The following is a 47,219-nucleotide window of genomic DNA, read 5'->3' on the forward strand; positions in this document are numbered from 1 at the left end:
GGTGGTGCTTTCGCGGGTTACCAGGCTGGTGGAGAGTTCCAGGCGGAGGGGCTGTTCGCCGGGGGGGTGGGCCTGTTCCAGGACGTTGCGGACGGCCAGTACGGCCATCTGGGCCAACGGCTGGCGGACCGTCGTGAGGCGGGGGGACATCCACTCGCAGACCTCGGTGTCGTCGAAGCCTACGACGCTGAGGTCGTCGGGGATGCGGAGGCCGCGGGCGTGGGCCTCCTCATAGACGCCTGACGCCTGCTGGTCGGAGCCGGCGAAGACCGCGGTGGGAGGGTCGGCCAGGTCGAGCAGCGCGGCGGTGCCGCGACGGCCGCCGCCGGCGTAGAAGTCGCCCTGCTGGACCAGGTTCTCGTCGACCGGCAGGCCGGCCCGGCGCAGCGCGGCGCGGTAGCCGTCCAGGCGCTCCAGGCTGCACCGCACGTCGTGCGGCCCGGTGATCACGCCGATGCGGCGGTGGCCGAGTTCGATCAGGTGCTCGGTGGCGGTGAAACCCCCGGCCCAGTTGGTGGCCCCGATGGTGGGGATGTCCGGGTCGTACCCGCCGAACTGGTCGATCACCACGAACGGCGCCTCGATCGTGCGCAGCCGCGTGACGGCGACGTGCTTGGTGCTCGACCCCACGAGGACCACTCCGTCGGTCGGCCGGGAGGTCAGCGCGCGCAGCCACTCGCGCGGGTTGTCCTGCCGGTCGTGGGTGACCGTCAGTACCAGCCGGGTGCCGAGCCGGTACGCCTCCTGCTCGGCGCCGCGCAGCAGTTCGCAGGCCCACGCCGTGTCCAGCTCGGTGATCACGAAGTCCACCAGGCCCACCTTGCGGGGCTCTGACCTGGCCCGACGCTGGTAGCCTGTCGAGTTCAGCGCGTCCTGGACCCGCCTGCGGGTCTCCGGGCCGACGGCGTCCCGCCCGTTGAGCACCTTGCTCACGGTGGGCACGGACACGCCCGCCTCCCGCGCGACCATCGCGATGGTCACCCGGTTGGCGCGCTTGCCTGATGCCCGCTTCCGTGTGCTCGGGGCAAACGGTTCGATCGCCACGACACCTCTTCACGCGTTGGTTCGACCTGTCGAAACTTTCTATAACCGTAGCATCGGGACGCCCGATGTGGTCCAGGTGCCACGGAACAGCGGAAACCCCCCGCCAAGGGCCCATGAGACCCCAGCGTGACGCTCCGGTCAAGGCTAGATGACCGGGCTGTGAAGATCTAGGGTTTCGAAACTCAACGGAAACAATTCGGCTCAAGTTCTTGACACTGTACGGCGCCCGGTGTTTCGCTCTCTCGAGACCACTTTCGAAACTTTCGGAAGTTGTTAACAGTTCCGGCTCTGGACGTTCGGTCGAACCCTCGGCAGTCCCCGCAGGGCGCGGAGCGGTGTCAATACCACGGTGCGTGCCTATCACGTGCAAGGAGAGATCACATGCTGGGATCCTCGCGAGTCGGGAAGCGTAGTCCCCTTGGAGCAGTCGCCGCGCTGATGACCGTGGGGTTGACGCTCACCGGGTGCGCCGGCGGCAAGCCGGCCGAGACCGCCGACAAGGGCTCGGCCGACTCGGGCAGCATCACCTGGTGGGGATGGACGCCCGACGCGGCGCCCGCCGAGGCGTACATCAAGGCGTTCAACAAGGTGTACCCGAACATCAAGGTCACCTTCAAGAAGCTCACCATCGACGGCTACGACGCGGCGATCCGGCCCGCGCTCGCCTCGTCGGTGGGCCCGGATGTGTTCGACGTCGCGCCGGGCGCCGCCAACGGCTCGGTCGACATCTACGGCGTGAACGCCGTGGACCTGAAGCCGGCCGTCGAGAAGGCGGTAGGCGCGGACTGGCAGTCGAAGCTGGCCCCGATCGGCGTGACCAGCCTCATGAACGGCGACAAGCTCGCGGCCCTGTCGGTCGGCTCGGTGTTCTCCGGCACGGTCTGGGTGAACAAGGACCTGTTCGACAAGTACCAGCTGACCCCGCCGAAGACCTACGACGACTGGAAGAAGGTCTGCGAGACCTTCAAGGCCAACAAGGTCGGCTGTTTCGTGCAGGGCGCCGCGCAGACCGCGTTCAACGAGGACACGCTGCAGGCCATCACCGACAACGTCGCCCCCGGCGTGTGGGAGAAGGCGCTCAAGGGCGAGGTCCCGTGGACCGACCCGGCGATCGTCAAGGCGCTGACCCTCTGGAAGAAGCTGTTCGACGACGGGATCATGCAGGAGGGCGCCCTCGGCATGCAGCAGTACCCCGACGCCAACAACGGCTTCATGTCCGGCAAGTACGCCATGGTGATGATGGGCACCTGGTACATGCAGTACTCCACGATCGAGGGCAGCACGGCGGCCATCTCCGGCGCCGGCGTCGCCGACCCCAAGCCGTTCACCCAGCTCCCCATCCCGTTCCCGGACATCGCGGGCACCGGCAACGTCGGCGCGCTCTACGGTGACGCGGACTTCGGCCTGGCCGTGAACCAGAAGTCCAAGTCCATCGCCGCCGCCACGACGTTCGCGACGTGGCTCGGCACCTCGGCCGCGGGCCAGCAGGTCGTGGCCGACATCCTCAACGACATCCCGGCGCTGACCAGCGCCCAGCCCAACTGGGACACCGTGAAGCTGGTCAACCCCGAGGTGCAGAAGCCGGCGCTGGAGAAGCTGATCAGCGACGCCGGCAAGTCCACCGAGCCGCGTCTCGCGACGGTCGTCGCCGACCTCCAGACCGCGATCGGCGTCGCCTCCACCACGGTGGCGGCGGGTCAGGCCACCCCCGAGCAGGCGGCCGCGACGCTGCAGGCCACCGCCTCGAAGATCAAGTAATTCCTCCCGGGCGGTCCGTCCCGATTCCGAACACGTGCAGGGAGACCCATGACCTCCACGACCTCGCCGAAGACCGGGGCGCGCCGTCCGTCGTCCACCGCGCCTCCTCCCCCGGGCAAGTCCCGGGGGAGGGGGTTCCGGCCCTCCGGACTTCCGTGGATCATGCCGGCGTTCGTCCTGGTCGTCGGCATCCTCTACTACTGCATCGGCGAGACCGGCTACCTGTCGACCCTTGACTGGGACGGCACCAGCCCCACGCCGACCTCGGTGGGCTTCGGCAACTACGAGCAGATCTTCCAGGACCCGATCTTCTGGAAGGCCATCTGGCACACGGTGATCTTCTTCATCGTGACGTTCGGCGCGCAGACCGCCATCGGGTTCGTGTTCGCGGCGCTGCTGCACTCCAAGATCAAGCTCAGCGCCGTCTACAAAGTGATCGTGTTCACGCCGGTGGTCATCGCCCCGGCGACCATGGCGCCGGTGTTCCGGCAGATGTTCGCCGCCGACGGCCAGCTCAACTGGACGCTGGACCACATCGGGCTGGGGTTCCTGTCCCAGCCGTGGCTCGCCCAGTCGGGCACGGCGATGCCCGTCATCATGTTCATCACCGTCTGGAACTTCACCGGCCTGACGTTCGTGCTGTACTACGCGGCGATGGGGCAGATCGACCCCGAGACGCTGGAGGCCGCCCGCACCGACGGCGCCAGCAACATCCGCACCCTGGTCAGCATCGTGTGGCCGGGGGTGCGGGGCACGACCGTGGCGCTCGGCATGCTCAGCGTGATCGGGGCGCTGAAGACCTTCGACGTGCCCTACCTGGTGACCATCGGCGGCCCCAACTACGCCACCGAGTTCCTCGGCACCTACATCTACCGGATCAGCATCCCGAGCGCCCACGTCGGGTACGGGGCGGCCCTGTCGATCATGTTGCTCATCCTGGCCCTGGTCGGCGCCATCGCCATCGCCGCCCGCGCCAACCGAAAGGACAGTGACACCGGTGTTTGAGGCACGCCGCCTGCCGGCCAAGCTCGTGCTGCAGGTGATCGTCACCCTGATGATCGTCCCGTACCTGTTCCCGCTGATCGTCATGGTGCAGGGGTCGCTGGCGGGCCAGGGCGTCGGAAACTACCGCGCGGTCTTCGAGGTCGGCGCCATCGGGACGTTCTTCAAGAGCAGCGTCATCATCTCCGTCTCGACGATCCTGATCGTGTACGTCCTGACGATGCTGGCCGCGTTCGGGTTCTCCAAGCTGCACATCCGCCGCAAGGAGATCTACTTCTGGATGATCCTGGCCGCGCTCACCCTGCCCGAGGTCGTACTGCTCACCCCGCTGTTCGCCACGACCCTGGCGCTCGGCGTGTACGACACCTACTGGGCGGTAGTGCTGCCGCTGGCCGCGCTGCAGATCCCGTTCACCATCCTGATCGCGCGCAGGTTCATCGACGGCGTGCCGGACGCGCTGTTCGACGCCGCGCGGATCGACGGCGCCGGCACGTTCACCGCATTCCGCTACATCGTGGTGCCGATGACGCGGCCCATCGCCGCGGCGATCGTCGTGCTGACGCTGATCGGCTCCTGGAACGCCTACCTGCTGCCGCTGGTGCTGATCCAGGACCCGGCCCAGCAGACGGTCACCCTGCTGCCGCAGTTCTTCGTCAGCCAGTTCAGCAACGACCAGACCAAGGTGCTGGCGAGCGCGGTCATCACCGCGATCCCCGAGATCGTCGCCTACCTGTGCCTGCAGGGACTCTTCGAGCGCGGCCTGTCTGCCGGCGCGATCAAGTAACCCCCCGTGCTTTCTCCCCCATCACGCGACCATCAGATGTGAGGAACAGACCACATGACGTTTCTTCGTACCGCGGGACGCCAGTTCGTCGACGAGGCGGGCAACGCCGTCCGTCTGCGCGGCGTCGCGGTCGGCGGCTGGCTGAACATGGAGAACTTCATCACCGGATACTCCGGCAACGAGTCCCTCATGCGCAGTACGGTCCGGGCGGTACTGGGCGACGACCGCTACGAGCTCTTCTTCGAGCGCCTGCTGACCTCGTTCTTCGGTGAGGACGACGCCAAGCTGCTGGCCGACGCCGGCATGAACTGCGTGCGCTTCCCCGTCAACTACCGCCACTTCGAGGACGACGCCAGGCCGTTCGAGTTCAAGCAGGAGGGCTTCCGGCATCTGGACCGCGCGATCGAGGCGTGCGCGCGGCACGGCATCTACTCGGTCATCGACCTGCACGCGCTGCCCGGCTCGCAGAACCACCACTGGCACTCCGACAACCCCACCCACCGCCCCGCGTTCTGGGACCACCCCCACTTCCAGGACCGCGTGGTGGCGATGTGGGAGCACATCGCCGAGCACTACAAGGACAACCCCTGGGTGGCCGGGTACAACCCGATCAACGAGCCCGCCGACGAGTCGCGCGAGGTGGTCGGCCCGTTCTACACCCGCCTGGTCGAGGCCATCCGCGCCGTCGACCCCCGGCACATCCTGTTCCTGGACGGCAACACCTACTCCACCGAGTTCGACGTCTTCGACGAGCCGTGGGAGAACACCGTCTACGTCGCGCACGACTACGCGGCCCCCGGCCTCGGCGGCGGCGGCGACTACCCCGGTCTCACCGCCGGCAAGTACTTCGACAGGGCCGCCCTCGAGGCCAAGTACGCCGAGCGCACCGAGTACTGCCGCAGGACGAACACCCCCGTGTGGGTCGGCGAGTTCGGCCCCATCTACTCCGGCCACCCCAGCGACCCCGCCGACGAGCGCGCCGACGTCATGCGCCGCGAGCTCCTGGCCGACCAGCTGGACATCTACCGCCGCGAGGACGCCGGCTGGTCCATCTGGATGTACAAGGACCTCGGCCGCCAGGGCCTGGTCATGGTCCGCCCCGACTCGCCGTACATGAAGCGCTTCGGCGACTTCGTCGCCAAGAAGAACCGCCTGGGCGGCGACCAGTGGGGCAGCGACGGTCTCGGCGTCGCCGAGGTCACCAAGCCCTTCTACGAGTTGATCGACAAGGAGTTCCCCACCTTCGACCCCTACCCCTGGGGCCGTTTCGACTGGGTTCGCACCCTCCTGCTCAACCTCACCGTCGCCCAGCCGCTGGCCTATGAGTACGCCGAGCTCTTCCGCGGGCTCACCGACGGCGAGCTCATCGACCTCGCGGACTCCTTCGCCCTGAAGAACTGCGACGTCCGCACCACCCTCCGCGACCAGCTGACCGCCGGCTGACCCGGATCAGCACCGGCGCCCGGCCCGGCCCACCGCGACCAGCGGTGGCCGGGCCTGGTCATTCGGTCAGCAGGTTGGCGTTCTTGGCCCACCAGTCGCGGATGGTGTCGCGGTCGCCGGCCTCGGCGATGACGGCGACGGCGGCGGCGTCGAAGGTCCAGATGGTCAGGTAGTTGTCGTCGCTGCCGGGCTTGCAGACCAGGGTGCCCTTGCGGGTGCCTTCGTTGTTCCAGCTGCGGGCGGAGTCGCCGGTGGAGCAGCCGGTGGACGGGAGACCTTCCGAGCGGGTGGCGAGCCAGGACTTCAGGGCCTCCACACTGACGAACTGCATCACCAGGGGGCGCTTGGTGGGGCCGGTGCGGGTGGCGTCGCAGTTGACGGCGGCGACGACGTTGTCGTTCTCCTCCTTGGGGGTGGGGTCGCAGTCGGTCAGGACGCTCGTCTTCAGTTTGCCGACCAGGGTCTGCTGCGCGGCGGTGAAACCGTCGGGGGTGGGGGAGGCGTCGATGGCGCGGGTCAGCAGGTAGGCGTTCTTGGTCCACCAGGTGTAGATGGTCTTGCGGTCGCCCGCCTCGGCGATGACGCCGATGTTGTCGTCGTCGAACGTCCACATGGCCAGGTAGTTGTCGTCGCTGCCGGGCTTGCAGATGAGGGTGCCGACGGCGACCTTCTTGTGCGTCCAGCCACGGCTGGAGTCGCCGTTGCCGCAGCCCTTGGCGGTGAGGCCACCGGAGCGTGCGGTGCGCCACTCCCGCAGGGCGTCGGCGCTCGCGAAGCGCATGACCAGGGGGCGCTTGGTGGGGCCGGTGCGGGCGGCGTCGCAGTTGACCGCCGCGATGATCTTGTCGTTCTCCTCGTCGGACGCCGGGTCGCAACGGGTCAGCACGTTGGTGCTCAGCGACGCGGTGAGGGCCCGCTGGGCCTCGGTGAAGCCGGTCGGCGACGGGGACGGCGTGGCCGGCGCGGGGGTGGCGGGGGCCGTGGTGGCCGGGACCGTGCTCGGCGCGGGCGTGGGAAGTTCGGTGCCCATGATCGCCAGGCAGGGGGTGAGGCCGAGCCGCCGCGCGGTGCCGAGCCACGACGGTATCGTTGAGGTCACCAGTTTCTGCATCGCCGTGGTCGTCTTCTGCAGCTCGGGGGCGTTCACCTGCCCGACCTGGTAGTTGACCAGCACCGTGGCGATCATTGAGAAGGTGCCCGCGACGTCCTGGTTGGCCGACAGCAAGGCGTCGATGTCCGCCCGGTCGTGGTCCGAGGGCACCGGGATCTCCCGGATGTCCGCGCTCATCGCCCGGAACGACGACGCCAGCTGGTCGATCGAGTGCATGACCGCCGTCATGCCGGCGTCCTGCTTGCCCGCCGGCGGCGGCGCCTTCACCAGCGGCGCCACCTGCAGGAGCGCCGTGTGCAGCGAGAGCTGGGCGTTGCCGAAGTTCCGCTCGCAGGCGGCACCCGCCTTCGCCTGCCAGTCGCCGAACGTGGGCGCCGGCGGCCGGTCGATCACCGTGATCCAGAACGCCGCCACCGTGACCGCGAACGTGACCAGCCCCGCGAGCGACTTCCCCGCGAACATCAGCTGGTCCCGACGATTTCGTCTCCCCGGGTTCTCCCCGCCACCCGGTGCCTGATCCGAACTCATGCCCCCCTCGTCCGTCCGCCGCCCCGCAGTGCCGCCCCGCCACCCCCCGATCAGCAGATCAACGCAACCGTAATCACCGGCAACCGATCTCGGGTACCGAAGTGACCGTATCGTCACCAATAGTTATATAGAGGAATCGGGCATCTGGCGTTACAGGGGATGCGCCGCTACTCCGCCGTGCTGCGCCCCTCGGCGCCGGTGATGCTGATGGTGCCGAGAGTGCCGCGCATGCCGAAGCCGTAGTGGTACTGCCGCCGGGTCTCGGCGGAGGCGAGCACCGGGGCGATGGAGGTGGTGCGCAGGCGGTGCCACTCGCCGCCGGTCTCCGCGTAGGAGCTGAGGGTGTCGCCGGAGATGAGCAGCGCGAGCCGGTCGCCCGGCTCCAGGGTCAGCGGCGCCGGGCTCGGGGTGCCGAGGTAGCTGCCGTCCATGCGGATGTCCATGCCCGTGTCCTTGCGGGTGTTGTTGTACCAGGCGGTGATGTAGCCGCCGCCGTCCTTCACCCAGCCCACGAAGACGCTGTCCTCGGGCTGCCCGGTGCCCGCGAACCGCCCCACGGTGATGATGCTGACCACCTGGCCGGAGGAGGGGATGCCGGGGCCCGCGACCACGCCGAAGAACGGCACCGGGGCGGTCGCGGCGAACCTGTCGCCGCCGACCTTGAGCGCGGGCAGGGTCTCGTCGCGGCTCGGCTGGTGGCTGGCGTACCGCTTGGAGGTGTCCTCGGCGAAGTGGTCGGTGACGTCGACCCTGGAGAAGTACGCGAGGTCCAGGGACGTCCCGGGGGGCTTCGCGTCGGTGCCGCCGAACCAGGACGGCACGAACACCAGCCCCGCCGTCACCACCAGCGCGACGGCCACGGCCGCCACGGCGATCAGCGGGCGCCGGGAGGCGCGACCGGCGGGCCGGGCCGGTGACGTCGTACGGCCGTCCAGGCCCGGGGGAGAGGTCTGTGACTCGCTCGCGGCGGGCGGGGCCGCGGGTGCGCGGTCCGCGGCGGCGGCCGGGCCGTGGGACCGGTCGATGAGGGTGCGGATGTGGGGGGAGGCCGGCGGTTTCGCGTCCGCGCGCTCCGCGGAGTGGCGGCCGGGGCGGCGGCCGCGCAGGTCGGCCGTGTCGCCGGAGGTGAGGTCGTGTAACAGCCGGTCGGCGGTCGGACGCTCGGCGGGGTCCTTGGCGAGGCAGGTGGCGACCAGCGTGCGCAGGGGGTCGGGCACGCCGGTCAGGTCGGGCTCGCCGTACAGGACGGCGGCCAGGATCGCCGGGACGCTCTGGGCGGGGAAGGCGGTCCGGCCGGTGGCCGCGAAGATCATCGTGCTGGCCCAGGAGAACATGTCGGAGGCCGGGGTCAGCGGGTGGTCGGTGAGCTGTTCGGGGGACATGTAGGCGGGGGTGCCGGCCAGGTGGGTGTTCTGGGTCATGTGGTCGAGCGCGCGGGCGATGCCGAAGTCGATCACGACCGGGCCCTCGGGACCCAGGATGACGTTGGCCGGTTTGAAGTCCCGGTGCACGATGCCGCCCCGGTGGATGGAGGCCAGCGCGGTGAGCGTGGAGACCGCCAGCCGCTCCAGCCCGCTGCCGGTCCGAGGCCCGTCGCTCTTCACGAGCTGTTCGAGCGAGGGCCCGGGGACGTACTCGCTGATGATGTACGGCTGTTCGTCGGTGATGCCGATGCCGAGGACCCTGGCCGTGCAGAAGGCGGCGACGCTCGCCGCGACCTCCGCCTCGCGCAGGAACCGCCGCCGGGGCTCGGGATCGGTCGCGAACCGCGCGTGCAGCACCTTGATCGCCACCCGGCCGCCGCCCGCGGACCGGCCGAGGTAGACCGTGCCCTGCCCGCCCTCGCCGAGCAGAGCCGTGATCTGGTAGTCACCGATCCGTTCCGGCCCTCTGAACGCCAGGACCCGAGGAACCGTCAACGCTCCACCCCGCATAATCGGTGATCACCCATAGGTGCGCCAAGGGTAGTCCATCGGCGCGGTGCGCCGCCGATGAAACAGCGGCATCCCCGCTCATGAGTTCTGTACCGGTTAATACGCGCTAATTCAGCATGACGGATCTTCGGCGGGAAAACGTTTTATCCTGCTCTGTTTCCGCAGTTCACCGTCCTGCCGGGCGAATCTCCGGTGTCATCACGATCACCAGTCGTGGACGGTGCCGTCGCGCAGGCGGTTGAAAGGCAGATACGCCGCCTGGTACGGGAACCGGGCCGCCGCCTCCATGTCCAGTGTCACCCCGAGGCCCGGCCGGTCGCCGGGGTGGAGAAGGCCGTCGGTGAATGTGAAGGACTGCCGGAATACGGTGTCGGTCAGGGGCCCGTGCCGCATGTATTCCTGGATGCCGAAGTTGTGGATGGCCAGGCCGAGGTGGAGCGCGGCGGCCATCCCGACGGGGGAGATGTCGGTGGGGCCGTGCATGCCGGACTTGATCTGGTACTGGGCCGCGAACTCCAGGACGCGCTTCAGGTGGGTGATGCCGCCGGTGTGGGTGACGGCGGAGCGGACGTAGTCGATGAGCTGCTCGCGGACGATCAGCTGGTAGTCCCACACGGTGTTGAAGACCTCCCCGATGGCGAGGGGGGTCGTGGTGTGGTGGCGGACCAGGCGGAGGGCCTCCGGGTTCTCGGCGGGGGTGCAGTCCTCCAGCCAGAACAGGTCGTAGGGCTCCAGGGCCTTGCCGAGCCTGGCGGCCTGGATGGGGGTGAGGCGGTGGTGGGCGTCGTGCAGCAGCGGCAGGTCCGGGCCGAACTCGGCGCGCACGGCCTCGAAGACCGTAGGGATGTGGCGCAGGTAGGAGGGGGTGTCCCAGTCCTCCTCGGCGGGGAGGGCGGCACGCTGTGCGGGCTCGTGGTCGTACCGCTTGCCGGCGTTGCCGGGGGAGGTGGTGTTGGCGGCGATGCCGTAGATCGCGGTCAGGCCGGGGACGCCGGCCTGGATCCGGACGGCGCGGAAGCCCTCGGAAAGGTGGCGGCGGACCGACTCGAAGATCTCCGGGATGTCCCGGCCGCTGGCGTGCCCGTAGGCGAGCAGTCCGGTGCGGCTGGCGCCGCCGAGCAGCTGGTACAGCGGCATGCCCGCCGCCTGGGCCTTGAGGTCCCACAGCGCCACGTCGACGGCGGCGATGGCGGCCATGGTGACGGGGCCCCTGCGCCAGTAGGCGCCGCGGTAGAGGAACTGCCAGGTGTCCTCGACGGCGTGCGCGTCCCTGCCGATGAGCAGCGGGACGACGTGGTCGCGCAGGTAGGCGACGACGGCCAGCTCCCGGCCGTTCAGGGTGGCGTCGCCGAGGCCGGTCAGGCCGTCGTCCGTGACGACGCGGAGGGTGACGAAGTTGCGGTCCGGGCTCGTCACCACGACGTCGGCGGACTTGATGATCATTGGGATCCCCCTGGGGCGCCGCGGAATCGATCTGTTCCACCTAACACTTCCCGCCCTGCGGGCGAGACCCTCGATCGGGTCACTCGCCGTCCGGCCCTATGGTGAGAATGCGAACAAATCCGGCGCTACTCGCGTAAAGCGGATTTCGCTGGTTATGGGTGAGCTCTGATGATGGCTTGAGGAGGTTCGTCATGCAGACACGCCGTATCGGTGACGTGGAGGTCGGGGCGATCGGGCTCGGCGGGATGCCGATGTCCATCGAGGGCCGGCCGGACGAGGGACGTTCGATGCGGGCGATCCACGCCGCGCTGGACGCCGGGGTCACCCTGATCGACACCGCGGACGCCTATCACTTGTACGCCGACGACATCGGCCACAACGAGGTGCTGATCGCCCAGGCGCTGGCCAGCTACGGCGGCGACACCTCCGGGGTCCTGGTGGCGACCAAGGGCGGTCACCTCAGGCCGGGGGACGGTTCGTGGACCGTCAACGGTTCGCCGGACTACCTCAAGCAGGCCTGCGACGCCTCGCTCAAGCGGCTCGGCGTGGAGGCGATCGACCTCTACCAGTTCCACCGGCCGGACCCGAAGGTGCCGTACGAGGACTCGGTGGGGGCCATCCGGGACCTGCTGGACGCCGGGAAGATCCGCTTCGCCGGGATCTCCAACGCCAACCCGGAGCGGATCCGGAAGGCCGACGAGATCCTCGGCGGCCGGCTGGTCAGCGTGCAGAACCAGTTCTCGCCCACGTTCCGCTCCAGCGAGCCCGAGCTGGAGCTGTGCGCCGAGATGGGCATCGCGTTCCTGCCGTGGAGCCCGCTCGGCGGCATCTCGCGGGCCGGTGAGCTCGGCAACCGCTTCACCCCCTTCGCCGACGTCGCCCGCGACCACGGCGTCAGCCCGCAGCAGGTCTGCCTGGCCTGGATGCTGGCCAAGGCCCCCGTGGTGATCCCCATCCCCGGTTCCTCCCGCCCGGAGACCATCCAGGACTCCGCCAAGGCCGCCGACCTGCGGCTCTCCGCGGACGAGGTGGCCCGGCTGGACGCCGCGTAACCCTGCCCGGCCGCCCGCCGCACGGCGGGCGGCCGTGTGCCGTCAGGCGAATCCCGCCAGCTTGTAGAGCACCAGCGACGCGGCGACCGCGACGTTGAGGCTGGCGCCGGTGCCGATCATGGGGATCTCGACGACCTCGTCGAGCAGGTCGAGGGCCTCGGGCGGGATGCCGTCCCGCTCGTGGCCGAGCACCGTGACGGTGGGGCGGCGGGCCATGGGGAGGTCGGCCAGGCGGGTCGCGTTCTCGGCCAGCTCGACGCCGAGGATGTGGGCTCTGGCGGCGCGTTCCCCGTCCAGCCACGTCAGCGGGTCACGGACCCAGTGGACGCAGGCCGGGCGGCGCAGGGTGTTGCCGCGGGCGAGGGCCTCGGTGGTCCAGGGCAGGCGTGGGACGGCGAGGCAGGCGCCGGCGGCGTCGCAGGTGCGCAGGAGGGTGCCGAGGTTGACGCCGTGCAGTGGCCACAGGGGGGCGGCGATCAGGTGGCCGAGGCAGCGGGGTGGGTGGCGGCGGCGCTCGGCGCGCAGGTCCTTGCGGGTGCGGACCCGGATGCCGCTCATCGGAGGGCGGGGACGGCTCCCGCGGGGCAGGGGTGGTGGCGCATGGCGGTGGGCGCTTTCAGCGGCGCGTCCGGGCCATCGACGGGGTTTTGGCCCAGCATACGGTGCGGACGCATTCTTGGGATGAAGTCCTGGGGTGTATGTGTAAGTATGTAGCTACTTGTCCGATTCATCAGAAAGCTGCTGAGGGGGACGTGGCCGGTGACCGCTTCCGGAAGCATGCCCATGCGTCATGGGGTGGGAGCGGTGCCGGGTGTGCCGGTGCCGGGGGCACCGGAGGGTGAGTGGACCTTGCCGGCGGCGCTGCGGGCTCTGTACGCGCGGGTGCCTCAGCGTGAGTTGTTCGTGTTCGTGGACGAGGCGGGGCGGGACGTCGCGTCGCTGGACGTCGCGGGGCTGGTGGCCGAGACCGAGCGGATCCGGCGGCTGCTGGCGGGGCGCGGTGTGCTTCCGGGGGAGCGGGCCGTGCTGCTCTACCTGCCGTCGCTTGACTTCGTGAGCGCGTTCCTCGGGTGCCTGGCCGCGGGGGTGATCCCGGTGCCGGTGGCGCCGCCCAACCCGTTCCGGCCGGGATACGACGCCGAGGTGCTGGCCGGAGTGGCGGCCGGGTGCGGCGCGGCGGTCGTGCTCACCCACGACGACTACCGGCTGCTGGTCACGCCGGACGACCGCTGGCCGCCGGTGCCGTGGGAGTCGACGCATCCGGGGACGGGCGGGGACGGCGTGACGGCCGAGGTGTTCGACGGCTGGCACGAGCCCAAGGATCTCGACGAGCCGGCGTTCCTGCAGTACACCTCGGGGTCGACCGGGACGCCCAAGGGCGTCGTGGTCAGCCACCGCAACATCGGCCACGAACTGGTGGCCCTCGCGCGCGACCTCGGGCTGGGCGAGGAGACGGTGGCCGTCACCTGGGTGCCGCACTTCCACGACCTCGGGCTGATCAGCTTCCTGCTCAACACCGTCGTCGGGTACTCGTCCCGGACGTACGTGTTGTCGCCGCTGAGCTTCCTGCGCAAGCCGTCGCTGTGGTTCGAGGTGGTGTCCCGGGTGCGGGCCACGCACACCGCCGCGCCCAACTTCGCGTTCGACCTGATCGTCCGCAAGACGACACCCGAGCAGCGCGCGGAGTGGGACCTCGGCTCGCTGCGCGTCGTCGGCTCCTCGGGGGAGCTGATCCGGCCCGCCACCGTCCGGCGGTTCCTGGACGCGTTCACCCCCGCCGGGTTCCGGCCGGACGCGTTCTACCCCACGTACGGCATGGCCGAGCACACGCTGAGCATCAGCATGGGCGGCAGCGGCCCGCTGCGCGTGGACGCGGCGGCGATCGAGCGGGGCCGCGCCGTCCCCGTCCAGGACGGGGCCCCGGGCGCCGTGTCGTACTGGGCCTGCGGGACGGTCACCAAGCCCGGGGGGCAGCTGAGGATCGTGGACCCGCACACCTCGGCGCCGTGCGGGCCCGGGGAGATCGGGGAGGTATGGGTGGACTCGGTGACCAAGGCCCGGGGGTACTGGGAGCTGCCGGAGGAGACCGAGGCGACGTTCCGCGCGGCGGTGACGGACGGCGATCCGCGCCGGTACCTGCGCACCGGAGACCTGGGCTTCCTGCACGACGGCGAGCTGTACGTCACCGGCCGGTTCAAGGACCTGATCATCATCCGGGGCCACAACCACTACCCGCAGGACATCGAGGACGGCCTGCGCGACGCCCACCCGTCGGTGCGCCCCGGCGGCCTGGCGGCGTTCTCCGTGCCCGCCGCGCACGAGGAGGCCGCGGGCGAGCGCCTGGTCGTCTTCGTGGAGACCGCCGGCGAGCCCACCCCGGACCAGGCCCGGGAGATCGTCCGCGCCGTCCGCGCCACCGTGCGCCGCGACCACGGCATCGCCTGCGAGGTCGTGCTCGGGCCCCGCGGCCTGGTGCTCAAGACCACCAGCGGGAAGGTCCGCCGCAGCGCCTGCCGGGAGGCGTACCTGCGCGGCCGGGCCGCCGTCTGGGGGGACGGGAGCGCGCCGGAGCGGGGGGCGTGATCGTGATGGGGTGGGATGTGGCGCCGGGGGTGCTGGGGTCGGCGTGGGCGGGGGATCCGGGGCTGCAGGACGTGGACGAGGACTTCCGGGCGGTGCTGGAGGGGTTCGGGGCGGCGATCAGGGGGACGCGGGCGACGGGGCGGCGGTTCCTCTACGCGGACTCGGTGGGGGTGCGGGGGCGGGTCGTGTTCACCGAGGTGCCGGGGGCGACCGCGCACCCGTTCTTCGCGCCGGGACAGCGATATCCCATCGCGGCGCGGTTCAGCAACGCCACCTCGTCCGACGACGTCGCCCCCGACGTGCGCGGCCTCTCGCTGACGTTCCTCGACCCGCGGGCTCCGGACGACCCGGCGCGGTCGCCGTTCAACCTGACCCTGATCACCGGACGGCGGATGGCCGTGCCCAGCGCGGCGGCGTACGCGCGGTTCCTGCGCGACACCGAGGAGGAGCTGGAGGCGCTGGACCGCGAGTATCCCGGGATGCGGTCGGCGCTGTGGGACCAGATCCGCGAGCCTGTGTCCTTCGCCTCGTACCACTACCACTCCCAGGCGCCCCGCCTGCACGTCACCCCGGACGGCGGGCCGGAACTGGTCCGCTATCGGGTCGTGCCCGGCGAGGCGGCGCCGGACCGCGGCGCCTACGACCCCGGTGACCGGCGCTTCCCGCCGGTCCCGCCGGGGTCCCTGGAACGCGACCCGGACGACGACCGGCCTCCGTCGCTGCTGTGGAACGACATGCGGGTCCGGGTGGCCGAGGGGGGCTTCCGGATGCTCCTGCAGACGCAGCGCCACCCGCTCGGCGACGACGCGGAGGCCAACCGCGCCGCGCTGGACCCGTCCCGGGACTGGCAGGGGGAGCGGTACCCGTACCGGACGGTGGCCACCGTGCGGTTCGACGGCCTGCTGGACGGCGTCACCGGGGACGAGCTGCTGTTCGACCCCTCCGTGGCGCCCGAGGGACTCGGCATCGCCCTGGCGCGCTCCCCGCACGAGACCGCGTCGGTCAACCACCTGCGCGCCCTGCTCTACCGCGCCGCCCACGCCGCCCGCACCGGCCGCGCCGCGCCGCCCCGGCCGGAGCGGGAACGGCCCCGCGTGCGCGTGACCGTCACCCCCGCCGAGCGGAACCGGCGGACCGTCTGCGTGATCGGCGCGGGGGCGAGCGGCCTCACCGTCGCCCGTGACCTGGAGCGCCTCGGCCACCGGGTCGTGGTCCTGGAGAGCGCGCCGGAGATCGCCGGCAAGGCGGCCTCGGTGCGGGTCGGCGGCCACGTCTACGACCTCGGCGCGCACATCTGCACGACGCGGTACACCGAGTTGCTCGGGCTGGCCTGCGAGCTCGGCATCGAGACCGAGCCCACCACCCCGGCCCTGGTGTACGACACGGTCACGGGGCGGATCGGGCCCGTGCCGCTCCCTCCGCCGGAGGTGGCGGGGCGCTACCACCGGCTGCGGGCGGAGTACTTCCCGCTCATCGGGCGCCCCGGGCTCGCGCACAGCGCCGCCGCGCTGGCCCGGCCGCTGCCGGTGTGGCTGCGGGAGAACGGGATGGCCGAGCTGGGGGAGGCGCTCGGGACCGGCTTCACCAGCGCGGGGTACGGCGCGGCCGACGTCCCAGCCCTCTATTTCATGAAATATGCGGAAATGACGGGTCTGATTCCGGGGAACGGCGCGCTGGACCGGCGCTCGGGCACCTTCACCGTCAAGGGCGGCTTCGCCCGGCTGTGGCGGCGGGTGGCCGAGGAGCTGGACGACGTGCGGGTCGGCGTGCGGATCGAGTCGATCGAGCGTCACGCCGACGGCGTCACCGTGCGCACCGGCTCTGGCGTGGTGGACGCGGACGCGCTGGTGCTGACCGTCCCCGTCGACCGTCTGGCGCCCGTGCTGGACCTCACCGCGCTGGAGCGCGACGTCGCCTCGCGGATCAGGACCGTGGACTACCGCACGGTGCTGTGCCGGGTCTCCGGCGTGCCCCGGGAGGGGTTCTACCTGTTCCCGTCCCCGGGCGGCGGCGCCGGAGGGCTCGTCGGCTACCACAGCAGGTACGCCGACCAGGACGTCTGCACCTGCTACTGCTACGGCGCGGAGGGTGTGGACGACGCCGCCCTGGTCGAGGAGGGGATGGCCGGGATCGGCGGGTTCCTGGAGGAGGTGATCCAGGTCGACCGGTGGCCGTTCATGCCGTACTTCGGCAGCGGCGACGTGGCGGGCGGGATCTTCGACCGGATCGAGCGGGCGCAGGGGAGCGAGCACACCTACCACGCGGGCAGCCTGCTCGCCTTCGAACTGATCGAGACCAACGTGGCCTACGCCCACGACATGGTCCGCCGCTTCTTCACCGCCGCGACCCCCGGCCTCCCCGCCGCCACGCCTGCCACGACCGCCCCTGAGACAGGGACGGCCCCGGCGCCCGAGGTACGCGCCCCGGAGGTGGACGGGACGCGGATCCCCGAGGCGAGCGACCTTGGCGAGGCGGAGGGGATCCGTGGGGCGGAGGGGACCCGTGGGGCGGAGGATCTCCGTGGGCCGGAGGATCTCCGTGGGCCGGAGGATCTCCGTGAGGCGGAGGATCTCCGTGAGGCGGAGGATCTCCGTGAGGCGGAGGATCTCCGTGGGCCGGAGGATCTCCGTGAGGCGAAGGATCTCCGTGGGGCGGAGGATGTCCGTGGGGCGGAGGATGTCCGTGGGGCGGAGGATGTCCGTGGGGCGGAGGATGTCCGTGAGGCGGAGGGTGTTTGTGAGGCGGGCGGCGCCCGTCCGGGGGCCGGAGCCGGAGCCGTGCTGGCTGCCGGTGAGATCAGGGAGTGGCTGGTGTGTCATGTCGCATGTCACCTTGGCCGTCCTGAGCGGGACGTCGACCCCTGCCGGCCGATCGACGAGCACGGGCTGGACTCCCTGGCCATGGCGGAGCTGCACGCCGAGCTGACCGGCTGGCTCGGCCGGCCCGTGCCGCTGACCCTGCTCTACCGGCTCCCCACCCTGGACGCGCTCGCCCGCTACCTGGAGGGTGTGGTCAGGTAGCGGGCGGAGAAATCCCGGCACGTGATTGTCGAGAACCCGGCATCCCGTTCGTGTAGGAGGTGAGAACACACCTCGCGACCCGCATGGAGGGAACGACCATATGCAGCACTACATGCTCACCATCTACCAGCCCGACGGCCCCGCCCCCGGCCCCGAGGTGATGGACCCCATCATGCGCAGGCTGGCCGCGCTGAACCGTGAGATGAAGGAGGCCGGCGCCTGGGTGTTCAACGGCGCCCTGCACGACCCGGCCACCGCCACCGTGCTGAGGCCCAAGGACGGCGACGTGCTGATGACCGACGGCCCGTACACCGAGGGCAAGGAGCACATCGGCGGCTTCACCATCATCCAGGCGCCGGACCTGGACGCCGCGCTCGGCTGGGGCCGCAAGCTGGCCGAGGCGATCGGCCTGCTCCCCATCGAGGTGCGCCCCTTCCACGGCGTCGGCGCCTGACGCCCCCCGGCGGCATGGAGGACACCGCGCGGGCCGGCGGCGCCCCGGCGAATCCCGGCGGCACGGAGGCCACCTCCGCGGCGGAGATCGACCGGGTCTTCCGCGCCGAGTACGGCCGCGCGGTGGCCGTCCTGGTCCGCGTCCTCGGTGACATCCACCTCGCCGAGGAGGCGGTCCAGGACGCCTTCACGACGGCCGTCCGGTCGTGGCCGTCCACGGGGACGCCGCCGAGCCCCGCCGGCTGGATCATCACCACCGCCCGCAACCGCGCGATCGACCGCCTGCGCCGCGAGGCGTCCCGCCCGGACCGGCACGCCGAGGCCGCTCTCCTCCACACCCGCGACGAACCGGCCGAGGAGGGCCCCGTGCGCGACGACCGCCTCCGGTTGATCTTCACCTGCTGCCACCCCGCCCTGGCCCCCGCCGCCCAGGTCGCACTGACCCTCCGGCTCCTCGGTGGCCTGACCACCCCCCAGATCGCCCGGGCCTTCCTGATCCCCGAACCGACCATGGCCCAGCGGCTGGCCCGCGCCAAGGCCAAGATCCGCGACGCGCGCATCCCCTACCGCGTCCCCGCCGAAGCCGACCTCCCGGAGCGCCTGCGCGCCGTACTGGCGGTGCTGTACCTGATCTTCAACGAGGGCTACACGGCGAGCTCGGGCGACGACCTGACCCGCGCCGGCCTGTGCGCGGAGGCCATCCGCCTGGGCCGCGTGCTGGCCGAGTTGATGCCGGACGAGCCCGAGGCGCTGGGCCTGCTGGCCTTGATGCTGCTGATCGAGTCCCGCCGCCCCGCCCGCACCACCTCCGGCGGCGACCTGGTCCCCCTCCCCGAGCAGAACCGCGCCTGCTGGGACCGCGCCTTGATCGCCGAGGGCCAGGACCTCGTCCGGCGCTGCCTGCGCCGCGACCACCCCGGCCCCTACCAGGTGCAGGCCGCGATCAACGCCGTCCACGCCGACGCCCCCACCGCCGCCGCCACCGACTGGTCCCAGATCCTCCAGCTGTACGACCTGCTCCTGACGCTGACCCCGACCCCCGTGGTGGCCCTCAACCGCGCCGTGGCCGTGGCCGAGGTACACGGCCCGAAGGAGGCCCTGGCCATCGTGGAGTCCCTCAGCCTGGACACCTACCACCTGTCCCACGCCATCCGGGCCACCCTGCTCCGCCGCCTCGGCCACTTCCAGGCGGCGTCCCAGGCCTACGACACCGCGATGTCCCTCACCACCAACACCGCCGAACGCACCCATCTGCGCCGCAACCGCGACACCGTCCTGCTGTCCCGCCGTCCCCAGGATCCGTCTGAACCGGTCACGCCGGGGCCGTCCGGTCGTTAAGGGATGACGACCAGGCGGTTCGGTGCCGTGCCGTTCGCCTGGCGGGTCCAGGCTTCGGAGATGGCGTCCAGGGGGACGGGCTCGTACGTCACGTGGATGTGGCCGGCGGCGGCGTGGGTGAGGACCTCGCGGAGGATCTCGCCCTTGCGGGGGGCGGAGAGCTCGTTGTTGGTGTAGCCGAGGATGGCGGCGGAGCGGCCGCGGAGGGTCGCCGAGTCGAAGGTGGCGGTCTCGCCCGCCAGGCTGCCCAGGTTGACCAGGCGGCCGCGCGGGGCCAGCAGGCGGGTGGCGGCGGTGGCGGGGACGCCGAAGACGGGGTCGATCACCACGTCGATGCCGCCGTCCACCTCCTCGGACAGGCGCTTGGCCAGGGTGGGGGCGTCGTCGCCGGGGGCGACGGTGACCACGGCGTCGGCGCCCGCCGCCCGGGCCCGGTCCTCGGCGGTGCCGGGGCGGCAGACGGCCACCACGCGGCGGGCACCGAGGAGCCGGGCCGCCTGGACGGCGACCTGGCCGACCACGCCGCCGGCGCCCAGCACCACCACCTGCTCGCCCGCCCGCAGGCCGGCGCGCCAGGTCAGGGCGGCCCAGGCGGCGACGGCGGAGAGGCCCAGGGCGGCGGTGAGCAGGTCGTCGACCTCGTCGGGGAGGATCACCAGGTCGGACTCGGAGACCACGCAGCGGCGGGCCATGCTTCCGTCGCCGGGGCGCATGCCGGCGTCGGTGGGGAACCACACCCGTGTGCCGGGGGCCAGGCCGGTGGCCTCCTCGACGACGCCCACGCCCTGCACGCCGGGGACGTACGGCAGGACGGGGCGGCCGAAGTACGAGGTGCCGGTGGCGCACAGGACGTCCAGCGGGGTGATCGGCGCCGCGGTCACCGCGACTACGGCGTCCCCGTCGTGGCGTACGGCGTCGTGCGCGGCGACCTCGGGCGGCCGCCCGCACTCCTGGATGAACGCGGCGCGCATGGCACCTCTCAGGTGGCTATGTCGGGATAAGGAAGGTTGAAGTGCGCCAGCCGGGCGGCGTACGCCAGCTGGAAGCCGAGCGGCTCGTCGTGGTCCCGCTCGAACATCGCGATGAACAGCGTCAGCGTGAGGAACGGGTGCGCGCCGAGCTCGAACAGCTTGACGTAGTCGTGCTCGGCCAGCGCCTCCCGCTCGGCGTCCTCGAACTTCAGCCACGTGCTGGCCTCGCCGCTGTGGCAGTTGAGGATGGAGTTGGCCCGCTCGGCCTCCCACCAGGCGACCGTGCCCTTGGGGTCCTCGCGGTAGCGCTCGACCAGCTCGGGGTCGCGGTCGACGGTGAACAGGAACTTGTCGACGAGGTACTTGCTCATTCCGGCGCTCCGCTCGGGTACCAGGTGAAGTACGCCTCCATGGTGTGGAACAGGTCGAGGGTGTCCACGTGGTCGGCCTTCGCCCCCGCGCCCGCGACACCCATCATCAGCATGAAGTCCATGAAGCCGTGGGTGGCGTTGCCCGGCGTCCACAGGCTGTCCAGCGTCACCTCGGCCAGGCTGCGCTCGATGTCGCCGCTCGCGATCCACTCGACGGCCTTGCGGTCGAACTCCGGGTCGGGGCCGTGCGGCCCGAACTGGCGCGGCCCGCCGAGCTCCAGGGACAGGTGACCGGTCCCGATGACCGCCACCCGCAGGTCGCTCGGCCAGGACTCCACCAGCTCGCGGATCATCTGGCCGAGCTGCACGAACCTCTTCGGCTGCGGCAGCGGCGGCGCGAAGATGTTGGTGTAGACCGGGACGATCGGCAGGTCCGCCTCCGGCCGCAGCGTGATGATCGGGCAGGTGATGCTGTGGTCGATGCGCAGCTCGTTGCTGAACGCGAGGTCGAACCCCGCGTCGATGCCGCCGCGCAGCATGTGGGACGACAGGTCCTCGTCGCCGCGCAGCAGCATGCGCGGCAGGCCGAACTCCCGCTCCTCGTTGTAGTACCCGGCGTCGTAGAACGGCGCCTTGCCGATGAGGAACTGCGGCATGTTGTCCAGCCAGAGCTGGTGGAAGTGGTCGGACCCGACCATCACCAGCACGTCCGGCCTGGCCCGGGTGAGGGTCTCCCGGAACGCCGTGATCTTCGCCACCCACTCGTCGGCGAAGGGCGGCCGCTCGTCGGGTGGTGCGGTGCTGGCCTTGTAGTAGAAGGGGTGATGCGTCGACGCGATCACCGCGGCCAGAGTTGCCATGGGACCTCCGGAAGTCCGGTCAGGTAGGGCCGGTCAGGACGTGCTGGACGGCGGTGCCGTGCCGCCGGCCGTCCCGGGGGGCTCGGTGGGTACTGGGGGGCGGGCGGAACCGGCGGGTGCCGCGCCGGAGCCGTCGGATGTGGCGTCCCCGGGCTCGGCGGTGTACACGGCGTTGCGGTCGACCGCCAGGTAGACGTCCATGCCGATGGGGTTCCGCCGCTCCTCGGCGATGTGGCCGAGCAGGCCCGCCGCGCGGGCGAGCAGCGCGAAGCCGCGCAGCAGGTCGACGGGCAGGCCGAGGTCGGCCAGCGCGGCCCCGCACACCCCGGCGCCGTTCAGCGGCAGCGTGCGGCCGAGCACCCGCGGGTGCACCCGCCCGATCGCCTCGAACAGCCGCAGGTGCGGGCCGCGCAGGCCCTCCTGCTCGGCGATGTCCAGCAGCACGGGGGTGCGGGGGTCCTGGACCTTGTGCACGGGGTGCCCGAGGCCGGGGACCAGCCTGCGGGCCGCGCGCGCCTCGGTGATCGCCGCCAGCGCCAGCGCGTCGAAGCCCTCGTCGTCGGCGGGGAGCGGGCCGTCGTGCGCGGCGAGCACGTCGGCGAGGAACCGGCCGCAGTCCTCGGTGACCCCGAGGAACCGCGAGCCGCCGCCGAGCAGGCCCGCCGCCAGCGCGCCCTGGACGGAGTCCGGCGCGCTGAGGTAGGTCAGCCGGGCGGCGATGGCGGTCGGCGTGAAGCCGTGGTCGGCCAGCGCCACCAGCACGGTCTCGAAAACCCGGGTCTCCTGCGGCGTGGGCCGCCGCCCGGCCACCAGCCAGAACGCCAGCTCGCCGAACCCGACCTTGCCCATCAGGTCGGCCGACAGGTCCTGGCCGAGCAGCCGGATGGTCGTCGGGTCGGAGGTGCCGAGGGAGGTGGGGAAGCTCAGGCCGTTGTCCGTCACGACGCCTCCCCGGCGGGCTTGGCCAGCCATTCCCTGATCTCCGCGCCGTGCTCGCCGAGGCGGGGCGGCGGCAGGTCGTAACGGGCGGGGGAGGCGGAGAACGTGATGGGGTTGCGGATGGACGGCACCATGCGGTCGCCCTCGCCGACCTCCACCACCGGCTCCAGGCCGAGTTCCTGGCCGAACGCGACCCCGGCGTCCACGGTGTTGATCGGCCCGCACGGCACGCCCGCGGCGGTCAGGTCGCGGAACCACTCCATCTTGGGACGGGTGCGCAGCCGCTCGACCAGCAGCGGGCGCAGCTCCTCGCGGTTGGCGGTGCGGTCCTGGTTGTGCTGGAAACGCGGGTCGTCCACCAGCTCGGGCACGCCGAGCACGGCGCACAGCTTGCGGAACTGGCCGTCGTTGCCCGAGGTGATGATCAGGTCGCCGTCGGCGGTGGGCAGCGGCTCGTAGGGGAACAGGCTGGGGTGCGAGTTGCCCATGCGGAACGGCACCACGCCGCCCGCCGCGACCGCGCTGGACTGGTTGACCAGGCCGGACAGCGCCGAGGAGAACAGGTTGACCTCGACGTGCTGCCCCTTGCCGGTCTCGGCGCGGTGGTGCAGCGCGGCGAGCACGCCGATGGTGGCGTGCAGGCCGGTGATCACGTCGAACACCGAGATGCCCGCGCGGTACGGCGGCCCGTCGGGGTCGCCGGTGAGGCTCATCAGGCCGGACATGGCCTGGACGATGAGGTCGTACCCGGGGATGGACGCCCCGGCGCCGGAGCCGAAGCCGCTGATGGAGGCGTACACCACCTTGGGGTTGCCCGCGCTCACCGTGGCGTGGTCCAGGCCGTACTTGCGCAGGCCGCCGGGCTTGAAGTTCTCCAGCACGATGTCCGCGCGGCGGGCCAGCTCCTGCGCCACCTCGAGATCGGCGGGGTCGGTCAGGTCCAGGGCGATGGACCGCTTGTTGCGGTTCACGCCGAGGTAGTACGTCGAGACGCCGTCGCGGACGGGGGGCATCCAGGTGCGGGTGTCGTCGCCGCCGGGACTCTCCACCTTGACGACCTCGGCGCCGAGGTCGGCCAGCAGCATCGTGGCGTACGGCCCGGCCAGAACCCGGGAGAAGTCCGCCACGAGCAGTCCCGACAGTGGCCCGCGCGGGGGCGGGGCGGCGCTGTCGTCGAAGGCTGTCATCAGAGCGAAGAGTCCTCTCGTCCACCAGACGGACAGTGGTCCGTTTTTTGTGAGTCTGTTGCCGCCGCGCCGCCGATGTCAAGCCGGTCAGGAGGCCGTGCCCATGGTGACCTGCGGCACGGACTGGTGGCGCGCCCAGTCGGCGCCGATCGCCCCGGCGGTGCGAAGCAGCAGCGGAAGGTGCTCCTCGGCCAGCTTCTCCACCGGTGTCTCGGCCGCGTGCGCGTTGACGTTCAGCGCCGCGATGACCCGCCCGTCGCCGTCGCGCAGCGGCGCGGCCACCGACCGGATGCCGAGCGCGAGCTCCTGGTCGGTGATCGCCCAGCCCTTGGCCCGCACCTCCCTCAGCACCGCGTCGCGCTCCTCGGCGCCGGGCCGCCAGCGGGGCGTCACCCCCGAGCGGCTGGGCTCGGCCAGCACCTGGTCCACGTCGGCCGGCGACAGCCCGGCGAGCAGGACCTTGCCGAGGGACGTCTGCAGGGCGGGGAAGCGGGTGCCGATGCCGACCGCCAGCGTGACGATCTTGGGAACGGCGACCCGGGCCACGTACACGATGTCGGGGCCGTCGAGCTGGGCGATCGAGGAGGACTCGCCGGTGCGGGCCACCAGGTGCTCCATGTGCGGCCGGGCGACCTCCCACAGGCTCATCGAGCGCACGTAGGCCACACCGAGCTCCAGCACCCGGGGGGTCAGCGCGTACCCGCCGCGCTCGGGGCGGGCGTACCCGAGCTCCTGCAGGGTCAGCAGGATGCGCCGGGCGGTCGGCCGGGCGAGGCCCGCGGCGGTCGCCACCTCGGTGAGCGACATGACCGGGCGTCCCGCCTCGAACGCCCTGATCACGTCGAGCCCGCGGGCGAGGGCCTCGATGAAGTCGGGCCCGGTCTGCTGGCGCGCCATGGCGGTTCTCTCGTTCACTCGGGGGAGGGGACGCGTACGACTTTAATTCGGACGGGGGTGTGGTGTCCGCACAGCGGCCAGAGCGGGAAAAGGACTATTGACATGGCATTCCGCTCGCCTCATTGTTACATCATTATTTCTTGACCGCCATACGGACGACTGTCCGATGATGCAGGGAGAGTGGGGCGGCATGAGCGCTGCGACCCCGGGTACCGGCGACCTCGACCCTGGCAGGCCCGTGCTGTTCCGGGGCGGCACCGTGCTCACCATGGACGACCGGCACACCGTCCTGCGCGACGCCGACGTGCTGGTCATCGGCGAGCGCGTCGAGGCCGTCGGGCACGGCCTCGCGGCCCCCGACGGCGCGCTGGAGATCGACGCGACCGGCGGCATCGTCATGCCCGGCATGGTCGACACCCACCGCCACCTGTGGCAGACCGCGATGCGCGGCTACGGCGCCGACTGGACCCTCACCCAGTACTTCGTCTGGTACTACCTGGAGTGGGGCAAGATCTTCCGCCCCGAGGACGTGTACGCGGGCAACCTGCTGTCGGCCGTCGAGGCCGTCGACGCCGGCGTCACCACGCTGGTCGACTGGTCGCACGGCCTGCAGACCATCGACCACGCCGACGCCGCCGTGGACGCGCTGGAGAGCGTGCCCGGCCGGTACGTCCTCGCGTACGGCAACATCCAGGCCGCCCCCTGGGAGTGGTCGGCCGCGCCGGAGTTCCGCGACTTCGTCGACCGCCGCGTCCACGGCCGCGGCGACATGCTCGGCTTCCAGATGGCGTTCGACGTCACCGGCGACCCCGCCTTCCCCGAGCGCGCCGCCTTCGAGGTGGCCCGCGAGCTCGGCGCGCCCGTCACCACCCACGCGGGCGTGTGGGGCGCCACCAACGACGACGGCATCCGCCTGATGCACGAGAACGGCTTCATGACGCCGTCCACCGTCTACGTGCACGCGGCGACGCTCACTCCCGACTCCTACAACCGCATCGCCGCCACCGGCGGCTCGGTGTCGGTCTCCACCGAGAGCGAGCAGAGCGCCGGCCAGGGCTACCCGCCGAGCTGGCAGCTGCGCCGCTACGGCATCCCGGTGTCGCTGTCGATGGACACCAGCGTGTGGTGGAGCGGCGACCTGTTCTCCGCGATGCGCTCCACCCTGAGCGCCGACCGCTCCCGCGAGCACCTGGAGGCCCACGGCCGCACCGAGACCGTCACCCACTGCGTCCTGCGCGCCGAGGACGTGGTGGACTGGGCGACCCGCGGCGGCGCCAAGGCCCTCGGCCTGGACTCGTCGGTCGGCAGCCTTGAGCCCGGCAAGAAGGCCGACGTCGTCCTCATCAAGAACGACGCGTCCCCCGTGATGTTCCCGCTGCTCAACCCCTACGGCCACGTCGTCTTCCAGGCTCAGCGCGGCGACGTCCACACCGTCCTCGTCAACGGCCGCGTGGTCAAGCACGACCACCGCCTCGTCGGCATCGACCTGGCCCCCGCCCGCCGCGCCGTCGAGAACACCGTCGAGCACCTGATGACCACCATGGGCGAGGACGCCTGGACCGCCGGCATGAACCCCGAGGTCCCCAAGGTCACCGTCCACGACAACCCCTACACCTACACCGACTGGAGCGCCGCGAACTCCCAGTGACCCGCTGTCCCACCCTCCTCTCCGCGGCCCCCATAGGAGAGGAGGCACGCACGCGGCCCCTCCTGTCCATCCCCGGGAGAGGAGGGGCCCGTGCGCCCCACGTGCTTCAGCGCGGCGTGACGACCTGGACGGCCCGCAGGGGACTGGTGACGGCGAAGTCGGGGGAGGCGCCGCCGATGAGGGTCCAGCCCATCTGGAAGGTGCCGAGGGTGGCGGGGGCCGTCACGTCGAGGGTGAAGACCGCCAGGCCGTGCGGGGCGACGGGGGCGGTCAGCGGCGCGCCGCCGGCCGACCAGACCGGGTCGGAGCCGGGGCACGGGACGATGCGGTAGCCGTCGGAGAGCTCCCACGCGCTGCCCCTGTTGAGGAACATCACGGTGACGCGGTGCGTGGACCCGGCCTCCATCACGTCGGGCACCTCCACCTGGAAGGCCGCGCCCCTCTGGCGTGGAGTGCCCCGCACCTCGATCCGGACGTTGAAGCCGCCCCGCCCGGCGCCCCTGGTGTGGTCGTCGATGTTGACCCGCAGGTAGAGAGGTAACGGGCGGTCGTAGACGAACCGGTACGGGCCGTAGTGAGTACCGGCGAAGAAGTAGCCGCCGAGGCGGCCGAGCAGCGCGTACTTGCGGGCCGAGACGGGGTCGAGGCCGCTGTGCAGCGGGAACCGGGCGTCGTCCACGACGTACCAGCCGCCGGCGTCGCTTGGCGCGGCCAGGAACTCCGGTGCGGTGATGGTGCCCGTCGCGGTGATCTCCAGCTCGTCGCCCGGTTCGAGGGTGATCCCCGTCGGGACGTCGCCCGCGGTGTCGCGCACGAACACCTGCGCCCGGTCCACGGGCACGAATCCCTTGTTCGGCGGCAGGACCAGCGGCGCGCCGGCCGGCTTGGCCGTGGTCACCGGGCCGTCGAACAGGTCGACGTCGCCGCCGGAGGCCGGGACGCCCAGCAGGCCGGCGATCCACGGCAGGCGGGCGCGCACCTCGCCGGGCAGCGGCACCCCGGGCCAGGTGGCGCGCGGGGACGGCGGCACGGGGAAGCCGGGTGTGATGACGGGGATGCCGGCGCCGGCGCGGCGCCGGGCGTACAGCCAGGCGAGGGCGAGGCCCGCGAGGTAGTCGAGGCCCGGGTCGACGTTCTCCCTGTCCCCGCTCACCGCCAGGCATTCGGGGCCCGCGGCCAGGATGGCGTCGTGCCGGAGGTTCAGCAGCTCGACCAGCCTGGCCTCCTCCTCGGCGCCCATCCCGTGCAGTAACGCGACGGCGGAGGCGAAGCAGCTGTCGAGCCGGTCGGTCCGGTCCGGGGCAGGCGGGCGCAGGCGCCAGTCGGCCATCAGGCGCAGGTACTCGGAGGCGACCAGCGGGTCGGGGTCCCCGAGGGCCGCCACCCCGAGATGCGGCAGGAGGCCGCGCACGATCTCCAGCCCGGACGACGGCACGAGGGTCAGCACGTCGGCGAGCACCCGCAGGCGCAGCGCGGGCGGGAGGGCCATGAGCAGGTGCGCCACCGCGGGCTCGTCCTGCTGGTCGACGTCGAAGATGTCGCGGTGCGCGTACAGGCCGAGCGACCTCGGCAGCGCGGCCTGGATCATCGGCAGGGCCGCCTGGATCGCCGGCGGCGCCTGGGCGGGCGCCGCCACGATCACGTGGTGCAGGAGCGTCGCGACGAACTCGCCGCCGTTCACCCACGGGGCCGGCAGCGACGACGGCGCGAGCTGGGCGATGACGACACCCGCCGCCATCTTGTCGACCGGCCCCTGCAACTGGTCCCAGTACCCCGCCTTGCGCATGGCGCCCGGGAAGTCGGTCCTGGCCGGATGGGCGGTGCCGGTGATCCGCTCGAACACCCGGGCCAGGGGGTGTTCCAGCGCGGGCAGCACCCCGGTGGAGCCGCGCGTGGTCAGCCCGCCGTCCGGCCGCACCAGCAGGTACGCGTGCTCGGCGAGGTACGCGGCCAGCCGGGTGACCTGCGCCGTGACGCGGGAGCGCACCGCCGGGGTGGGGATCAGCTCGTGCAGCACCGCGTACGACGCGACCAGGCCGACGATCTCGTCCATCGACGGTTCCCAGCTCCGGTACGCGTGGTCGTGGGCCTGCCACGCCCGGAGGTACTGCTCGCGCTGCACCCGGGACAGCAGCCGCTCCAGCGTCTCCGGGCTCCGGGTCGGCGTGTGCCGGGGGTCGCGGTGCGGCGTGCAGTACAGGTACTCCTCCCGCTCCGGGTCCACCAGGAACGCCCCGGAGTACTCGCCGCCCTCCACGGTGACCCACCGCGAGGAGATCACCGGGTCCCAGCGCAGCACGTACCCGTCGAAGTCGTCCCCCCGCCGGAACCGGTACAGCGAGTCGAACGTGTCCAGCGCCGCCACCGCGATCCGCTCCGCCTGCGGGTGCCCCAGCTGGTGCTCCACCGCCACCGCCGCCAGCAGCCTGCTCGACCAGAGCAGGGGATTCTCGTCCCCGTACACCGTGACGTTCCACCGGAGGAGCGTGTCCACGACATCCGCCGGCAGCCCGTCCGGGAGGATCCCGCCCATGCTGTTGCGGCTCGACACGATGTTCACCCGGCTCCGCGTCCCCACCGCGAAATGCCGTCCGAGGATCCGTGCCCGTACCCGCCAATACAGCTCTTCGTGCCCCTCAGGTGTCGCCATGACCCCACCGTGCGCCTGTCCGCCCGGAATGTCAGTCCCCCCAAGGGGCACCGACGGCGGGAGCCTCCGTTGGGTCAGGCCGGGGCGGGGGTCGTGCGGTTGCGGTACAGCCACAGCACGTCGCGGCCGAAGGACCAGGTGAGCAGGGCGAGGGCGGCGGCGACCAGGGTGGTCACGGCGGTGGGGGGGAGGACGCGGGCGCTCGCCACCACCAGGACGATGCCCTGGAGGGCGGCCACGGTCTTCCTCGCGAAGCTCGGTGGCAGGGGGGCGCGCAGCCAGGGGGCCGCCCAGGCCGCGGCGGCGAAGGCGTAGCGCATCAGGCCGATGGCGAGCACCCACGCGCCCGCGGTGCCGGCCACGAAGACGCTGAGCACGAGGATCAGGAACGCGTCGACCTCCATGTCGAACCGCGCGCCGAGGGCGGACACCGTGCCGGTGCGCCGGGCCACGTGGCCGTCCACCGCGTCCAGGATCAGTGCGACGGCGGCCAGCGCCACGAGCAGCTCGACGGGGGCGTCCTTGCCCATCCGGAACATCGTCACCAGCGCCGTCACGCCGCCGACCAGCTCGGCGCGGGCCAGCGTGACACGGCCCGCCGGGCCGAGGGAACGGGCGCGGGAGCGCAGCAGGGCGTAGGTGAGGATGGCCGAGAGGATCACGGCGTACGTGGTCCCGGCGACCCAGGCCGCCGGGCCGAGGCCCACCACGATCCACAGCCCGGCGAGCAGCACGATCTGCGCCGCCACTCCGACAGCCGGTTCCCGTACCGTGATTCCCGTGCCCCGCCAATCGAGTGTGGCCACCCGCACCTCCCGCTCTCTCGCGCCCCGGACCTGGCGCGTCCCATATCATTGCCCTAGACCTGCCCGAAATTGGGCGAATCCCGAGAACTCACGATTGCCGAGGATCGCCGATGGAGCGCGACGCCCGCGCTTTCTGGCTCGCCTCGCCCGGCAGGGGTGAGATCCGGACGGTCGCGGTACCGCCGCCCTGCGACGGTGACGTCCGGGTCCGCGCTCTTTATTCCGGAGTGAGCCGGGGCACCGAGACGCTCGTGTTCCGCGGCGGCGTGCCGGAGAGCCAGCACGAGGTGATGCGGGCGCCCTTCCAGGAAGGCGGCTTCCCGGCCCCGGTCAAGTACGGCTACCTCAGCGTGGGCGTCGTCGAGGAGGGCCCGCCCGGCTGGCCGGGCCGCACCGTCTTCTGCCTCTACCCGCACCAGACCCGGTACGTGGTCCCCGTCGGCGCGGTGATCCCGGTCCCGCCCGGCGTGCCCGCCGCGCGGGCGGTGCTCGCCGGGACGGTGGAGACCGCGGTGAACGCGCTGTGGGACGCCGCGCCGCTGGTCGGCGACAGGATCGCGGTGGTCGGGGCGGGCATGGTGGGCTGCTCGGTGGCCCGGCTGCTCGCCGGCGTTCCCGGGGCGCGGGTCCAGCTGGTGGACGTCGACCCGTCGCGCGCGGCCCTCGCCGCGGCCCTCGGCGTGGGATTCGCCACGCCGGACCGGGCCGAGGGGGAGTGCGACCTGGTCGTGCACGCCAGCGCCACCGAGGCGGGCCTCACCAGGTCCCTCGAACTGCTCGCGGCCGAGGGCACCGTGATCGAGCTGAGCTGGTACGGCGACCGGCGGCCCGCGGTCCCGCTCGGCGAGGCCTTCCACTCCCGCCGCCTCACCATCCGGGCCAGCCAGGTGGGCACGGTGTCCCCGGCCCGCCGCCGCACCTACGCCGAGCGGCTGTCGCTGGCGTTGCGCCTGCTGGCGGACCCCGCGTTCGACGCGTTGGTCACCAGCGAATCCTCCTTCGATGAACTCCCCGCGGTCCTCTCCCGTATGACCAGTGGTGACCTGCCCGGCCTGTGTCACCGCGTCGTCTACGACCCGCCCGAGGGTCACGACCGTCCTGGAGGATGACCCGTTGTTCAGCATCACCGTCCGCGATCACCTGATGGTGGCCCACAGCTTCCACGGCGAGGTGTTCGGCCCCGCGCAGCGCCTGCACGGCGCGACGTTCGTCGTGGACGCCACGTTCCGCCGCCCCGAGCTGGACACCGACAACATCGTGGTCGACATCGGCCTCGCCACCCGGGAGCTGTCGGCGGTCGTGGCCGCGCTGAACTACCGCAACCTGGACGACGAGCCGGACTTCGCCGGCGTCAACACCTCCACCGAGTTCCTGGCCAAGGTCATCGCCGACCGCCTGGCCGCTCGTGTCCACGCCGGTGACCTCGGGGAGCAGGCCCGCGGCCTGACCGGCATCACGGTCACGCTGCGCGAGTCGCACATCGCCTGGGCGAGCTACGAGCGCGACCTGTGAGGGGCGGGCCCATGCGCCCGGTGAGCACCGAAGCCGCTCCGCGCGGCCGGGAGCGTGCGCGATGAGCGGGACGGCGGTGCACGTCGTGCTGCCCGGGGACGTGGACGACGCCGCGGTGCCGAGCGGGGGCAACATCTACGACCGGCGGGTCTGCCTGGGGCTCGCCGCGCTGGGGCGGGAGGTGCGGGAGATCCCGCTGCCCGGCGCCTGGCCGCGGCCGGAGCCCGCCGGCCGCGCGGAGCTGGCGCGGGCGCTCGCCGGGGTGCCTGACGGCGGGGTGGTGCTGCTGGACGGGCTGGTGGCGTGCGGGGTGCCCGAGGCCGTGGTGCCGCACGCGGGACGGCTGACGCTCGCCGTCCTGGTGCACCTGCCGCTGGCCGACGAGACGGGACTGGCGCCCGCCGTGGCCGCCGAGCTGGACGCCGCCGAGCGGGAGACGCTGCGGGTGGCCGCCGCCGTGGTGGCCACCAGCCGGTGGGCCGCGCGCAGAATCGCCGAGCACCACGGCCTGCGGCCGGACCGGGTGCACGCCGTCCCGCCGGGCACCGATCCCGCGCCGCTCGCCCCGGGCACCGACGGCGCCTCGCACCTGCTGTGCGTCGCCGCCGTCACCCCGCGCAAGGGCCACGACCTGCTCGTCCGGGCGCTCGGCACGCTGGCCGGCCTGCCGTGGACCTGTGAGTTCGCGGGCAGCCTGGACCGCGACCCCGCCTACGTCGCCTGGCTCCGCGACCTCGTCGCCGAGCACGGACTGACCGAGCGGATCACGCTCACCGGCCCGCACACCGGCCCCGGCCTGGACGCCCGGTACGCCGAGGCCGACCTGGTGGTCCTGCCCTCCCGCCGGGAGACCTACGGCATGGTCGTCACCGAGGCCCTGGCCCGTGGCGTGCCCGTGCTGACCACCACCGCGGACGCGCTGCCCTCCACGCTCGGGCTCGCCTCGGGCGGCGGGGTGCCGGGCATGCTGGTGCCGCCGGAGGACGCGATGGCCCTGGCGGTCGCCGTACGCCGCTGGCTGGGCGAACCGGACCTACGCCATCGCATCCGGAAATCTGCCTACGAAAGGCGTGACATGCTGAGCGGATGGGAGAGCACTTCACGACTCCTGGCGGACCTGCTGGACCGGCTCGGACGGCGGCCCTCCCTGTGACCGAGCACCGCTACACCCCCGAATGGCTGGCCCTGCGCGAACCCGCCGACACCGCGGCCCGCGCCGACGTCCTGCTCCCCCCGCTGCTCGCCCACCTCCCCCTGGCCCCCCTGGTCGTCCGCGACCTCGGCTGCGGCACCGGCGCCATGGGCCGCTGGCTGTCGCCCCGCCTGCCCGGCCCCCAGCACTGGATCCTGCACGACAACGACCCCGAACTCCTCGCCCTGGCCGCCGCGAGCCTCGGCGAGCGGAACGGGCACGGTCCCAAGGTGGTGGTCAGCGCCGAGCGGCGGGACGTCACCGGGTTGCGTGCGGAGGACCTCGCGGGAACCTCGCTGGTCACCGCGTCGGCGCTGCTGGACCTGCTCACCGCGGGAGAGGTGGACGCACTGGCCGCCGCCTGCGTGGAAGCCGGGTGCGCGGCGCTGCTCGGCATCTCGGTGGCGGGCCGGGTGGAGCTGGACCCGGCGGACCCGCTCGACCCGGAGATCGCCGCCGCGTTCGACGACCACCAGCGCCGGGTCACCGAGGGCCGCAGGCTGCTCGGGCCGGACGCGGTCGCCGTCGCGGCCACAGCCTTCGCCGCGCGCGGCGCCACCGTGCGCACCGCCGCCAGCCCGTGGCGGCTCGGCCCGGAGCACAGGGCGCTGACCGCCGAGTGGCTGCGCGGCTGGGCCGGCGCCGCCGTCGAGCAGCGCCCGGACCTCGCGCCGGACGCCGGGCCCTACCTGCGCCGCAGGCTCGCCGCCTGCACCGAGGGCGGCCTGCGCGTCACCGTCCACCACGACGACCTCCTCGCCCTCCCGGGCCCGCGCCCGTGAGCCGGGCCGCGGTCCTGCGCCGGGTGCACCTCCCGGCGGCACCGCCCCAGGTGCGGCGGGCCTGGCCAAGGTTCGGCCCGTGGGTGCGGACGGCCGCCGGGGCGGCCATCCTGGCGGTGCTCGCCGCACGGCTCGGCACCGGGGCGTTCGTCGACGCGTTCGCCGTGGTCGGCGCCCCCGAGGTGCTGGCCGCGCTCGGCATCGGCCTGCTGACCACCGTGCTCAGCGTCTGGCGGTGGTCCCTGGTGGCGCACCGCCTCGGCCTGCCGCTGCCGCTGCCCACCGCCGTCGCGGACTACTACCGCGCGCTGTTCCTCAACGCGGTGCTCCCGGCGGGGGTGCTCGGCGACGCGCACCGCGCGGTCGAGCACGGACGCAAGGTCGGCGACGTCGGCCGGGGCGTGCGTGCCGTCGTGCTGGAACGTACCGGAGGCCAGGTGGTGCTGATCGCGGCCGGGCTCACCATGCTGGCCGCCGAGCCCTCGCTGGCCGCCGCCGTGGTGGGTGACCTGCTGCCGGGCGCCGGGCTCGCCGCCGCCGTGCTGGCCGGGACCGCCGCCGTGGTCGCGCTGGCCGTCTGGGCGGTTCGGGGCGAGCGCGCCGTCCGCTGGCGCCGCGCGCTCGCCACCTCCCTGACGGACGTGCGCCGGGGGCTGCTCGCCAGGAACGCCTGGCCGGGCGTGCTGGCCCTGTCCGCCGGGGCGCTGGCCGGGCATCTCACGCTGTTCCTGGTCGCGGTGCGCGCCGCGGGCTCGGCCGCGCCGGTCTGGCGGCTGCTGCCGCTGATGCTGCTCGCGCTGCTGGTCATGGCCCTGCCGGTGAACGTCGGCGGCTGGGGCCCCCGGGAGGCGTTCTCCGCGGCGGCGTTCGGCGCCGTGGGTCTCGGCGCGCAGCAGGGCCTCACGGCCGCCGTGGTCTACGGCCTGCTCACACTCGTCGCCAGCCTCCCCGGCGCCGCGGTGCTGGTCCTGCGCCGCGGCACCGGAGGGCGGGCCGAACGGGACGGCGGCCCCGCCCGTGCCCCCGATCAGGCGTCGAGGACGGTGAGGTGATCGTTGAAGGACTCGACCAGGGCGGCGACGAGCGCCTTGCCCTTGTGGGCCGTGGCCAGCGACGGCCACCCGATGACACCGGACTCGGTGTACGCGGCCATGCCCAGGGTGAGCAGGTGAGGCCGGTCGCCGGCGTCGTGGTCGGCGGACTCCTGCCCGGGGCGCACCAGCTCCGGGTGGGCGTGCAGCAGGACGGACGTCTCCAGCTCGCCCGCGTGCATGTCGCCCCACGACGAGGACTCAAGGCCCGCGGCGGCCCGCGCGGCGTCCCAGTCGGCGGGCCCGGGGAACAGGCCCATCCGCCGTCCCTTCCCGGCGGCCTCCTGGACGGCGTTGCCCAGCACGTAGTTCCCGCCGTGCCCATTGACGAGGATCAGCCGATTAATCCCGGATCTGGCAAGAGAGTCCGCAATGTCATGAATAACGGCGTAAAGTGTCCTGGCAGAAATGCTGACGGTCCCGGGCCAGGCGTCGTTCTCGTGCTCGTGCGAGCACGAGATGGTGACGGGCGGCAACAGACGGAGCGCCGGATAGGCGGCGGCCAGCGCACCGGCGATCGTGCACGCGATGACGGTGTCGGTCGCCAGGGGGAGGAAAGGCCCGTGCTGCTCGAAGCTGCCGACCGGCAGCAGCGCCACGCGGGCGCCCCGCTCCCGTTCGTCGGCGGTCGTGGTCGTCGGCAGCAGATAGGCGGAGTCGTTCATAGTGCGCCAGCCTGCGGCGTCGCGCCCGAACGCGCAACAACGGAAGCCGCAGGAGAGTGGTGGTGGACGTGAGACGACGCGGCGAGCATCTGGCGGGCAGGGGCGGCACGGACGAGGAACGCCGGGAGGCACCCGGCCGGCACGACCGCGACGACCGGCACGACCGCCGGGACCGGGAGGACCGTTCCGGCCGTGACGACTTGCTCGACCGCGACGGCTCGTTCGACCGTGACGGCTCACTCGGCCGTGACGGCTCACTCGGCCGTGACAGCTCGTTCGACCGTGACGGCTCACTCGATCGCGACGGCCAGGACGCGCGGCTCGATCGCGGCGACCACGGCCTGCCCCTTGCGGACATCGCGGAGGCCGACCTGGTGACGCGCCGCGGAACGTTCCGCACGGTCGCGTTCCGCGATCCGTCCGACGGGAACGAGCACCTCGCGCTGGTGTACGGCGACAGCGGGAAGCCGCGCGACGTGCTGGTGCGGGTGCACTCCGAGTGCGTGACGGGCGACATCTTCGCCGCGATGCGGTGCGAGTGCGGCGACCAGCTCGACGCCGCGCTGAACGCCATCGTCCGCGAGGGCGCCGGGGTGCTGGTGTACCTGCGCGGGCACGAGGGCCGCGGCATCGGCCTGGTCGCCAAGGTGCGCACCCACGTGCTTCAGGACGACCACGGGCTGGACACCGTCGACTCGGCCACCGTGCTCGGCTTCCCGGTGGACGACCGCGACTTCGGCCCGGCGGCCCGGGTGCTGAAGTACCTCGGGATCAGGTCGGTCCGCCTGATGTCCAACAACGCCGACAAGATCCGCTCCCTGGAGGCCCACGGCGTCGAGGTGTCCTCCCGCGTGCCGCTCCTGGTGCAGGCCACCGACCACAACATCCGCTACCTCACCGCCAAGCGGGACCGCCTCGGCCACGACCTCCCCCACCTTCCCGCCCCTCCGCGCCTCGGCACCGCCGGTGGCTGAGGCGACCGTCCACGCGGACCTGCTGCCGGTCGCCAGGGAGGCCGTCGCCATCGCGCACCGCATCGTCCGCACCCGGATGCCGAACACGGTCATGGCGAAGGGCGACCGCGACATGGTCACCGACGTGGACCTGCTGGTGGAGGACGCCGTGCGGGACTTCCTGGACAGGGAGACCCCGGGAATCGGCATCCTCGGCGAGGAGCACGGCCGCACCGGCGAGGGCACGCTGTGGTGGGCCCTGGACCCGGTGGACGGCACGGCGAACCTCGCCAGGGGCATCCCGCTGTGCGGGGTGTCGCTGGCGCTGGTGGAGGACGGCCAGGGCGTGCTCGCCGCCATCGACCTGCCGTTCCTCGGCGTGCGGTACAGCGCGGCGGCGGGGTACGGCGCGTACGCGGGCGACGAGCGCATCCGTGTCTCGGAGGTCGCGGACCTGCCGGACGCGGTGATCTCCATCGGCGACTTCGCCGTCGGCCCGGGCGCCGAGCCCAACAACCGTCTGCGCCTCGCTCTGTTGTCCCGGCTCGGCGCGCGGGCCCAGCGCATCAGGATGCTCGGCACCGCGGCCATCGACCTGGCCTGGGTCGCCCAGGGCAAGCTCGACGCGTCCGTCATCCTGTCGAACCTCCCCTGGGACACCATGGCCGGCGCCCTGCTGGTCCGCGAATCCGGCGGCGCCGTGCTCGACCTGGACGGCACCCCCCACACCACCGCCGCCACCGCCACCATCGCCGTCTGCCCAGGTCTGAGCGCCGAGCTCATGACCGTCCTGCGCCAGGCTCGGGCGGAGGCCTAGTCGCCGGTCCCCGCGGCCGGCCGGGGGAGGCGACGGCCGGGGAGGCGGCGCGGCGGCGCAGCAGGTACACCACGCCGAGGAAGGCCAGCGACAGGGCGGCGGCGATCACGAAGACGGCGAGCATCCGCCAGACCTCCGGCCAGTCGAGCAGCGCCGCGTCCTCGGCCTGCGCCCCCGACACGATGTACACGAACGCGAAGGCCGCCACCGCCATGACCACGCCCCACAACGTCCAGCTCCACCGCGTGAGCTTGTGGCCGTCCAGGAACGGCAGCGGGATCAGCCCGAACAGGACGGTCTGCACGCCCGTCACGAAGATCGAGGCCAGCGTCGCGTCCCCGAGAAGGACCAGGTCGGCGAGGTTCCCCCGATCGGCCGCCGCGTCGACCGGCGTCCACACGAGCCAGCACATGAGGCTCAGGCCCAGCGTGGCGACCGCGGCGACGAGCACCGCGCGGCCACCGTCCTCCTCGGTGCCGCGCTCGGCCTCCTCGCCGCGGTCGTCGACGTATACGTAAGTGGTGATCAGGCCGTACACGTATCCCGGTGTCAGCCCCAGCATCCGGGAGACCAGGGCGAAGCACGCCGCGACGACCAGCCCCCCGGGCAGCAGCCGGAACCGGCCGCGGTCGCGGCTGGTCCAGTGGAGGATCGCCTCGCCGACCATGGTGAAGGTCAGCGTGACCACGACCACCGCCACCAGCTGGGCCACGGCCGTCCGCCAGTTCCACGGATCCACCTGCCCCGCGAAGAGCGCCAGTCCGGTGGCGGCCAGGCTCGCGACGCCGAACTGGAGCCACATCGGCAGACGGCCGAGGGCCGCGCGAAGGTCCCTCAGCCTGCGCCAGCGGGTGCCGATCCCCTTGCTGTTCTCGAAAGTCTTGTTGAACAGCTCCGCGGGAAAGCCGAGCAGCAGCATGATCAGCCCGGCGAACACCGCCGACCCCACCAGGACGCGCGCGGTGAGCGTCAGCTCGTCCGGCGCGGGGACCGCCCGGGACACCAGCGACCTCGGCGAGAACCGGGGAACGGTGAACGCCGCCGCGGCGGTCGCCTGGCACGTCAGCTCGACGAGGTACTCCTTCGGCGGCAGGCCCCGCGGAACCTCGAACTCCCCGGCCGCCACCCGGCTCGTGTCCGGCCGCAGCGGGACGGGCACACCGTCGAGCCGCAGCACCGGCCCGGCGCACCCGGGCGGGAAGTTCCGCCCGGTGGCCGTCACCGTCGTCCCGTCCGGCCCGCCGTGCGGATCCAGTTCCAGCGTCGCCCGCGCCGCGGCCGGGACGACGTCGAACGCCGCGCTCGCGGTCACCTCCGCGGCGCCGGAGCAGCTCGCGACGACGGCGCGTTCCCCCGATCCCCCGGGAACCCGCAGGTCCACGGCGAACGTGCCGTCCTCCGTACGCACACTCACCGGATCCTCGCCGTCCCACCCCACGCGGACCACCGGGCACCCGAAACCCTCACCGGCCACCGGCAGCAGCGCCCCCGGTGCGCCTTTCCTCCACAGCGGCCGGATCATGGGCTCCGGCGCGGGGGTCTCGGTGACCTCACCCGCCGGGGTCGGGGACGGCGGGGTCTGGGACGGCGGGGTCGGGGATGGCGGGGTCGGGGATGGCGGGGTCGGGGACGGCGGGGTGGGTGACGTGCCGTGTGTGGGCTCGTCCGTGGTCGGTGTGGGTTTTCCGCGGGGGAGCACGGTGACGGACGAGCGTCCGGCGACGCCCGGCAGTTCCGGGCACGTGCCCACGATCGCGGCCCGGCCCGGGGGAGTGTCCGGCGGGACGCGCAGGGTCGCGTGGAACCCTCCCGACGCGCCGACCCGCACCGGGACGGTGCGCGAACCCAGGGACAGCAGCGCCGTGTCCTCCTGCCCGGCGCGGATCCCGCAGTCGAAGGCGGTGCCGGTCACCGACACCGGCTCCCCGGGGAGCACCCGCGCGGGTGTCGCCGGCGTGAGGCGCGGCGTGCGCCGCAGCACGTCGAAGGACGCGGTCCGCGACACCTCACCGCATCCGGCGACGATGGCGCGCCTGCCGAACAGGGCTTGGCGCGGCACGGCGAGCGTGCCCTCGAACGCGCCGCCCACGACGGGCACCTCCACGCCGATGCCGTCCTCCCAGCGCAGGACGGCCGACCGGCAGGGAAAGTGCCGCCCCGTCACCCTGACCCCGGTGCCGGCCGGACCGCCGGCCGGCACCGGGAGCAGCACCGGCCGCTCCGCCGTCGGGGTGGCGGTGACGGTCGTGACGTCCATCGGCAGCCGGAGTTCGGCGACCTGGACCGGCGGGCCCTCGATGGCCGGGCAGCGCGCGGTCAGCAGCAGTGTGTGGCGGCCCGGGGAGACCTTGGGCACCGTCAGCGGCACGCGGAGATCGCCACCGGACGCCGCGGTCGTCTCGGTGGCCGCCGTGTGCGTCGAGGGCCAGGCCACGGTGACGCTCGCCGGAACGTCCGCCGAGCAGAGGAATCCGGCACCGGTCAGCGTCACCGGGGTCCCGGCGGCTGCCGTGGAGGGGTCGATGCCGGCGGCGATGAGCGTGAACCGGCTCGATCCGCTCAGCTTGCCGCAGGAGATCTCGACCGTGTGCCACCCCGGGGCCGCCTCCGGCACCTGGAAACGGGCCGTCGTCCGCGTCCGCGGCTCCTCCAGCGGCAGAGTCTCGCCTTCCCAGCCGACCGTGAAGGCCCCGTCCGGGCACGCCTTCCCGGCCGTGGCGACGACGTGGCCGCCCGCGGTGCCCCACTCCGGGGAAAGGGTGACCGTCATGTCGCCGGGCAGGGGGACGACCCTCGCGACGGCGGCCAGCGCGAGGGCGGCCAGGCCGGACGCGATCATGACCGGTCCCCGCGTAACCTCGCCGCCAGGGCGGAGCGAGAGGAGACGCCGAGCTTGGCGTAGATGTGGCCGAGGTGGTACTCGACCGTCTTCACGCTGAGCACCATCTGCCGCGCGATCTGCTTGTTGGCCATGCCTGCCAGCACGAACTGCGCGACGGTGTGCTCCTGGGGGGTGAGCGCCGGATGGCCGAAGCCCGGAGCGGGCGAGGACGGCCGGCCGCAGGCGGCGAGCTCCCGGTCGCAGTGCGCGAGGAACGGGACGGCGCCGAGCCGCTCCAGCGTCCGCCTGGCCGGCACCAGGTGGCCGGCGGCAGCGGCCTTGCCGCCCGCGCGGCGCAGGAAGGCACCGTAGGCGAGTTCGATCCGTGCCCGTTCGAACGGCATGGTGGTCCCGGCGATGTGCCGGAGCGCGCGTTCGAACGCCGCGGTCGCGTCCGCGGTGCGCCCCTGGGCGGCGAACCAGGTGCCCCGTGCCCTCGCCGCGCCCGCCATGGCCGAGGCCAGCGCGCGGGACCCGGCGGCCTTCTCGTAGGTGATCAGCACCGCGTCCGCCGCGTCGTACTCGCCGAGCGCGGTGTAGACGTCGGCGAGCAGGTCCTGCCACGGGATGACCCCGGGTTCGAGGACGACGGAGGACGCCGGGACCTCGGTGAGCGGGGCGAGCGCCGACACCGCCGCCTCCAGGTCACCCTCCACGACGGCGATCCAGCCTTCCGCGTGGGCGAGATGACCGGCCGCCGCACGGGACAGCGCGTGCCGCCTCGCCCCCCGCACGTGGCCGCGTGCCCGCTCGGTCTCGCCGCGGGCCGCCAGGGACAGGGCCTGGACGGTGTGGACGTACGGCGTGAGCCAGTACTGCTCGCAGTCCTCCTCGATGGACAGCACGGTCGTGCCCAGCGCGAGGCCCTCGTCCCAGTGGCCGAGCCGGTACTCGGCCATGGACAGCAGCCCGGTGGCGAGCAGGCGATGCTGCACCGACAGGCGGCGCGGCGCCGCGGCGGCGCCGGCGAGATCCCGGCGCGCGCCCGCCAGGTCGTCGCACCAGATGCGCAGCGCGCCCCGGCCGACCAGGGCGTCCAGCTCACCGGACGTCGCCATGGCCGGGTCCGGCAACGTCCTCGTGAGCTCGATGGCGCGCTCCACATGGCCGGACAGGAACAAGCTCACCACGTGGTAGTAGTGCAGCAGGTCGGCGCCCGGCTGATGGCCGGCGAGCTCCAGCGCGCGCCTCGACCAGCTCAGGCTCTCCTGCCCCCGGTCCTGGATGAGGTGCAGCACCGAGAGGTGGTGCGCCGTCCGCCCGGCCAGCGTGGCGTCCCGCTCGGGGTCGCAGTGCCGCCAGGCGTCGTCCAGCAGCGTCATCGCCCCTTCGACGTCGCCGGTGGCCTGGGCGAGCGAGCCCATCGCGAACGCCCGGGTGACGTGGTCGCCGTACGCGCGGGGTGCCACGGCGGTGGCGCGGGCCACCTGCCCCGCCTGGAGCAGCGCGTGGACCGCCTCGGCGCCGAACCTCGCCCGTTCCCGCGCGGACGCGGTGAAGTCCCCGGCGTGACCGAAGTACTCGGCGGCGCTCTCCCACGAACCGGCGGCCGCCTGATCGCGGGCGAACCGCGCCAGCTCGGCGATGAGCTCCACGTCGGGCCGCGCGGTGGCGCGCATGCGGTGCTGCAACCGCTTGGCCTGGTCGGTGGTCAGCGCCTCGGCCCGCCGGTGGGCCCGCGCACGTTCCCGGGGGCCGATGGCCTGGTACACCGAGGCCCGGGTGAGCGGATGCGGGAACGCGACCCCGGCCTCGCCACCGGCGTACCGGCAGGTCAGCAGGTGGTGGGTGACCGCGTCCTCCACGGCGTCCAGCGGGTCGGGCAACCCGGCCACCACCCCGGCGTGCCGCAGCAGGCACGACTCGCCGAGCACGCTCGCCGCGCGGACCAGCCGCCGGGTGTCCTCGCCGGTCGCCGCGAGCGCGGCCAGCACCTCGCGGGCGTACCCGCCGGGTGCGGGCAGGTCGGCGCCCGGGTCGCGGAGCACGTCGGGGGGAGTCTGCCGCAGCGTGGCGGCGGCGTACAGCGGGTTGCCGCCGGTCTGCGCGCGCAGCCGGGCCAGCGCCGCGCCGTCCAGGCGGCCGTACCCGAGCCGGTCGCCGAGCACGCCCAGCTCTCGCTCGCTCAGGCCGGACAGCGTGAGCTGCAACGACGCCTCGCGCGAGCACAGGCGGCGCAGTCCTTCCGGGATGCGTGCGTCGGTCACCTCCGGCACGACGACGACCGTGAGCACGCGGTCGGCGCGCAGGCGGCGCAGCGCGAAGGTCAGCGCACGCAACGACGAGGCGTCGGCCCAGTGCGCGTCGTCGACGAGCACGGCGACCGGCCCGCGCCCCTGCGCCTCTCCGAGCGCGCCGAGCAGGACGGCCCCCGCCGCCTGCGGTCCGGCGTCGGCGGGAAACGCCGTCGCCTCCGGGTGAGGTCCGGCGGAATGGTGGGCGGCCTGTTCCAGTAGCTGGGACGCGACGCCGTAGGGCAGCGACTGTTCCATCTCCTCGCCGCTGGCCCGGAGCACGTGGAAGTCGGCGGCGGCCAGGGCGCGCCGCACGAGGGCGGTCTTGCCGATGCCGGGCGGGCCCTCGACGAGCACGAGCCTTGGCCGTCCGGCACGGACACGGTCCAGTTCCCCCTCGATGGCGGCGAGCTCGGGGCCGCGGCCTACGAATACCTGGGTCGTGATGGTCACGCTCGATTACGAGGGGCCGCGCCGGCCGCCTGATACATCCCGGAGGACATCGGTGGCGGAAATCGAAAGAGGCGGAAGGCGTGTCCGCCTTCCGCCTCCGCGCCCCCCGGACGCTCCGGTCACGTCACTGCTGGATGCTGACCAGGCCACAGTTGACGTTCCCGCCCATGCCCCCCGGGGTGCCCGCCGCGTTCAGGTAGCTCAGCGACGCGACGATCTGGTATGTGCTGCCCCCCGGCGAGGACGGCAGGCCACCGGCCACGTTGACCGTGGTGGTGTAGGCGCCGCTGGCCGGCGTCAGGGCCACCTGCAGCGGCGGCGAGGGGACGAAACGGTCGTTCGGCCCGCCGACCTCGTCGATGAGCAGCCGCAGCAGCCACCGTCCGGCGATCATGGGGACGGCGGTGCCGTTGAGCTCCCACCGGTAACGCACGCCGAAGGACTGGTTCGCCTTGATGACGTCCTGCGGGGGGTTACCGGTGGTGTCGACCACCTCGGCCTCGATCAGGCCGGCGAGCGCCGCCGGGGCGAAGCCCGGCGGGATCTGGAAACTACCTACTGGCATGTTGTGCCTCCACGTCGTTGTCGGATGGCCCGACGCTAACGAGGCACGGCACCGCGGCGGACCGGGGCGCCACCCGGGGATTCCCCCAGCGGGACGCTCCCTAGGGCGACCCCGCCGCCGGCCACCCGGGCGGCAGCAGCACGGGGTCTCCCGTCGCGCTGCGCCAGCCGGGCGCGCGCGCCTTGACGAGCAGCTCGTCCGCCGCCTGGCGCGCCGTCATGCCCGACCGCGACATCAGCCCGGCGATCAGACCGGCGACCACCGGGGCGGCGAACGAGGTGCCGCTCCATCGCGCCATGCCGTCGAAGGTGACCCGTGTCCGCAACGCCGGCGCGTCGACGCAGGTGCATCCCGCGTACGAAGGGACGGGCGGCCGTAGGTAAATGCACTGGTCGTGATGTGGTTCGGCGTATTCGTAATCCCCCCAGGCGAAGGCGTTCACCAGCCATTCGCCGGGCGCGAATACCGTCACCCAGTCCCCGTAATTGGAGAAGCAGGCGCGTTCGTGGCGTCCGATGCTGTATCTGCGTAGCGCCCCTACCGAGATGACCTGCGGATAATCGGCCGCATACGCGGCGGGCCAGAAGAGCTTCGTGCTGCCGTTGTTTCCGGCCGCGGCGACCAGGATGGTATCCGAATTTTTTTCGAGTTCCTTCCTGAATTGTTCGAGGCCGATCGGCGGCAGCGAATATTGCGTGGGCGTGCCGGACGAGAGGTTGATGATCGCGGGCCACCGGCCACCGTGAGCGTTCGCCCAGTCCTGGAGCGCGCCCAGCAACGCCGGGCCGAGCTGGTGCTCGTAGAGCGTCCCCACGGGGCGCATCGCGTTGGACACGCCGAACGTGACCGATGGCGCCACACAGCGCAGCACCCCGGCGATGAACGTGCCGTGTCCCTCGTACCGCTGGATGCCCGGCTGGGGGTCGTCGATCGCCCGCGACGGGTCGGGGCCGCCCCTCAGCCAAGGATGCTCCCTGGCGTAGTGGTCCAGCAGCCCCGTGTCGACGATCAGGACGCCGACACCCTTGCCCGCGGTCCGATCGCGGTTCCACCTCGGCAGCGGCGCGGGGTCGCCGCAGCGGTCGCCGCAGCGGTCGCCGCAGTCGTCGCCGTCCACGACGAGCGGCTCACCCGACGGGCAGGCGGCCACCGGGGTGATCGAGAAAAGGTGGTTGGGGGTCACCACGCCGATGCCCAGGATGTCGGCGAGCAGCCGCAGGATCCGCAGGACGTCGCCGTTCACCCGCAACCTGACGACATCGGCGCGTTCCGCCGCGCCGCCCTCCGACGGGGCCTCCTCGCCGGGGCGCGGTCTGCGCCGGCCACGGACGTCGTCGGTCCTGTCGATGTCCTCGAGCGCCTCCCGGACGCGGCGGACATCGGCTCTCCTGGTGAGGATGTGCCCGGGTTCGTAGATGAAGGCCGGCTCGCCGTACTCGTCGGCCGCCACACCGACGCGATCCTCGCCGAGCGCCGCGACAATCGAATTGACCTGCGCCCGGAAACGTGCGTGTAAGGGGTCTTCTGCGGCCGGCACCGTCATGTGCGCCTCACGTGGGGAGATTATTGGGTGGACGCGAGAATGCCATAGTCATACCATGACGTGGTGTCGGGGACAAATTTGTATATTGATGGGGCGGTTGTGGCGCCCCAGGAATTGCTGACACTCGCCTATTCCCGTCCGCAGGCGGCGCTGTCAGCCGCCCGATCGTTCCTCGGGACCGTTCCCGAGCCTTATCACGCGTCCATCGCGCACCAGTCCGTCGGGATCGTCCTGCGGGAGTTCGGCGATTTGCGGGCGGCGATTAAAGAAATCCGATGCGCTTTGCGGCTCGCCCGCGAGTCCGGCTGCCCGGAGCGGGAGGCCGACGTGCTCGCCACCCTCGGCGTCGCGCTCACCGCCCTCGGCGACAGCGCCGGTGGCCTCGCGGCGCTCGACGCGGCCGTCGGCACCGGCAGCGGCGTCACGGCCGCGCGTGCCCTCTACCGGCGCGGTTACGTGCTGCGCGTGCTCGGGCGGCACCGCGAGGCGCTCGACGACCTCAGCCGGTCGGCCGTCGCGCTGGAGGCCGCCGGCGACGGGCTGTGGACGGCACGGGCCCTGACGGCCCGCGCGCTGATCCACCTCACGCTCGGCGCCACCGGCCGCGCCGACGCCGACCTGCTCACCGCCGACGCGCTGTTCGCCGCCACCGGCCAGGAGCTGGAGGCGGCGTTCGGCGTGCACAACCGAGGGCTGGTGGCGTTCCGCGCGGGCGACCTCCCCTCGGCACTGGACCACCTGGACGCCGCCGGGCGCCGCTACCAGGCCCTCGGCGCCCCGATGCCGGACCTCGACATCGACCGCTGCGCCGTCCTGCTGGCCGCCGGGCTGGCCCGCGAGGCCGCCGAGTCCACCGCCGGCGCCGTCCACCGCCTGGACCAGGAGAAAGGCCAGGCCACCAAACGCGCCGAACTCCGCCTGGCCGCCGGCCGCGCCACCCTGGCCGCCGGCGACCCCGCCACCGCCCTCCAGCTCACCGTCACCGCCTGCCGCCAGTTCACCCGCCAGCAACGCGACTGGTGGTCCCTCCACGCCTGCCTCCTCGCCCATCAGGCCCGTTTCGCCCTGGCCGGGGCGGGGCGGGGCGTGACGGCGCGGATGGTGCGGGAGACCGCAGCGCTCGGGGAGCGGCTGGCGGAGGCGGGGTCGCCGGAAGGGGTGCAGGCGTATCTCCTGGCCGGCCGGATGGCGCTGACGCTCGGGCGCGCGGACGAGGCGGACCGGTACCTGGCGACGGCGGCCCGGCGCAAGGGCTCGGGGCCGCCGCTGGCCCGCGCGGGCGGCTGGCTCGCCGAGGCGCTGCGCGCCGACAGCAGGGGGACCACCCGCCGCACGCTCGCCGCCTGCCGCCGCGGGCTCGACCTGCTGGACGCGCACCGGCTCACCTTCGGCTCGGCCGAGCTGCGCGCCGGGGCCACCGCGCACGGCACCGAGCTGGCCGCCATGGCGCTGCGCGCGGCGGCGCGCTCCGGCCGTCCCCGCGGCCTGCTGTCCTGGAGCGAGCGATGGCGGGCCACGGCCCTCACCACCCCGGCCGCGCGGCCGCCGGACGACCCCGGGCTGCGCGCCGACCTGGCGGCGTTCCGCGAGGTCGCCTGCCTGGTGGACGCCGCCAAGGCCGGCGGCGCGCCCACCGCCGTACTGGAACGCGACCGGCGGCGCCTGCAGGAGAACATCAGGGCCCGCCTGCTCCGGCTGCGCGGCGACGGGCACGGCGGCCCGCACCGGTTCGACCCCGGCGCGCTGCTGCAAGCCCTCGGCCCCGGCCGGCTGGTCGAGCTGACCGAGATCGACGGCGTCCTGCACGTGCTCGTGTGCGGGGGAGGGCGAGTGCGCCACAGCGTCGCGGGCGGGCTCGCGGACGCCGTCCAGGAGCTCAGGTTCGCCCGCCTCGGCCTCACCCGCCTGGCGTACGACCGTTCACCGCGCACCCTCGCGCACGAGATGCGCCTGCTCGACGGTGCCGCAGGCCGGTTGCAGACCCTCCTGCTCGGGGACGCCGTCCGTCACCTCGGCGACGGCCCCGTGGTGCTGGTGCCGCCGAGCCGCCTGGACGGCGTGCCCTGGCCGATGCTCCCCGCCCTGCGCGACCGCGTCGTCAGCGTCGCCCCCTCGGCGCTGTCGTGGATGCGGGCCCGCGAGACGCCGCCTCCCGCCAACCGTGACGTCGTGCTGGTGCGCGGCCCTGGCCTGACCACCGGCGGCGCCGAGGTGGACCGCATCGCGCAGGCGTACGGCCACGCGACCGTGCTCGGCGACGGCAAGGCCACCTCGTCCCTGGTCCTGCGCGCCATCGAGGGCACCTGGCTCACCCACATCGCCGCACACGGCGACTTCCGCGCCGACAGCCCCCTGTTCTCCTCCCTGCGCCTGGACGACGGCCCGCTGATCGCCCATGACCTCGAACGACTCGTCCAGGCCCCCTACCGCCTGGTCCTCCCGTGCTGCGACTCCGCCCGCATGGCCCACGCCGGCGCCGACGAACTACTCGGCCTCACCGCCGCCCTCCTCCCCCTGGGCACCGCAGGCATCATCTCCCCGGTAACCCCCGTCAACGACGCCGCCACCGTCCCCCTGATGATCGCCCTCCACCAAGCCCTCCACCAAGGCCACCCCATGCCCGAAGCCCTCCACAGGGCCCGCCACCAAACCACCGACACCCCCCCATCCCAAGCCACCCCCTGGTCCTTCACCCCCCTAGCAAGTCGG

At 72.8% G+C, this 47,219-nt stretch carries 36 protein-coding genes; 18 read left to right on the forward strand and 18 right to left on the reverse strand.

Features of this window, described 5'->3' with window-relative positions; all coding sequences use genetic code 11:
- Positions 1–1,044 (reverse strand): LacI family DNA-binding transcriptional regulator (locus tag ACFP1K_RS32545; RefSeq protein WP_380760599.1); only part of this gene is annotated, 1,044 nt, incomplete at its 3' end.
- 438 nt (positions 1,045–1,482) lie between these two features.
- On the opposite strand from ACFP1K_RS32545, the gene ACFP1K_RS32550 reads away from it, so the two are divergent.
- From ACFP1K_RS32550 to ACFP1K_RS32565, 4 genes are read left to right on the forward strand one after another with little or no spacing between them, the layout of a single operon-like run.
- On the forward strand, positions 1,483–2,802 hold the full coding sequence (locus tag ACFP1K_RS32550) for an ABC transporter substrate-binding protein (protein ID WP_380760601.1): 1,320 nt from the start codon (positions 1,483–1,485) through the stop codon (positions 2,800–2,802).
- 48 nt (positions 2,803–2,850) lie between these two features.
- Positions 2,851–3,807: a carbohydrate ABC transporter permease gene (locus ACFP1K_RS32555; protein ID WP_380760603.1), complete on the forward strand. Its 957-nt coding sequence runs from the start codon at positions 2,851–2,853 to the stop codon at positions 3,805–3,807.
- A complete protein-coding gene (locus ACFP1K_RS32560) occupies positions 3,800–4,588 on the forward strand; it encodes a carbohydrate ABC transporter permease (protein ID WP_380760606.1) in 789 nt (262 codons plus the stop codon). The genes ACFP1K_RS32555 and ACFP1K_RS32560 overlap by 8 nt, the downstream gene beginning before the upstream one ends.
- Positions 4,589–4,642: 54 nt before the next feature.
- A complete protein-coding gene (locus ACFP1K_RS32565) occupies positions 4,643–6,031 on the forward strand; it encodes a glycoside hydrolase family 5 protein (RefSeq protein WP_380760608.1) in 1,389 nt (462 codons plus the stop codon).
- 58 nt (positions 6,032–6,089) lie between these two features.
- Here ACFP1K_RS32565 and ACFP1K_RS32570 read toward each other — a convergent pair whose 3' ends face one another.
- From ACFP1K_RS32570 to manD, 3 genes are all read right to left on the reverse strand, one after another.
- A complete protein-coding gene (locus tag ACFP1K_RS32570) occupies positions 6,090–7,604 on the reverse strand; it encodes a hypothetical protein (protein ID WP_380760610.1) in 1,515 nt (504 codons plus the stop codon).
- Between the two features lie 233 nt (positions 7,605–7,837).
- Positions 7,838–9,589 (reverse strand): serine/threonine protein kinase, encoded by a 1,752-nt coding sequence (locus ACFP1K_RS32575; RefSeq protein WP_380760612.1) that lies wholly within the window; start codon positions 9,587–9,589, stop codon positions 7,838–7,840.
- 219 nt (positions 9,590–9,808) lie between these two features.
- Positions 9,809–11,047: a D-mannonate dehydratase ManD gene (gene manD / locus ACFP1K_RS32580; protein WP_380760614.1), complete on the reverse strand. Its 1,239-nt coding sequence runs from the start codon at positions 11,045–11,047 to the stop codon at positions 9,809–9,811.
- Positions 11,048–11,238: 191 nt separating this feature from the next.
- Between manD and ACFP1K_RS32585 the strand changes: the two genes are divergently transcribed.
- Positions 11,239–12,099, forward strand: coding sequence for an aldo/keto reductase (locus ACFP1K_RS32585; RefSeq protein WP_380760617.1), 861 nt, complete (start codon positions 11,239–11,241; stop codon positions 12,097–12,099).
- A 42-nt stretch (positions 12,100–12,141) separates the two neighbouring features.
- Here the strand turns inward: ACFP1K_RS32585 and ACFP1K_RS32590 are convergent, their stop codons facing one another.
- Complete coding sequence (locus ACFP1K_RS32590) at positions 12,142–12,657, reverse strand: TrmH family RNA methyltransferase (RefSeq protein WP_380760619.1); 516 nt, start codon at positions 12,655–12,657, stop codon at positions 12,142–12,144.
- Between the two features lie 201 nt (positions 12,658–12,858).
- Between ACFP1K_RS32590 and ACFP1K_RS32595 the strand changes: the two genes are divergently transcribed.
- The 4 genes from ACFP1K_RS32595 (at position 12,859) to ACFP1K_RS32610 (ending at position 19,493) form a co-directional block, all read left to right on the forward strand.
- Complete coding sequence (locus ACFP1K_RS32595; RefSeq protein ID WP_380760621.1) at positions 12,859–14,682, forward strand: fatty acyl-AMP ligase; 1,824 nt, start codon at positions 12,859–12,861, stop codon at positions 14,680–14,682.
- Positions 14,683–14,687: 5 nt separating this feature from the next.
- Positions 14,688–17,702 carry an FAD-dependent oxidoreductase gene (locus ACFP1K_RS32600; protein WP_380760675.1) on the forward strand — a complete coding sequence of 1,005 codons (3,015 nt, stop codon included), beginning with the start codon at positions 14,688–14,690 and terminating at the stop codon, positions 17,700–17,702.
- 100 nt (positions 17,703–17,802) lie between these two features.
- Positions 17,803–18,156 carry a YciI family protein gene (locus ACFP1K_RS32605; protein ID WP_380760624.1) on the forward strand — a complete coding sequence of 118 codons (354 nt, stop codon included), beginning with the start codon at positions 17,803–17,805 and terminating at the stop codon, positions 18,154–18,156.
- Between the two features lie 14 nt (positions 18,157–18,170).
- Positions 18,171–19,493, forward strand: coding sequence for an RNA polymerase sigma factor (locus ACFP1K_RS32610; protein ID WP_380760627.1), 1,323 nt, complete (start codon positions 18,171–18,173; stop codon positions 19,491–19,493).
- Here ACFP1K_RS32610 and ACFP1K_RS32615 read toward each other — a convergent pair.
- The 6 genes from ACFP1K_RS32615 to ACFP1K_RS32640 form a co-directional block, all read right to left on the reverse strand.
- Positions 19,490–20,464: a zinc-binding dehydrogenase gene (locus tag ACFP1K_RS32615; protein WP_380760630.1), complete on the reverse strand. Its 975-nt coding sequence runs from the start codon at positions 20,462–20,464 to the stop codon at positions 19,490–19,492. The two genes, ACFP1K_RS32610 and ACFP1K_RS32615, sit on opposite strands and share 4 nt — an antisense overlap.
- Positions 20,465–20,472: 8 nt before the next feature.
- Positions 20,473–20,835, reverse strand: a complete 363-nt coding sequence (locus tag ACFP1K_RS32620) for a hypothetical protein (RefSeq protein WP_380760633.1) — start codon at positions 20,833–20,835, stop codon at positions 20,473–20,475.
- On the reverse strand, positions 20,832–21,695 hold the full coding sequence (locus tag ACFP1K_RS32625) for a DODA-type extradiol aromatic ring-opening family dioxygenase (RefSeq protein WP_380760636.1): 864 nt from the start codon (positions 21,693–21,695) through the stop codon (positions 20,832–20,834). Before ACFP1K_RS32625 ends, ACFP1K_RS32620 begins: the two co-directional genes overlap by 4 nt.
- Before the next feature lie 33 nt (positions 21,696–21,728).
- Positions 21,729–22,637: a citryl-CoA lyase gene (locus ACFP1K_RS32630; RefSeq protein ID WP_380760639.1), complete on the reverse strand. Its 909-nt coding sequence runs from the start codon at positions 22,635–22,637 to the stop codon at positions 21,729–21,731.
- Positions 22,634–23,821: a CaiB/BaiF CoA transferase family protein gene (locus ACFP1K_RS32635; RefSeq protein ID WP_380760642.1), complete on the reverse strand. Its 1,188-nt coding sequence runs from the start codon at positions 23,819–23,821 to the stop codon at positions 22,634–22,636. The genes ACFP1K_RS32630 and ACFP1K_RS32635 overlap by 4 nt, the downstream gene beginning before the upstream one ends.
- Before the next feature lie 87 nt (positions 23,822–23,908).
- Positions 23,909–24,718, reverse strand: a complete 810-nt coding sequence (locus ACFP1K_RS32640; RefSeq protein ID WP_380760677.1) for an IclR family transcriptional regulator domain-containing protein — start codon at positions 24,716–24,718, stop codon at positions 23,909–23,911.
- Positions 24,719–24,908: 190 nt separating this feature from the next.
- On the opposite strand from ACFP1K_RS32640, the gene ACFP1K_RS32645 reads away from it, so the two are divergent.
- Positions 24,909–26,366: an amidohydrolase family protein gene (locus tag ACFP1K_RS32645; RefSeq protein WP_380760645.1), complete on the forward strand. Its 1,458-nt coding sequence runs from the start codon at positions 24,909–24,911 to the stop codon at positions 26,364–26,366.
- A gap of 106 nt (positions 26,367–26,472) precedes the next feature.
- On the opposite strand, the gene ACFP1K_RS32650 is transcribed toward ACFP1K_RS32645, so the two are convergent.
- Positions 26,473–29,016 carry a hypothetical protein gene (locus tag ACFP1K_RS32650; protein WP_380760648.1) on the reverse strand — a complete coding sequence of 848 codons (2,544 nt, stop codon included), beginning with the start codon at positions 29,014–29,016 and terminating at the stop codon, positions 26,473–26,475.
- A 74-nt stretch (positions 29,017–29,090) separates the two neighbouring features.
- On the reverse strand, positions 29,091–29,822 hold the full coding sequence (locus ACFP1K_RS32655; RefSeq protein ID WP_380760651.1) for a CDP-alcohol phosphatidyltransferase family protein: 732 nt from the start codon (positions 29,820–29,822) through the stop codon (positions 29,091–29,093).
- Positions 29,823–29,932: 110 nt separating this feature from the next.
- On the opposite strand from ACFP1K_RS32655, the gene ACFP1K_RS32660 reads away from it, so the two are divergent.
- From ACFP1K_RS32660 to ACFP1K_RS32680, 5 genes are all read left to right on the forward strand, one after another.
- Complete coding sequence (locus tag ACFP1K_RS32660) at positions 29,933–30,931, forward strand: zinc-dependent alcohol dehydrogenase (RefSeq protein WP_380760653.1); 999 nt, start codon at positions 29,933–29,935, stop codon at positions 30,929–30,931.
- Positions 30,932–30,935: 4 nt separating this feature from the next.
- Positions 30,936–31,334 (forward strand): 6-pyruvoyl trahydropterin synthase family protein, encoded by a 399-nt coding sequence (locus ACFP1K_RS32665; RefSeq protein ID WP_380760655.1) that lies wholly within the window; start codon positions 30,936–30,938, stop codon positions 31,332–31,334.
- Between the two features lie 61 nt (positions 31,335–31,395).
- Positions 31,396–32,487, forward strand: coding sequence for a glycosyltransferase family 4 protein (locus tag ACFP1K_RS32670; protein ID WP_380760657.1), 1,092 nt, complete (start codon positions 31,396–31,398; stop codon positions 32,485–32,487).
- Positions 32,484–33,308, forward strand: coding sequence for an SAM-dependent methyltransferase (locus tag ACFP1K_RS32675; protein ID WP_380760659.1), 825 nt, complete (start codon positions 32,484–32,486; stop codon positions 33,306–33,308). Before ACFP1K_RS32670 ends, ACFP1K_RS32675 begins: the two co-directional genes overlap by 4 nt.
- Positions 33,305–34,360 carry a lysylphosphatidylglycerol synthase transmembrane domain-containing protein gene (locus tag ACFP1K_RS32680; protein ID WP_380760662.1) on the forward strand — a complete coding sequence of 352 codons (1,056 nt, stop codon included), beginning with the start codon at positions 33,305–33,307 and terminating at the stop codon, positions 34,358–34,360. The genes ACFP1K_RS32675 and ACFP1K_RS32680 overlap by 4 nt, the downstream gene beginning before the upstream one ends.
- Here ACFP1K_RS32680 and ACFP1K_RS32685 read toward each other — a convergent pair.
- Positions 34,336–35,064: a creatininase family protein gene (locus tag ACFP1K_RS32685; protein ID WP_380760664.1), complete on the reverse strand. Its 729-nt coding sequence runs from the start codon at positions 35,062–35,064 to the stop codon at positions 34,336–34,338. The two genes, ACFP1K_RS32680 and ACFP1K_RS32685, sit on opposite strands and share 25 nt — an antisense overlap.
- Positions 35,065–35,405: 341 nt before the next feature.
- Here ACFP1K_RS32685 and ribA point away from each other — a divergent pair, with 341 nt between their 5' ends.
- Together ribA and ACFP1K_RS32695 are read left to right on the forward strand one after the other, a co-directional pair.
- Positions 35,406–36,038 carry a GTP cyclohydrolase II gene (ribA, locus tag ACFP1K_RS32690; protein WP_380760679.1) on the forward strand — a complete coding sequence of 211 codons (633 nt, stop codon included), beginning with the start codon at positions 35,406–35,408 and terminating at the stop codon, positions 36,036–36,038.
- Complete coding sequence (locus ACFP1K_RS32695; protein ID WP_380760665.1) at positions 36,031–36,834, forward strand: inositol monophosphatase family protein; 804 nt, start codon at positions 36,031–36,033, stop codon at positions 36,832–36,834. Before ribA ends, ACFP1K_RS32695 begins: the two co-directional genes overlap by 8 nt.
- On the opposite strand, the gene ACFP1K_RS32700 is transcribed toward ACFP1K_RS32695, so the two are convergent.
- From ACFP1K_RS32700 to ACFP1K_RS32715, 4 genes are all read right to left on the reverse strand, one after another.
- Positions 36,797–39,673, reverse strand: coding sequence for an FGLLP motif-containing membrane protein (locus tag ACFP1K_RS32700; RefSeq protein WP_380760667.1), 2,877 nt, complete (start codon positions 39,671–39,673; stop codon positions 36,797–36,799). The genes ACFP1K_RS32695 and ACFP1K_RS32700 overlap by 38 nt on opposite strands.
- Complete coding sequence (locus tag ACFP1K_RS32705) at positions 39,670–42,402, reverse strand: helix-turn-helix transcriptional regulator (protein ID WP_380760669.1); 2,733 nt, start codon at positions 42,400–42,402, stop codon at positions 39,670–39,672. The genes ACFP1K_RS32700 and ACFP1K_RS32705 overlap by 4 nt, the downstream gene beginning before the upstream one ends.
- 124 nt (positions 42,403–42,526) lie before the next feature.
- Positions 42,527–42,967 (reverse strand): hypothetical protein, encoded by a 441-nt coding sequence (locus ACFP1K_RS32710; protein WP_380760671.1) that lies wholly within the window; start codon positions 42,965–42,967, stop codon positions 42,527–42,529.
- A gap of 100 nt (positions 42,968–43,067) precedes the next feature.
- Positions 43,068–44,417: a S8 family peptidase gene (locus tag ACFP1K_RS32715; protein ID WP_380760672.1), complete on the reverse strand. Its 1,350-nt coding sequence runs from the start codon at positions 44,415–44,417 to the stop codon at positions 43,068–43,070.
- A gap of 192 nt (positions 44,418–44,609) precedes the next feature.
- Here ACFP1K_RS32715 and ACFP1K_RS32720 point away from each other — a divergent pair.
- Positions 44,610–47,219, forward strand: a 2,610-nt coding sequence (locus ACFP1K_RS32720) for a CHAT domain-containing protein (protein WP_380760673.1), incomplete at its 3' end; no start/stop codon positions are given.

This window comes from Sphaerisporangium aureirubrum (genome assembly GCF_042658925.1).
GTDB classification, from domain to species: domain Bacteria; phylum Actinomycetota; class Actinomycetes; order Streptosporangiales; family Streptosporangiaceae; genus Sphaerisporangium; species Sphaerisporangium aureirubrum.

What these genes read in the sequence shown, in the direction of transcription:
- ACFP1K_RS32550 (WP_380760601.1), top strand. Translation starts at nt 1,483, where the DNA reads ATGACCGTGGGGTTGACGCTCACCGGGTGCGCCGGCGGCAAGCCGGCC.
- ACFP1K_RS32555 (WP_380760603.1), top strand. Translation starts at nt 2,851, where the DNA reads ATGACCTCCACGACCTCGCCGAAGACCGGGGCGCGCCGTCCGTCGTCC.
- ACFP1K_RS32565 (WP_380760608.1), top strand. Translation starts at nt 4,643, where the DNA reads ATGACGTTTCTTCGTACCGCGGGACGCCAGTTCGTCGACGAGGCGGGC.
- ACFP1K_RS32570 (WP_380760610.1), bottom strand. Translation starts at nt 7,604, where the DNA reads ATGTTCGCGGGGAAGTCGCTCGCGGGGCTGGTCACGTTCGCGGTCACG.
- manD (WP_380760614.1), bottom strand. Translation starts at nt 11,047, where the DNA reads ATGATCATCAAGTCCGCCGACGTCGTGGTGACGAGCCCGGACCGCAAC.
- ACFP1K_RS32585 (WP_380760617.1), top strand. Translation starts at nt 11,239, where the DNA reads ATGCAGACACGCCGTATCGGTGACGTGGAGGTCGGGGCGATCGGGCTC.
- ACFP1K_RS32590 (WP_380760619.1), bottom strand. Translation starts at nt 12,657, where the DNA reads ATGAGCGGCATCCGGGTCCGCACCCGCAAGGACCTGCGCGCCGAGCGC.
- ACFP1K_RS32600 (WP_380760675.1), top strand. Translation starts at nt 14,688, where the DNA reads ATGGGGTGGGATGTGGCGCCGGGGGTGCTGGGGTCGGCGTGGGCGGGG.
- ACFP1K_RS32605 (WP_380760624.1), top strand. Translation starts at nt 17,803, where the DNA reads ATGCAGCACTACATGCTCACCATCTACCAGCCCGACGGCCCCGCCCCC.
- ACFP1K_RS32610 (WP_380760627.1), top strand. Translation starts at nt 18,171, where the DNA reads ATGGAGGACACCGCGCGGGCCGGCGGCGCCCCGGCGAATCCCGGCGGC.
- ACFP1K_RS32615 (WP_380760630.1), bottom strand. Translation starts at nt 20,464, where the DNA reads ATGCGCGCCGCGTTCATCCAGGAGTGCGGGCGGCCGCCCGAGGTCGCC.
- ACFP1K_RS32620 (WP_380760633.1), bottom strand. Translation starts at nt 20,835, where the DNA reads ATGAGCAAGTACCTCGTCGACAAGTTCCTGTTCACCGTCGACCGCGAC.
- ACFP1K_RS32625 (WP_380760636.1), bottom strand. Translation starts at nt 21,695, where the DNA reads ATGGCAACTCTGGCCGCGGTGATCGCGTCGACGCATCACCCCTTCTAC.
- ACFP1K_RS32635 (WP_380760642.1), bottom strand. Translation starts at nt 23,821, where the DNA reads ATGACAGCCTTCGACGACAGCGCCGCCCCGCCCCCGCGCGGGCCACTG.
- ACFP1K_RS32640 (WP_380760677.1), bottom strand. Translation starts at nt 24,718, where the DNA reads ATGGCGCGCCAGCAGACCGGGCCCGACTTCATCGAGGCCCTCGCCCGC.
- ACFP1K_RS32645 (WP_380760645.1), top strand. Translation starts at nt 24,909, where the DNA reads ATGAGCGCTGCGACCCCGGGTACCGGCGACCTCGACCCTGGCAGGCCC.
- ACFP1K_RS32650 (WP_380760648.1), bottom strand. Translation starts at nt 29,016, where the DNA reads ATGGCGACACCTGAGGGGCACGAAGAGCTGTATTGGCGGGTACGGGCA.
- ACFP1K_RS32660 (WP_380760653.1), top strand. Translation starts at nt 29,933, where the DNA reads ATGGAGCGCGACGCCCGCGCTTTCTGGCTCGCCTCGCCCGGCAGGGGT.
- ACFP1K_RS32670 (WP_380760657.1), top strand. Translation starts at nt 31,396, where the DNA reads ATGAGCGGGACGGCGGTGCACGTCGTGCTGCCCGGGGACGTGGACGAC.
- ACFP1K_RS32685 (WP_380760664.1), bottom strand. Translation starts at nt 35,064, where the DNA reads ATGAACGACTCCGCCTATCTGCTGCCGACGACCACGACCGCCGACGAA.
- ACFP1K_RS32700 (WP_380760667.1), bottom strand. Translation starts at nt 39,673, where the DNA reads ATGATCGCGTCCGGCCTGGCCGCCCTCGCGCTGGCCGCCGTCGCGAGG.
- ACFP1K_RS32710 (WP_380760671.1), bottom strand. Translation starts at nt 42,967, where the DNA reads ATGCCAGTAGGTAGTTTCCAGATCCCGCCGGGCTTCGCCCCGGCGGCG.